Below are 57,671 nucleotides of genomic sequence, written 5' to 3'. Positions count from 1 at the left end.
TGACGGGTGTAACCCCGAACCACCCGGGAAGGAGCTGCTGTGTCCTGGACGTGCCGGACGAGCACAAGTACCGTGCGAGGGACGCGCAGGATCGCCCGGAGGCAATGGGCGCGGTCGCCACGCTCACAGCCGCAATGGTCAGCGTCCTGACGGCCTTCAACTACCGTGTGCGCACCGAGTACAACGACCGGGACTTCCCCTACCCGTTCGCCTATCTACAGCCCGACGCAGGCAGTTGAACCCCACGATTGCCCGGTTGGGTCCAATGGGCCTGACCGGTCGTGAGGCGCGGTACAGGTCGGCGGCGGGCCGCCCGCCTCCCGGGGCGTCGCTCACGTGGCAGCGATACCGTTCAAGCCTGGCATGACCACCCTCGTCGGGCCGTCTGGCCGGCCTCACATGCGCCCTGATTTTCACCGTGACATGCCCTAGAGGGGTCGGCAACCGGACGGCCGAGCAGTGGCTGTGCGTCCGCATATCACTGATGTCCATGCGGTGATCATCACCCGTCAGATATCTACGTGCGATCCCACTGGCGATGACACCAGTACAGCTCACCGGCGCATCTACGGGAGTGCACTTCGGCCACGACGTCTCCAAGGCAAACCTCTACAGGTCGTCCCGAGCCAGCATCACCTTCACCCTCATCTGCTACCGCAGATCAGTCAATTGAGGTGAGTTCTCAAAACCATGCAGGACACGGGCTTAAGCCGCTCCTAGTTCGTCTCGGACTCGAGCGTGTGCGCCGCAGGAGTCGTGAGGTGAATTCGGCGCGCGTGCCCTTTCGCGAACGGAAGTAGGATGCGCGCCGCGTACCCCCGTGCGATAAAGGGAATATGGCGGATGCGCTGAAAAACGCCGATGTGGAAGTCAAGATCAGCATGTCTGGCGAGGCGGCCGATTCCGCGCTCCGGTTGCTCGACCTGGAGGCCGACGACGGCAAGGCCCTCGCGATCTACTTCTGGGACAGACCGTGGACGGACGGCGACGACATTCGTCTTCCCCTGTCGGAGGCGGGAGTTGTTATCCGGCTACGGAAGGTCGCGAAGGGCGATGCGGACGACCTGACCGTGAAACTGCGGCCGTGCGTCCTGGACGCACTGCCTGCCGACTGGCAGGCAAGTCGTGACGGGAAGGACTGGGAGTTCAAGATCGAGGAGGACTGGACCGGCCGCAACCGCGCCTGGGCCGCCTCGCTGAAGGTGGAAGACGACTTCGACCGGCCCACCGCCGACGGCGGAGACGGGTACAGGGACTCGTGTCGGCCCCGGCTGACCCGGGACCAACAAGAACTTCTGGCGAGCGTCGAGATCACCGACGACGACGTGGAGGACCTCGTGCCACTTGGCCCGGTCCAGGCCATCAGGTGGAAGCCCTCCCGTCGCGACCTGATCCACCCGCTCACCGCGGAATTCTGGAGCGTCGAGCCCGACCTGCGTCTCTTGGAACTGTCGCTCCGGGCGCATCCCGCGGAAGCCTCCGGCGCACAGAACCTGCTGGAACGGACCCTCCTCGACCTGGGCCTCCAGCCTCCGTCGCCTCAGACGTCCAAGACCCGCAGCGCCCTCACCGCCCTTGCCCGCGCGCATTTGGAGGTGCGAGATGTCCGAGAATGATGCGACCACTACTCCTGCCCGCCGAGGCTGCGGCACGATGCCGGTGCACCATCTGCTGATGGCCGAGGACCCGGCATACGCGGCGAACCGGGTCCAGATCGAAAACCAAGCCTTCGCCTACGAGGCCGGCACCGAGGCAACGGAACGTGTCGGCTTGACTCGCATCCCGGTCGTTGTGCACGTGGTGTTCAACACCACCGCACAGAACATCGGCGAGGACCAGGTCGCCAGCCAGATCGACGTGCTGAACCAGGACTTCCGGGCGCTCAATCCGGACATCGACAAGGTTCCGGAGGTCTGGAAACCGCTCGTGGCCGACAGCCGCATCGAATTCCACCTCGCCACGCACGATCCGCAAGGCCAGCCCACCGACGGCATCACCCGCACACAAACGCAGGCCACGAAATTCAACATACGGACCAACTCCGTCAAACACGCGTCGAGCGGCGGCCACGACGCCTGGCCCGACGACCGCTACCTCAACCTCTGGGTATGTCCGCGCATCTTCGACCCCAAGGACCCCGACGAGATACTCGGCTACGCCCAGTTCCCGGGTGGTCCCGCGGATACGGACGGGGTGGTCATCGGCCACCGGTTCTTCGGCACGACCGGCACCGCCTTCGCTCCCTTCAACGGTGGGCGCACGACTACCCACGAGGTGGGGCACTGGCTCAACCTGCTGCACATCTGGGGCGACGACGACAACGGCTGCAACGGCAGCGATCTCGTCGAGGACACCCCGAACTCCGGCGGTCCCAACTTCCAAACCCCGAACTTCCCTCGACTGTCGTGCAGCAACGGTCCGGACGGCGACATGTTCGTCAACTACATGGACTACACCGACGACAAGTCCATGTTCATGTTCACCCGGGGCCAGGTAGCCCGCATGGAAGCCACCCTCGACAGCGCCCGGTCGTCCTTCAACGGTGCCTGAGGGTGGGACGCTCTGACCAGTCACCAGCCCGCCGTCCCCGCACTGAGGAAAGGGTGCTCGCCGGGGCCGACATGCCCAAGGGAGCGAAGTCAGGAGCCGGCGGCGAGTGCCGTGACGCCGCCGTCCACGAGCAGGTCGGTGCCGGAGATGAAGCTTGCTGACGGGCCGACGAGGAAGGCGACGGCGTCGGTGATGTCGGCCGCTGTTCCGGCTCGCTTGGCGTTGGAGGCGGCGATCATCCTTCGCATCGCGTCCCCGTGTTCGCCGGCGAGTTCCGCCTGCCCCATGGGGGTGGCGATCGCTCCGGGACTCACGGAGTTGATCCGTGCGTTCCGTGTGCCCCAGGTGGAGCTCGCGACCTTCACCCGCAACAGGTTGGCTTCCTTGGAGAAGGTATAGGCCGCCCCTGGGCCGGAGAATCGTTCCTTGGCCGCGACCGGGAGGGAGAGCAGTTCGTCGGCCGGTGTCGTGGCCAGTTGCACGGCTTCTTGGGCGGACAGCCCGGAGTTTCGGTGGCCGGCCATGCTGGCAATGACCACGCCGGAGCCGCCTGGGGCGACGACCTGGCCGAATTCCTCCAGAACGAGTGCGACTCCCAACAGGTCGACGGCGAGTATGGCGGCGACGGACGCTTGCGCGGGCGAGAGTCCGGCCGTGTGGACCACGGTCCGCACCGGCCCGAGGTCGGCGGCCCGGCGAGCCAGCGCGCAGACGGATTCCCGGGACGAGACGTCGACCGGGGCGGCCGTTACGGCGTACCCGTCCTTCTCCAGCTGCGCACGGACGGCTTCCAGGGCCTCGGCGTTGAAGTCTGCAATCAGGAGCCGAGCTCCTGAGCCCAGACGGCGGGCGATGGACTCTCCCATCCCGCCGACACCGAGGACGACGACTACTGGCTGGCTCATGTCTTCCACCTTCTCGATGGCCGGCAGAACTGCCGGGTGTTGGGGGCGTGCGGGGCTACGGGCCGGGCTCCATGAACCGTCGGAGAGGCCGGTCCGGAGAAGTCTCGCATAAATCCGACACTTGTCGGGTAACCCACAGGTGTGGGTGACACTACAATGACTCCGTGCCCGTTCAGCAAAGTGACCGCCGCTCCCGCCGCTCCCGTACCGCGATGGAGGGTGCGCTGCTGGAATTGATCGGTGACCGCGACCTCAGCCAGATCTCGGTCTCCGACGTGACCGGCCGCGCCGACGTGCACCGCTCGACTTTCTACGAGCACTACACAGACGTGCATGACCTGGCCGCCTCGGCATGCACGGAGATGTTCGACCAGCTGCTCTCCGCCACCTCGGCGCTCTCGGTGACCGGGGATTCCCCGGAGGAGGGCGTGTCCCCCTCCCTCACAGCGGTGTTCGCCCATGTCGCCGAACATCGCGCGCTCTATGAGGCTCTTCTCGGTGCGGATGGCAGCGCCCGGGTGATCAACCACCTCCTGCAGCGCATGACGGAATCCATCCGGCCGAGACTTTCCGCCCGGCTCACCGACCCCGAGGGCGGTACGGACGACTCCGCGGCCGCCTTTGTCTCCGGAGCGCTTCTCGGCGCCATCGCGGACTGGCTCCACCGCGGCTGCCCCGGGACGCCGGAACGCTTCGCCACCGCGATCTGGCCGCAGCTGATCGGCGCGTCACTCGCCCGGCCGGCCTGACCGACCCCGCCCGCGGGACCGCCTGCCGAGCACTCGGCGCCGAAGTGGGCCGCACCCGTGAGGCGGTGAGACCGCCCCTGCCTGACGCCGCCCCTCCCTGATCCGCCTTACGCGACCCCCGCTCCCACCCCTCGTTGCGCGCGAACCGTGTGCGTGCGCTCATGCCGTAACCACCGGCCTCGCGCACCACGATCAGTTCTCCACCCCTTCCGCAGCGGCACTCACCGGCTCCGCGCCCGCCCGGTCGGTACCGGGCCCTTCCTCTGACGTGCGCTTTCGCCCATCAGCCTGCGCAGAGGGGGCTTGGGGACGCACATTCACCGCATCCCAAAGCCCCCTCTCCCCTGCCGCCGTGAGCTCCAGACCCCGAGCCGCCGGCCCCGGCGCATCCGCGCACCCATCCGCCCCCGCTGACGCAGCCCGAAGGGCCACGGCCACTTGCAATACGACAGCTGTCGGTTAACCTACAGCTGTCGGGTAAGAATCGAGGTTGCGGCATCGGGCTTCCGCCCCGGCCCGTGAGACCCCGTCCCGTCGCGCGCCGGCCATGCCGCGCAGCTCCCTGTCGAATGAAGTGAGGAAAGCAGTCGTTCACATGTGGAACCGAACTGACCAAGGCCCCTTTCCCGGAGCGGCTTCCCCTTGGGGCTCCGTGGACCCGGCGGGCACGGCGTGGTGACCCGCCCCGGCAAGGTGGTGATCGTCGGTGGCTCGTCGGCCGGCCTGGCGACAGCGGAGGCGCTGCGCCGTCAGGGCTACGAGGGACGGCTGACCCTCCTGGACGCCGAACGCCATCTCCCCTATGACCGCCCGCCGTTGTCGAAGCAGGTGCTGACCGGCGCCTGGGAGCCGTCGCGGACTCAGTTGCGCTCGCAGGAGCATCTCGCCTCGCTGGAGGCGGAGTTCATCCGCGCTGAGCCGGCTGTCATGTGCGACGCGGAAGAGCGTGCGGTGACCACCGCCACGGGGCGCGTGGTGCGTGGCGATGCGCTGGTCATTGCCACCGGGCTGCGCCCCCGAATATTGCCGGACCAGGAAGAACTCGCGGGAGTGCATGTGCTGCGCACCCTCGACGACGCGCTGGCGCTGCGCTGTGACCTGGCGGCCGGTCGCCGCCTGGTGGTGGTGGGCGAGGGTGTGCTGGGTGCGGAGATCGCCGCCTCGGCCCGTGGCATGGGCGTGGAGGTCACGCTCGCGGGCTTCGGGTCCGTCCTGCTGGGCAGTCAGGTCGGCGGCAGGGTGGGGGGCTTCCTCACGCGTCTCCACACCGAGCGGGGGGCGGATCTGCGCCTCGGGGTCGCTGTCGAGGCCCTGGACGGCAGCGGGGGCAGGGTGTGCGGGGTCCGTCTGGCCTCGGGGGAGGTGCTGCGCGCCGACACGGTCGTCGTGGCGATCGGGGCGCGGCCGGCCACCGAGTGGCTGGAAGGCAGCGGGCTGGCGCTCGGCGACGGCGTGGAGTGCGATGCCTACTGCCGTGCCGCGCCCGGTGTCTACGCCGTCGGAGACGCGGCGTCCTGGCATCACGAAGGGCTGGACAGGCGGCTGCGCCTGGAGAATCGCACCAACGCGACCGAGCAGGCCCAGGCCGTCGCGGCGAACCTCCTCGGTGCGGAACGCCCCTACACTCCCACGCCCTACTTCTGGACCGATCAGTACGACGCCAAGCTCCAGGTGCACGGTCTGCCCACCCCGGCCGCCGAGACCCACATCGCCGAAGGCGACCCGGCCCAGGGACGCTTCGTCGCCGTGTACCGGGAGAACGGCGAGGTGACCGGCGTCCTGGGCTGGAACATGCCCAAACAGGCCCGGCTGCTGCGCCAAAAGCACCTCGTCACTCCGCGGAACGGACAGCCGGCAACCACGGTCCGCTCCACACCATGACCCGCCGCACCAGGCCCGGCAGCCCTCCGCAGACGCACAGACAGGCGTGGGAAGCGGGCGCAAGGTCACCGCCCGTACGGCACCCACACCCCTCCCCCGTCAATTCCCGTGAAGGAGAAGCACATGAGCCCGAACGAGCAGATACGGCAGTACCCGCTCGCCTACGAGACCGCGCTGGAGCCTGCCGCCGAGTGGGCTGAGCTGCGCGGCACCTGCCCGGTGGCCACCATCACCGTGCCCGACGGCAGCCAGGCCAAGCTGCTGACCCGCTACGACGACGTCAAGGAGATGCTGGCGGACCCCCGCTTCACCCGGAGGGACCTCTTCGGCGGAACCGGGAATGCACAGGAGGCAGCCACGACGTCGGCCGCGGCGGACACCTCGGAGTCGCCCTTCTCCGTGCCGAGGCACGGCGAGGACCACCAGCGGTGGCGCCGGATGGTGGGCAAGTGGTTCACCGCCAAGCGCATGGCCGCCCTGCGGCCCCAGATGACCGCGATCGCGGACCAGCTCCTCGACGAGATGACCGGCCGCGGCAGCTCCGGCGACCTCAAGGCGCACTTCGCCTTCCCGCTGCCGGTCTACGTGATCTGCGACATGCTCGGCGTGCCCGCCGAGGACCGGGACCGCTTCTCCTACTGGTCCGACAACTTCCTCAACCTCACCCGGTACTCCGCACAGGAACGGCAGACGGCGGTCGGCGAACTCGTGGCCTACATGTCCGGCCACATCGCCGCCAAACGCGCCGAGCCCACCGACGACTTGCTCAGCACCCTGATCGAGGAGAGCAGCGGCGAAGGTGAGGCGCTGACGGACGCAGAGCTGCTGGGCACCGGCATAGGTCTACTGGTGGCCGGGCATGAGACGACGGCCAACATGATCGGCAAGATGGTCGCCATGCTGCTGGCCGACCGCACCCGGTGGGAACGGCTGCTGGAGGACCCCTCGCTGGTACGCAGCACCGTCGAGGAGGCGCTGCGCTTCGACGCCAACGGTGGGTTCGGCCTGAGGCGTTTGCTCACCGAGGACGTCGAGATCAGGGGCGAGGTCCTCCCCAACGGCACCACGGTGGTGTGCGCCATGGCCGCGGCGAACCGGGACGAGACCGCCTTCGAGAACGCCGCCGAGATGGACCTGGCCCGCACCCCCAACCCTCACCTGGCCTTCGGCGCGGGACCCCACTCCTGCCTGGGCCAGGCCCTGGCCCGCACCGAACTCCAGGTCACCCTCGAAGTTCTGCTGCGCAGGCTCCCCTCCCTCGCACTGGACATCCCCGCCACCGGTCTCGAACGCCTGGAAGGACTGCTGGTCGGCGGCCTCAGCGAGGTCCCCGTCCGCTGGTGACGGCACGACAGCACACGTACGCCCCCCGACAGAAGGAGACCCCCACATGAAGATCACCGTCGACGAGGAGAAGTGCTGCGGCGCCGGACAGTGCGTCCTGATCGCCCCCGAGGTCTTCGACCAACGCGACGAGGACGGAATCGTCGTCGTCCTGGAGCCGGAGCCCCCGCACGACCAGCACGCCCTCACCCGTGAAGCGGCCGCCGTCTGCCCGGCCGCCGCCATCCAGGTGCACGACATACCCTGAGCCTCTCCGCCCGGCAGCGGTGGGGCGGCCCGCGGAGCCGCGCCGGCTCCGCGGGCACCGGGGCTCCCCTCTTAGAGCAGCGTCGGCGCGTGGAATGCGCCGAGACCGGAGGTCAGGTCCCGGTCCAGCCAGTAGCGGCGCGGTTCGGCGAGCATGATGTTGACGCTGACGGCGAGGATGCCGGGGATCTTGGCGAGTTCGTTGTCGATGAAGAGCGCCAGGGCGGCGCGGTCGGTGACCAGGCCCATGACGAGGACGGACATGTCGCTGGCGACGTGGGCGGCGAGCCGGGTCTGCGGGAGCTGGTCGATGCGGCGCATGACGTCGGGCGTTCCGCCTGGGGCCACTCGCAGGCGGAGCAGGAAGGGGGTCTGGAAGCCGAGCCATTCCGACACCATCTCCAGGCGCGGTTTGACCCATCCCTCGTCGAGGACCCGGCGGACGACGCGGTGCGCGGTCGAGGTGGCCAGGCCGGCCGCTCGGGCGATGCTCGCGGCGGATGCGCGGCTGTCCTGTATCAGCTGGGCGACGACGGCGCGTTCGGCCTCGGTGAGCGGCTTGGCGGGGGGCGTCGCGGTCGCGGCGCCCTCCCGGCGGGCGCCGGTGAGCTTCAGCAGGTCTGCGCGTTCGGCGTCGGTGAGGAACTGGGGGTCCCAGGTCATACCCCGGCGCAGGGTGCTGAGGGCCGGCAGGGCGTTGACGCGGCGGACGCCGGGGACGGAGTACAGCCGGTCGATCGCCTCGCTGGTAGCGGCCTCGGACGGGGCGTGGATGACGGCGTAGAGAGGGTCGTCGCCGGAGATCTGCGCCAGGAGCTGGAGGTGGGGCAGATCGCTGAGCCGGTGGAGGACGGTGAGCGGGGTTTCGCCGGTGATGTCCAGGAAAACGTGGACCGGCATCGCCGTGGAGTGCATGCCCCAGTAGGCATGCCCGATCGCACGGACCATCCGGGCCTGGTGCAGCCGGTCATAACGGCGCTTGAGCGTGCTGGCGTCGGCGGCCAGGATCCCGCCGATGTCGTCCCAGGCGGCCCGGGGGGCCACGTGCAGCGCGCCGATGAGGCGCCGGTCGAGCTCGTCGAGGAGAGGGCGGGTCATGGTCCCCCACTTTAAGCTGCCGGTTAATCCTACCGTTACATCCAAAGGCTAGAGAATCTCTCACTTGGATGCCACTGTTCGCAGGAACATCCCTCGGAAGCACGAAGGGGTACCGATGAGTGCCACCTCCGCTCAGCCTCAGGCCACCGAGCCACAGTCGAGAATCCTGCGCACCGCGTTCCGGAGCTTCGCGGCGATCGAGAAGATAGGCAACAAACTCCCCAACCCCTTCTGGCTGTTCTGGATCCTCGCCGGGGTTGTCGCCGTCCTCAGCGCCGTACTGGCGGCGACCGGCGTCAGCGCCGTGCACCCCGGTACGCACGAGATCATCAAGGTGCAGAACCTGCTCAGCAAGGACGGCCTCACCATGGCCGTCGAGGGAGCCGTCGACAACTTCGCGGCCTTCCCGCCGCTGGCCACCATCCTCACCGTGATGTTCGGCATCGCCGTCGCGGAGAGGAGCGGACTGTTCTCCACCCTGCTGCGCCGCATGGTCGCGCGGGTGCCGGGCAAGTACCTCACCTTCGCCCTGTCGATGACGGCCATGGTCAGCCATGTCGCCGGCGACGCCGCCTACGTCACCCTCATGCCGCTCGGCGCACTGATCTTCCGTGCGGCCGGCCGCAGTCCGGTGCTCGGCTGCATCGTCGCCTACGTATCGGTCTCCGCCGGCTACGACGCCTCCCCCTCGCTCACCACCACCGACGTACTGTTGTCCTCGATCTCCACCGCCGCCGCCCACACCATCGACGCGGACTACGTCGTCACCCCGCTGGCCAACTACTTCTTCGGGGTCGGCTCGTCGGTCCTGGTGGCCCTGGTGATCACTCTCGTCGTCGACAAGGTCCTCGCCCGCCGCCGGGACCTGGAGCCCGACGAGCCGGTCGCCGCGCCGGACGCCGAAGAGCTGGAGGCGATCGAGGTCACCGGGCAGCAGCGCCGCGCGCTGCGCATGACCGGGCTGGTCGCCCTCGGCCTCATCGCGTTCCTGGTGGTGGCCATGGTCCCCTCGTCCTCACCCCTACGCGGCGAGGACGGCGGCATCGTCGACTCCCCGCTGGTCGGCGGGATGGCGCTCGTCCTGGGTGTGTTCTTCGCCGTGCTCGGCACCGTCTACGGGCGGATGACCGGCGCCTTTAGCGCCGCCCGCGACATCGTCGCCGCGATGGCCGACGGCACCCGGTCGATGGCGCCGATCCTCGTCCTGTTCTTCGCGATCTCCCAGTTCCTCGCCTACTTCAAGTGGACGAACATCGGCAACATCCTCGCCGTCAAGGGCGCGGAGACGCTGCGCGACCTGCACATGCACGGCTGGACCGTGCTGGTCGCCCTCGCTGTGCTGATCACGTTCATGAACCTCGTCATCACCAGCGGCTCCGCGCTGTGGGCGCTGGCCGCCCCGGTGCTCGTGCCCATGCTGATGCTCATCGGCATCGAGGCCGAGACCACCCAGGCCGTCTACCGCGTCGCCGACTCGGTCACCAACTGCGTCACCCCGATGAGCCCGTACTTCGTGATGGCCCTGGGATTCATCCAGCAATACCGCAAGTCCGCCGGGATCGGCACCCTGGCCTCCCTGACGATCCCGATCGCCGCGGTCGTCTGGGTCGTCTGGATCGCGTTCTTCGTGGCCTGGTACCTGCTGGGCCTCCCCTTCGGTGTCAGCTGACCCCGCCCGCTGCGGAACACCGCCCCCGGCCCCGTACGAGAAAGCAGACCATGACCGCACTTCCCGCTGCCGACCTCACCGCCCGCGCCCAGGACATCTCACCAGAGATCGTCACCGACATCCTGACTCTTGTCCGCCACGAGACCAGCAGCTACGACCTGCCCGGCCTCGCGGCGAGCCTGGACCTCCTGCACGCGCTCGCCGTCCACCGACTCGGCCGACCCGACCACGCACAGCGCCACCCCGGCGGCGAGTGCGGCGACACCCTCACTCTGACCTACACCGGCACCGGCGCCGGGCACGTCGCGTTGGTCGGCCACTACGACACCGTATGGCCGACCGGCACCCTCGCCGGATGGGAGCAGCCCGAGGGGTCCGACGACGGCCGGGAGAAGCTCAGCGGGCCGGGCATCTTCGACATGAAGACCGGCCTGGTCCAAGGCATTTGGGCCCTGAAGCTGGCCAGGGCGAGCGGAGTACCGGTGCCCACCGTCACCTTTCTCTTCAACGGCGACGAGGAGATCGGCTCGCTGTCCTCGCGGCCGGTGATCGAGAAGGTCGCGCAGCAGGCCGACGCCACGCTGGTGCTGGAGCCGACCGCCCACGGTGCGGTCAAGACCGCCCGCAAAGGCTGCGGGATCTTCCGGGTGACGGCCACCGGCGTCGAGGCACACGCCGGGCTCGCACCTCAGGACGGGGCGAACGCGATCACCGCGCTGGCCGAGTTCGTGGTCGCCGCCGCGGCCGTCGCCGCGCCCGGCAAGGGCACCACGATCAACACCGGGCTCATCAAGGGCGGCTCCGGCACCAACGTCGTCGCCGGGCAGGCCACCGCCAGTATCGACATCAGAGTCAGCAGCGAGGCCGAACAACTTCGGGTCGACGATGCGCTGGACGCCATCAGGGTCAGCGACCACCGCGTCCGCATCGAGATCGACCACGCCTGGAACCGGCCGCCGATGCCCCTGACCGCCTCCTCCGCCCGCCTCCTCGCCCTCGCCCGCGAGGTCACCCGCGAGCAGGGCCGCGGCGACCTGCCCGACGCCGCCGTCGGTGGCGCCAGCGACGCCAACTTCGTCGCCGCCCTCGGCCTGCCCGTGCTGTGCGGCATGGGCGCAGTCGGTGACCACGCCCATGCCCGGGGCGAGTTCATCTACCCCGACACGGTGCCCGCCCAGACCTCCCTGGTCGCGGGACTGCTGGGACGCCTGGCGCAACCGCTGCGGGACTGCGCATAACCCTCGCCCGCAAGAACCCAGCACTCTGAAAGGACCCGGCCCGGCGTCAGCCGCCACCTTGAGGGCGCCTCACCTCCGTCGGCGGTACGACCCGCCGGAGGCGCCGTCACGGCCGCAAGGTGGCGGGCGACGCCGGCACGGCGACCGGAGGTGTTGGCTGCGATGGTGTTCGTGGCTACGTCGGGATGTACATGGCAGCAGGTCGCTGCCGCGTCGTTCGGGCCTTTGGGAGCCACAGCTCATCGGCGCTCTTCCGAGGGGACCAGGGCGAGGGTACGGGCCGAGCTCCATCGTGGCACCCAAGTGGTGGGAGCGCTGGAGGTAGGAGGCGGCCAGGACTTCGGCGACCTCCTGCATCGGCCCGGTCTCGAACCACCACCGGCTCATGTCGTTCTTCTTGATCGCCTCCCACCGGACATCGTGTGCGTCCAGCGGCCCGCTCGACGCGGCGGCCGGACCGATCCGGCGTGTGAGGATTCCGAGCTGCTTGGTCTTGCCGGTGTGGTCCGCGCCGCTCAGCGCGAGGGTGGTCACCGCGTCGTCGCCCATGCCGGGCCTCCGATCGTGTTACGAGCCTGCCCGGAGCCGACTGGCCCGGAGAGGTGAGTACACCCAACGCCCTTTCCTGGAACCAGCGTTCGAGCGTCATGCGGTGGTCATGCGGTCCTCCGGGTTCCGGCCCCCATGCAGGCCCTCAGATGCTGAGATGGAGACGTGGACGCGCTCCCCCAACACCCGCTGGCTATCGCCCGGGACCTTTACGGCCTGTCCCAGAGCGGCCTCGCCGAGGAAATCAGGCAGGCGGCGCGCCGCCGCGACCGCAGGACCGGCACGACCAAGCAGCAGGTGTCGGTGTGGGAGCGTCCCGGGGGCCGTGTGCCCGATGCCTGGTTTCAGCAGCTGATCGCCGACGTTTTCGGCGTCGGCCATGACCGAGTGACCGTACTGGGCTGGCCGTACTGGCTGCCCGGGAACGAGGCGCCTACGGCCCTGGGTTCAGGGGCGACGGTCGCCGCACTCAGAGAGGCCCAACGCCGCGCCATGCTCAACCGCCGCACCCTTGTCGGACTCGCACCCGCTGCTGTTGCGGCGCTCGCACAGCAGTGGGCCACCCTCGATCCCGCCCTTGCCGCCTCAGCCGCCGACGGCCAGGCCGTCGCCCCGGAATTCGTGACCTGGCTGGAGACCAGCGTCAAACACCTCACGGGCATGGCCACCATCGACCGCCAGCACAGCGCCCAGCTCCTCGACACCTACTACGAGACCGTGGTTGGCCTGCTGGAAAAGTCCCGCCGCAACCAGGTGACCGAAGCCCGCCTGTTCACGCTGGCGTCCTCCCTTGCCCAGACGATCGGGTGGCACCGCTTCGACCACGACCACCACACCGCCGCCGGCCACTACTGGAGCGCCGCCCTCCACGCCGCCCACCAAGTCGGCGACGGCGACCGCGGAGCAGGCGTCCTTTCTGACTTGGCGTACCAGAACATCTGGCTCGGCCAGGCGGGCACCGCCATCGACGCCCTGGACCATGCTCTGTCCCGCACCCAGGACCCCACCGCCCGCTCCCTGCTCCACCTGCGCAAGGCCCGGGCCTTGGCCATGAACGGCGATGCCCGCGCCTGCCGCCGCGACCTCGACGCCGCAGAACACGCCCTCGACTCCGCCACCACCGCACCCCCCGCATGGTGCTCCTGGATGAGCCCAGCAGACCTCGCCGTCGACTCCGGCCGCTGCCTCATCGACCTCGGAGAACCCGGCCCCGCCCTGCACCAGATCTGTCAGGGAGTAGCCCTCCTGCCCACCGCCCGGGACAAAACCCGCGCGGTCTTCCTCACCTACGAAGCCGAAAGCCTGCTGCGTCAGGGCGAGATCGACCACAGCGCTGCCATCGCCGGCGAAGCCCTCGTGCTCGCCCAGCGGATCGGCGCCTCCCGCTGCGTCCGCCAGATCAGCGACCTCGCACGCGGCTACGAACCCCATGTGAAAGTGCAGGGTGTTGAGCAGTTCCTCAGCGTCGTCCGAGCAGCGGCATGACACCACCAGGAGGCTCCTCATGAACGACGAGATAGCGCCCGCACCCACGTCCGGACCACTGACCGCCGGGCGGCCCACGGCCCGAGCGGCAACGCCCGCAGATGCGGCAGGCACCATCCGGCTACGCTCCGAGTGCGTTCTGTCCGAGCCGATGGGCGAGGAGTGGATCCGGCGGTGCACCACCGAGCTGGCTCCACGGCTAGCGCCGGGGGGGGTGACGCACGGGCCTTCGTCATCGACACCCCGGGCCGCTCGATGGCCGCCTGCGCCCTCGGGCTCATCCATCGCGTGCTCCCGGCACCGTCCTACCCTGGGGGCTGGCAGGCCGCGTGCACGTGGTCGCCACACGCCCGGATCCCCGGCGCCGCGGCTACACCAGAGCCGTTGTCGCGCACTACTCGACGAGCTCCGCATCGAGCACGTCACCCTGTTCGAACTCCACGCCGGCCAGGAAGCGGCCCCCCTGTACCGCGAGTTCGGCTTCGCCGACAGTCCAGCCCTGATGAGGATGACGCACCTGGAGCAACCGGGCGGTCGACTTCGCTGACCGGCGGACATAAGGGTGGCTCCGCAGACGGGGGATGCCGCGGAGCCACCCTCTCAGCGTACTGTCCGTCTGTCCCTTCCACAGGGCCTTGCGCCGGACGGCTATCCCCTAAGCAGGGCTTCGGCGTAGTCGGCGGGCGTCCGTTTCGTGACCACTTGCAGTGAAGGGAGTGCGAGCGGACGGTTCCTGTCTCATGTCCATTGCGCCTCGGTGGCCTGCGTCTCCGCGCACCGTCGGGCGGAGCCAGCCGACGGTGCCGGGGGATGGCCCCTGCGTGGCTGAAGAGACGGGTGCAGATGCGGACGACGCTCGTGCATGGGATGAGCGGCTGGGCTGGGCGTTCGGGCTGATAGCAGATCATCCGGCTGCGAGGAGTGCGGCACGCGCTGGCCGCCGTCCTCGACCTGACCGCGTGCGCGGTGGCGGACCGACAGCGCACCCCGCGCTATGGCGACCTGGCGCAACCTCGCGGTCGGCGCCCTGCGAATGAACGGCGCGAAGAACATCGCCTCCGGCCGTCGCCGCAATGCGCGTGACGCCCGCCGACCCCTCACACTCCTCGGCCTCGCCTGAGCACGAAGTGGACCTCACTCGATTACGCCGAAGCCCTGAGGGCTGTCGCAGAAATAACTTCAGGCTTTGATCTTGGTCAGGCGGGCTGTCTCGCGAGGTCACCGAGTGGAACGGCGCTTCGGCGTTCGTGAGTTATTTTCCGACGGCTCCCTGGGCCCGCTCAGGGGTCGACCGGGGCCGGCGCATGCGTTCTCGGCGTTCCCTCAGGCCGAGACCGAGAGGTAGCGCCGCCTCAGATGGTCGGGGTGTCGTCAACAACCGGCCTGTGAATCTGAACGACCGGCTTCCACCCCGCGGAGAACTCGATGAAGTCCGCACGGGTGGGGTAGGTGTCGACCGCGCGACGGTCACGCTTGGGGCTGTCGCTCCCCTTGCGCCCCCGGGGAATCTGCTCCTCGAAGATGTCGACCTTCACGTCGGGAACCTCCTTGAGGCCCTGGCGCCAGATCTGCACGACGTCGGCGCCGAAGGCTTGCCGGGCTGCAGCGTAAAGGGCCGTGAGGGCCCCCTTGTCCCCACTAGGGACGAAAAGTGCCAGGTCCAGCACGACACCGGCGGACTGGAGGACCTCGATGGTCACCGAGCCGTTCTCGTCGGCCAAGTAGATTCCGGCTTCATTCTCGTCGTCGGGAAGGCAGGAGACCTCTTCCTGGAATACGGTTCTCGCCGTGACCGAGCCGCCATCGAAATCCTCACCGGACTTGGTCAGAAAAGCAGGGACATAGCAGTCGGGAAGCTTGAGTTCTGCCGTGTCGGCGGAAACGAAGAGCCTGTCTTTCACGCCGAGCTTCGCCACCTCTTCCAGCGAGAGGCGGCGAGCGGCGATCTTCTCCGTGTTCACGATTTCCCTTTCAGGTTGCATTGTCCCTCGAACAAGGACGCTACCACGAAACGCTGAGGTCAACTGCCCAGCAATCTTTGGGTAAATGGCCTTCGATGACCTGCACGGGAGGATACCGAAGCGAGTGCCACTCGGCCGGGAACACGCATCCGCCAGGTAGTGTCCCTCGCCGTGCCGTTGAGGATCAACTGGCGGCTGCATTTCGGTGCGTTGGGCAGTGCGGAGGAACCAAAAGAGAGCTTACGACAGATACCACCCATATCACCTTCGGGGAGGCGGCGGCGCGGTAAGGCGATCCATTCGTCGTGCATCTCGAAGAGCGCAGCGGAGCCCGACCGGATGGACCGACAACGCAACAACGGAGACCCACACCCTGTGTCCTGAGCGCCCACCAACAAGCCGTTGACCTTGAGGCACCACTGCGCCCGCTGGCCGACTTTCACTGACCGACGGACACAAGTGTGGCTCCGCGGACGAGGGATGCCCGCGGAGCCACCCTCGCACCGCACCGTCCGTCTGCCCTTTTCGCAGGGCCAAGCGCCTAAGACAGCGCTTCACTTGGTGAGTCGCTGTCTGCTAGGCCCTGTCCTGTCGATCTCGGCCGATCAGCGGTCACGCTCCCATGGAGCTCACCGTTTCCGTCATGTCCGCCCGCCCAGTACGCAGCCGTGGCACGCCTTCCTTCTCAAATCCCACTGAGACGCCGCAGAACAGCACGAGTTCGTCCTCGGCTCCGACTGTTCGGCTGACTGTGTTGCGGTACATCGTCCACATCACCTGGGGGCAGCTGTGCAACCCTTCCCCCCCTCAGCAACAGCGTGACCGTCTGCAAGTACGTCCCCGCGTCACCCCACTGTCCAGGCCCCATCGTCCGGTCGAGGTAGCAGAACAAGACGACCGGCGCGCCGAACGCCTCCGAGAGCAAGGCAGCGATCTTCAGGGGTCGGTCGGGGTCGTCGCGCTCAATTCCCAGCGCTTCGTACCGCTGAGCCGCCGCGGCCGAGAAGCGGTCCAGATACGGCGAGGTCAGTTCCTCCGGGTACATCGGATACTGCCGCTCATCACCTGTACGAGGCTGTGGACCGCCGCACGCCGGTGTCCGTGGACGGCGTTCGGCGACCGGGCTGCCGCCGCGCAAGCACCAGGTGCTCCGGTTCACCGCGTTCGTGATGCCCACGGCCAGGTGGCCAGGGGCATCGGAATCAGTCCGCACTCCGTCGACACGTACGTCAAGCGGGTGCAATCCGACTTCGGCATCGGCAAGGCGGAACCGGAACTGGCCCGCGTCGCCCACGGCCTCCAGCCCCTGTGAAGCCTGGACCAGTAACCCCGGCACGAAATCTGCCGGGGCAGCCCGCGGCTTTCCGCGCAAGGGGGCGGTGGTCAGTGGTAGTGGCGCATGATGTCGGTAGCCCAGTCGGGTTGGGTGGTGTGGCCCTGGGGGCCGAACTCGATCATGTAGGGCTTGATGTCGAGGACGGGGGTGCCGTCGACGGCGTCCAGGCCCTGGACGTGCAGGTCGAGGCCGTCGGCCTTGATGAGGCGGCAGCGGGAGACGCCGAGCCGGTTGGGGCGGTTCTTGCCGCGCTGGGCGAAGATACCGATCAGGGGCCAGTCGGTGTTGCCGCGCGGGTGACGGGCCCCGGTCTGGATCTTGTTGGTGGGGACGCGGTCGAAGTGGTAGACGAATTCCAGGTGGGAGAAGGTGTCCAGGCCCGCCACCGCCTCCGGGCCGTACTGGCCGGCGTCCAGGCGGATGATCGCGGTCTCCTTGCCCCAGGCGTCGTCGCGGACCTCCGCCCGGCCGCCGACCACCTGGCCCACCGGCACCGAAACCACCGCGGCAGGAGTGCTGTTCTCGGGCATGCGCAGTGCCTCTCGCTCAAAGGGGCGGTCAGTAAGTCGAGTTGGCCCACCGTACCGATGGCCTGCGGTAGTCGGCATGCGGTACGTGCGTACCGTGCCAGAAACGGTCCAGCCGACCTGCTCCAGAGGCGTCAACTGCTCCAGGGCAGGCGTACCCGAAGAGTAGGGATCAGTCCTGTGAGTGAGACGAGCGGATGTGCGGCTGCGGCGACTGAGAAACTTGACATGCTACTGGCACCGGGGGACTTTGTCGCCCGTGCCTACCGGGGCCACGCGCCGGTCGCACCCCGATCACGACGCCGTGACACCACAAGGCATAGCAGCGGCTGCTGAAGCGCGTGTGAGGATGGCCTGTGCACCCTGTAGGGCCAGGCAGGCCGGGTATGGAAGATTCTGGTCATGGGCAGGTTCCCCCCCAGGGCAGGGGTCTGTGGTTTGCTTTGCGCGTCGGACCGACCCTGCTGTCGGCCGGCCGATCTCCGTGCAAGGGCCTGCCGGGGCCACACCACGGGGAGCGGTTCCCCGGCCACGATGACGGGCGTACTGTGCGCGCTCTCAAGCGCTCAACTGACCTGCGAATACCGAATTTCCATCAAGGCATGGGCATGGTACTTCGCCAGCTGATGGCCGAAGGTGACCCCCGTGAAGCCACGGCTTCTGAGCAGCATGTTTGGATGTGTTGGTGATTGTTAACGCACAGCAAACATCCGAGCCGCGGACGTACTTAGACCGCATTCTGGAGCACTGGTACAAGGACGAGGACGCCGAGGCGCTCGCCCAAGGGGCGCAGCGGCTGACCAGGAGAGAGGCTCGCCGGCGGCTGTTCGAATTGGGGCATGCGCTGCGCGGGCAGGGTCTCGCGCCCGGCGACGGAGTGGGCCTTTTCCTGGCCAACCGCGTGGACTCCGTCCTGGTGCAGCTCGCCGTCCATCTCATCGGCTGCCGTGTCGTGTTCCTGCCGCCCGAGCCAGGACCCGGCGAACTCGCCGCGCTGGTCGAGCAGTCCCGGGCGCGCGCCGTGGTCACCGACCCGCTCTTCGCCCAACGGGCCGCCGACGCGGCCGGCCGCAGCATCCACACCCCCGCACTGCTCAGCCTCGGGCCGTGTGAGCAGCAGTGCACGGACCTGCTGGCCCTGGCAGCCGAGTGCCCAGACTCGCGCCCCGAGGGCGTGCCCGCCCCGGGAGCGGACGAAGCCGTCACCGTCCTCTACACCGGCGGAACCCTGGGCCGCCCCAAACTCGCCTCGCACAGCCACCGGCTCTACAACATGCTGGTGGACCTGGTGGATGAGGCCCAGCAGGACTCCGGCTCCTCGTTCTTCCCGAACATGGACCAAGGCACGGACAGGGTGCTCGTCTCCACGCTGCTCACGCACGGCAGCGGCCACCTCACCTCGCTCCAGGCTCTGGTGACGGGGTCCACCCTCGTCGTGCTGCCCGAGTTCGAAGCGAGCGCGGCGCTGACGGTACTCCGGGAGGAGCGGATCACCGCCACCATGTTCGTACCGCCCATGCTGTACGCGGTTCTCGACCACCCGGAGTGCGAGCCGGGCGCGCTGCCCGAGCTGCGGCGGATCGTCGTCGGCGGTGCGGCCACGTCGCCCAGTCGGCTGCAGCAGGCGGTCGAGGTGTTCGGGCCCGTGGTCAGCCAGGGCTACGGGCAGTCGGAGGCGCTCGGTATCACCGCGTTCGGTGCGGAGGATCTCGCCTCGGAGGGAGCCGGGCGCCCCGAGCTCTGGCGCAGCTGCGGCCGTGCGATATCCGACGTCGAGATCGAGATCCGTGGTGAAGACAGCACGGCGGCACTGCCCGTCAGGCAGGTCGGCGAGGTGTGCGTCCGTGGCGAGACGGTGATGCTCGGCTACTACGAGGACCCGGAGCGCACCGCGGCGGCGCTGCAGGACGGCTGGCTGCGCACCGGGGACATGGGCTATCTCGACGCCGAGGGGTACCTCTACCTCGTCGACCGGGTCAAGGACATCATCGTCACCGGCCGTACCAGCGACAACGTCTACTCCCGGGTCCTGGAGGACTTCCTGCTCACGCTGCCCGGTGTGCGCAATGCGGCGGCCCTGGGCGTGCCGGACGAGGAGTACGGGGAAGCCGTACAGATCTTCCTGGCCACGGCCGAGGGCGGCCCTGACGTCGACCCGGAGGCGGTCGGCGCGGCTGTGACCGGCGAGTTGGGCGAGTTGTACACGCCCCGAAAGACGGTCCTGCTGGACCAGCTGCCGACGACCAAGGTCGGCAAGGTGGACAAGAAGGCGCTGCGCACCGCGTGGGTAAGCGGGAGCTTGGACACGCCGTAGGCTCCGTTGTTGTGGAACACCCGGCCGATGCGGGGTCAAGTGCGTTGGGAAGACAGGGTCTTTGTGGCGTACCTGGACCGGCCCCCCTTTCCCCTGTGAAAGGGGAAGGACGGCGCTGCTGTCCTCTGGGTGCCCTGTGGGGAGGTCGCGGGAGCTGCGTCCGCACCGGAGCTTCCCGGCCTTGATCTCTTCACCGAGGGCACGTCGCCGGCTGGATCCCGGACGCGTGGCTCACCCTCGGTGAAGAGCATGCCGACCTGAGGAAGCCCATCAGGCGTTCCCGGAGTGCGCGAAGGGCGTTTCAGGGCCCTCAAACGCAGTGGGCCCTGACCTTGGGGTTCTCAATTTTCATCAAGGCCCCAAAGTACCCAGGAGAGAGGACAACAGCCTTGACCACGCCCCCTGCCCCGGCCCCACCGACCACCGCGCCGCGGCCCGGCTACCGAGACCGGTTACGAGCCCGCAATGCCACCGCCGCCGAGGAGCGCATCGAGAAGGCGGGGGCTGCCGCTGTCGAACTCGGGCACACCGGCCCGGTGCCCTGGGACGACCTCCGCGCCGCCTACACCCGGCCGTCCGGGTGGTGGGGGAAGGCCGCGGCGGTGGGGTTCGTTGTGACCTTCGCCTGTTCCTCCTATCGGCGAATGTCGGACAAGCGGGAGGGTCTACGCAAGGGGTACGTCAAGGACGGCGACCAGCTGGTGACCGAAGCCCTGGACGCGCTCCCTCCCCTTGCTGCTCTCGCCTCCGCTCCAGCGGGCCGTACGCGGACCGAAGCGTTGACCGACGTGCGCGAGAAGGTCTCGGAACTGATGATTGCGGTGAGGAACAGCGCGGAAGCCGCTGCGGGGCTGCGGGCCAAATACGCGGCTGACCAAAGGCGTCTGCGTGAGCACGGGCAGAAGGTCCGCACCGCGTTCGCCGACAAGCTCAGCGAACTTGTCGAGGACCGGGAGCCGGCGGCCCGCGAGCTCGGCGCCATGGCGCTCACCGTGGCGGCCCGTCAGGCTCAAGCGGCATACACCATCGAGGGTTCCGGGACGACCGTTTGCGCCGCGTCCTGCAACGCCCTCTACACCAGGCTGTCCCTTTCGGTCTGCGGGCGCCGTGGTGGTGGTTCTTCCGCTCGACGGTCGACAGCTGTCCGAGCCGAGTGCTCAGTCGAAGCGCAGGTCGGAGAGTTGTCTCTTGGACAGAGTGGGGTCGTCCTGGGGCACAGAATGAGTTGCTCTGGCAGCCAGGATCGACGCCATCTCCCGGCCTGCCCGGCGTATGCGTGCCGGCAGACCATCCGTGTGCGCGTCGCTGCCTGATCCCCAATCCTCCGACGCCGCGTACACGCCAGTCGGGAGGACCGTGGTCCGCAGGTAGACGAAGAGCGGGCGCAGCGCGTGATCCAGGACAAGCGAGTGGCGGGGCGTACCACCCGTCGCCCCGATCAGGACCGGCTTGCCCGTGAGGGCACCCGGATCGATCAGGTCGAAGAAGGACTTGAACAGCCCGCTGTACGAGGCGCTGAACACCGGTGTCACAGTGACCAGGCCGTCGACGCTCGTCACCGCTTCGATCGCATCGGCCAGCTGCGGTGGGGGAAAACCGGTGACGAGGTTGTTGGCGATGGCGACAGCCAGGCCGCGCAACTCGATGACCTCCACTTCCGCCTTATGACCTTGATCGGCGAGTTCGTCACGGACCGCGTCGGTGAGACGGTCAGCCAGCAGGCGTGTGGACGAGGGGGTGCTCAGACCCGCGGATACAACGACGAGTTTCATGCGACGGTCCCCCCTTCCGAAGGTGCTTCCGAACCGGCGGCGAGCAGGGACTGGTGGGTCGGTGCGTCCGGCACATCGGCCGACCGCCCGTTCGCGAACTCCTTGCGCAGGACCGGTACGACCTCCTCGCCGAGCATGTCGATCTGCTCCAGAACGGTCTTCAGTGGCAGCCCGGCGTGGTCCATCAGGAACAGCTGGCGCTGGTAGTCGCCGGCGTACTCGCGGAAGGCCAGGGTCTCCTCGATGACCTGCTGCGGGGAGCCGACGGTCAGCGGGGTCTGGGCGGTGAAGTCCTCCAGGGAGGGCCCGTGGCCGTACACCGGTGCGTTGTCGAAGTACGGCCGGAACTCGCGCACGGCGTCCTGCGAACTCCTCCGCATGAAGACCTGGCCGCCGAGCCCGACAATCGCCTGCTCGGGCGTGCCGTGGCCGTGGTGGGCGTACCGGGTCCGGTACCGCTCGACCATCCGCTTGGTGTGGTCGGCGGGCCAGAAGATGTTGTTGTGGAAGAAGCCGTCCCCGTAGTACGCGGCCTGTTCGGCGATCTCCGGCGAACGGATGGAGCCGTGCCAGACGAAGGGCGGTACGCCGTCCAGCGGGCGCGGGGTGGAGGTGAAGCCCTGCAGCGGGGTGCGGAACTTCCCCTCCCAGTCGACGACGTCCTCGCGCCACAGCCGGTGCAGCAGGGCGTAGTTCTCGGTGGCGATGTTGATGCCCTGCCGGATGTCCTGGCCGAACCAGGGGTAGACCGGCCCGGTGTTGCCGCGCCCCATCATCACGTCGACCCGGCCGTCCGCGAGGTGCTGGAGCATCGCGAAGTCCTCCGCGATCTTCACCGGGTCATTGGTGGTGATCAGAGTGGTGGAGGTGGAGAGGATCAGCTTCTCGGTCCGCGCGGCTATGTACCCGAGCATCGTGGTCGGCGAGGACGGCACGAACGGCGGGTTGTGGTGCTCGCCGGTGGCGAAGACGTCCAGGCCGACCTCCTCGGCTTTCAGGGCGATGGCGACCATGGCCTTGATGCGGTCGCGTTCGGTCGGCGTTCGGCCCGTGGTGGGGTCCGGCGTGACGTCGCCGACCGTGAAAATTCCGAACTGCAAGGTTCCTCCGGTTAACAGGTGCTGGAGTGGTTCTCGAACGGTAGGAGTCGACTGCACGGATGGGATGACCGTGCGTGCACGGGAAGTGGTCCCACAGCGTTCTTCTCGCGTGCCCTGGTCTTCGGAGCGGAGCCGCCACCTCCCAAGGCCGCGCAGTCGCGGCGTAAGAAGGCAGTGCTTGCCGTCTGTGCCGACTCACGAAGGCGATGTCATCGCGGCCGTGACGGCCGCGAGGCGTCCCAACCGTTCGGTGTCACCCCGGCGAGCACCCGCCGGGGCGCCGCCAGCAGCACCATGTCCTCGCGGGACAGGAGCCGGGTCGCGAGCCCGCGCTGCTGCTGACGGTCCAGCGCCACCACGGCCAGGTCCACCGTGCCCTCACGCAGCGCCTGCCGGATATCGGCGACGGCCGGCCGTCGATGTGTGGTGCGGTCGACAAGCGGGTGCCCAGTTCGCGTTCACGGGCGCGGACCGTGCTGGACACGGCGGACTGCACCACGTGCAGCCGCCGTGAAACCACCCGTGTCCGCCACCGCGACGACGACCTCCATCAACCGCAGATCCGTCATCCGCCTCCGGTCGAGCAGCGCTCCATCCGGCGTGAGGGCGACGGGCTTCGATCTTCGCTGCGTCGTATGCGGACGGCGGGGCGTCATGCGGGAGCGCCGGTCAGAGTCAGGTACCCGGTCACTTTGGCCGACGGTCCGAGGTCGCAGCCATTCCTCAGGCGCGAACCAATGGTGTGTCGACCAGATGCTCGGCCAGGAACCACGCCTGCCGTTCGCCGGTCCGGATCACTTGGGAGACCAGCAGGTCGACGGTGCCGTCGTCACCGTACTCGGCAGTCCGGGCGGCGGCGTCGTGGGCGTCGATGAGGATGGTCTCGTGGGCCTCGAGCAGCCGGGACAGCATGGCCGGCACCTCTTCCACCCCGTCCGGGGGGCGCGGAATCGACGTGATCTCGACGACGTGCCGGGGATCTCCCACCGCGACGCCGCCCAAGGACTGGACGCGTTCGGCGAGGGTGTCGATGATTTCGAGCTGTTCGCCCGCGTGCTTGTCCAGGACCAAGTGCAGCTGGTAGAAGGTCGCCCCGCGCATCAGCCAGTGGTGCTTCTTGTAAAGGCCGTAGAGGATCTGCGTGTCCGCGAGCACCTTGTTCAGGCGCTGGCAGGAGTACATCCGCGCGTCGTAGGACAGGGCGACCGGGAACTGCTTGACGGTCCCGAACTCTTGGATCACCTCGCCCTTCTGATGCAGCCAGGGCTGACTGCCGTGTGTGGATGGGGAGTTGCTGGTCATTGTCCGCCTCCTGCGGTGCCGTGCTGTGTGTACCCCGGTGACGCTAGGTGCCCGGTCGGGGGGCGTCTTGACCGGCAGTGCATGCGGTGGTGCCCGCCAGCGCACTGCGCCCGGTCCTTGTCCACGGCGTTCGCTCTCGGGCAAGCCTCTGTGCGCCGGCGGACTCGGACCGCCGTCAGGCCGCTCTAGCGTCAGCGGGACAGTCCATGCCCGGAGAACGGGCGGAACGAGGAGAGGCATGAGCGCGATCGAGCAGGCGGATGTGGTGGTCCTCGGGCTGGGACCGGGCGGCGAGTACGTCGCCGGCACACTGGCCGAAGCGGGACTGGACGTGGTGGGGGTCGAGGCGGAACTCGTCGGAGGCGAGTGTCCGTACTGGGCATGCGTGCCCACCAAGATGATGATCCGCGCCGGGAACCTGCTCGCCGAGGCGGGCCGGGTTTCCGCCCTCGCCGGTGAGGCGGTGGTGACTCCGGACTGGGCCAGGGTCGCCGGACGGATCCGCGAGGAGGCCACTGCCGACTGGAACGACCAGGTGGCCGCGGACCGCTTCACGGCGAAGGGCGGTCGGCTCGTCCGGGGGACGGGGCGCCTTGCCGGGCCGCGCCGTGTGACGGTCGGCGACCGTACGTTCGAGGCCATGTGCGGTGTCGTGCTGGCCACCGGTACCCGGCCCCGGATCCCGCCCGTGCCGGGTCTACAAGGAACGCCGTACTGGACCAACCGGGACGCCATGGCCGCGAAGGAACTACCGGCGTCCATGGTGGTGCTCGGCGGAGGGGCCATCGGCGTCGAACTCGCCCAGGTCTTCGCCCGCTTCAAGTGCGCGGTCACGGTGATCGAGGGGCAGGACCGGCTGCTGATGCAGGAGGAGCCCGAAGCAGGGGAGCTTGCCACCGACGCGCTGCGCGCAGACGGTGTCACCGTCCTCACGGGCACGCGGGTGCGGCAGATCAGCCATGTCGGCAACAAATTCACCGTGCGCCTTGAGGGCAATGGACAGTTGCTGACTGCCGAACGGCTCCTGGTCGCCACCGGACGCCACGCCGACCTGACCCCGCTGGCGGTCGACACCGTGGGACTCGACCCGTCAGCGGGATCCGTTCGCACGGATGGGCAGATGCGGGCCGGGGAGGGGCTGTGGGCAGTCGGCGACATCACCGGCCGGGGCTCGTTCACCCATGTGTCGATGTACCAGGCGGAGATCGCCGTCCGGGACATCCTCGGACAGGCCGGTCCTGACGCCGACTATCGGGCGCTGCCCCGCGTCACCTTCACCGATCCGGAGATCGGGGCCGTGGGGCTGACGGAGCGACAGGCGCGCGAGCAGGGCCTGCGCGTGCGCACCAGCGTGGTGACCATCGCTTCCTCCACCCGCGGCTGGATCCACGGGCCGGGCAACGAGGGATTCATCAAGCTCGTCGAAGATGCCGACCGGGGCGTGCTGATCGGTGCGACCTCGGCGGGGCCGGCGGGCGGCGAGGTGCTGCACGGTCTGAACGTGGCCGTCCATGCCGAGGTTCCCGTCGACCGGCTGCAACACATGATCTACACCTATCCCACCTTCCACCGGACCATCGAGGCAGCCCTGGGAGCCCTCCGCTGAACCGCGCCTCGACCATGCAGGCGGACCCGGGCGCCAGGCGGTGGCGCACCATGGTGGGCCGCAACCCCGACGAGCCGCACCGGACCGCCACCTCGCTGGAGCTCTTCTTCGACCTGTGTTTCGTCGTCGCGGTGGCGCAGGCGTCCACGAGTCTGCATGGGGCGCTGACGGAGGGGGACTACGCCGGCGGTGCGCTGCGCTTCGCGCTGGTCTTCTTCACCATCTGGTGGGCGTGGATGAACTTCACCTGGTTCGCCTCCGCCTATGACCCGGACGATGTCACGTACCGGCTGACGGTGCTGGTGCAGATCACGGGCTCACTCGTCCTCGCCGCCGGTGTGCGCCGCGCGTTCGAGGACGGGGATCTGCACATCATCACGCTCGGGTACGTCGTGCTGCGGACGACATTGGCCGCGCTGTGGCTGCGTGCCGCGTTGTCCGATCCCGCCCGGCGGAGGACCACGCTGCGCTTCGCCACGGGGGTGATGTTGTGTCAGCTCGGCTGGGTGGGGTTGCTCTTCGTCCCGGATCCGGTGCGTCTGCCGGGCATCGTGGTGATGATCGTGGCCGAGGTGTCCGTGCCGGTGTGGGCGCAGTCCGCCGGGATGACGCCCTGGCATCCGCGCCACATCGCCGAGCGCTACGAACTGTTCACCCTCATCGTCCTCGGCGAGTGCGTCGCGGCCGCCACCGTCGCCGTGCGCAGCGCCTTCGACCGGCATCACGGCACCGGTTCGCTGTACGCGCTGGCGGCGGGCGGGCTGCTCGTGGCCTACGCCATGTGGTGGCTGTACTTCACCAGGCCCGCGCACACGCTGCTCGCCACGACGCACCAGGCGCATCGCAGGAGATTCTCCTGGGCCTATGGCCACTACCTGATCTTCGCCTCGGCGACCGCGGAGGGCGCCGGACTGGCCGCGTACGCCGATCACGTCACGCACCGCGCCGAAGCCTCGTCGATTGCTGCCGGCGCCGCGGTCACTGTTCCGGCGGCCGTTTTCCTGATCACGGTCTGGGTCGTCCACCTACGGCCACACCAAAGGAGCCTGGCCGAGCGGATTCCGTTCCCCCTCGCCGCGGTCGGTGTCCTGATGGCCGCCTGGTCCCCGGCACCCGCGCTTGTCGCCGGTGTGCTTCTGACATGCCTGGTCGGGTTGGTGACGATGCCGCGCCGGTGACCAGGTCGCGCGGCGGGGTCCCGCCCTGGGCCAAGGCGAATGGGCCGCGCGGCCGGACACCGTACGGAGTGTCCGTCCGCGCGGACGCCATGCCGCCGGGTCAGCCCGCGTGGAGTGCCGTGCGCAGGGCGCTGGCGGCCAGGGTGATGGCGGCCCCGGCGGCGTGGGTCTCGCGCAGGGCGTTGAGCATCACGAAGTCGTGGATGATGCCCTGGAAGCGCACGGCGGTGACCGGGACGCCGGCCGCACGCAGCTTGTCGGCGTACGCCTCGCCCCCGTCGCGGAGCACGTCGGCCTCGCCGGTGATGACCAGGGCCGGGGGCAGGCCGGTGAGCTGCTCGGGGGTGGCGCGCGCGGCGGCTCCGGGGCAGGCGCAGAGGTCTGCGGAATCGTCGATCGTCACGCTAAGCCGCACAGGCGGCGGAAATTGTCCAAGAGCGCACGGGAGTTGACCTCACAGTGTGCGCGGAGAGGCAGTGCACTGTCGGAACGTATCCGGTGCACTGCCGGGATACACGGACGCTTTGGCGCGAAATAGCTTGGTGGCGCAGCAGTCGAGGGTCGCCGGGTCCCGACCTGTGTATTGCACGGTCACCCGGAACGCGCGCGGTGATGGCGCATGCCCCGATTCTTCCCGCCCGCCGCTGCCGACGCACGCGGAAGTTGATGCACATGCATCGACGTCGTTCATCCAGCAGGAGGTTGTCGCAAGGTGTCCACGATGCCGGTCGGTGGGCTGGTTCCCCGCGCCACCGACAACGCCGCGGACCTGGTCGTCCGCAACGCGAAGATCCACACCGGAGACCCGGTCCGCCCGCAGGCCGAGGCGCTCGCCATCCGCGACGGTGTCATCACGGTCGTCGGCGACGACAACGACGTCGCCTCCCACATCGGCCCGGACACGAAGGTGGTCGACGCCGTCGGCCGCCGGATGGTTCCCGGCCTCAACGACGCTCATCTGCATGTCATCCGTGGCGGGCTCAACTACGTACTGGAGTTGCGCTGGGACGGTGTCCGCACGCTGCGCCAGGGTCTGGCGATGCTGCGTGAGCAGGCAGCCCGTACGCCCAAGGGCCAGTGGGTGCGGGTGGTGGGCGGATGGTCGGCCGAGCAGTTCGCCGAGCGGCGGCTGCCGACCGTCGCCGAGCTGAACGCCGCCGCGCCGGACACCCCGGTGTTCGTCCTGCACCTGTACCAGTCGGCGGTGCTCAACCGGGCGGCTCTCAAGGCCGCCGGATTCACCCGGGACACCCCCGACCCCAAGGGCGGCCAGATCGTACGGGGCCGGAACGGTGAGCCCACGGGCATGCTGCTGGCCGCCCCCAGCGCACTCATCCTCTACTCGACCCTGGCCAAGGCCCCGGTGCTGGAGGGGGAGGACAAGAAGACCTCCACCCGTCACTTCCTGCGGGAACTGAACAGGTTCGGCCTCACGTCGGCGATCGACGCGGCCGGAGGGTTCCAGAACTTCCCCGACAACTACAGCACGGTCGTCGAACTGGCGAAGGCCGGTCAGCTTTCGTTGCGCATCGCCTACCATCTCTTCCCGCAGACCGCCGGTCAGGAAATCGACGATCTCACCCGCTGGATCGAGATGGCTCGCCCCGAGGACGGGGACGCATGGCTGCGCCTCAATGGTGCGGGCGAGAATCTGACGTGGGCGGCGGCGGATTTCGAGAACTTCGCCGAGCCACGGCCGGAACTCGCCGACTACGAAACGGAATTCGAGAAGGCCGTACGTCTCCTCATGGAGAACGGCTGGGGATTCCGGCTGCATGCCACCTATGACGAGACCATCCGCCGGGACCTGGCGGTGTTCGAGAAGCTCGCCGCGGAAGGGCTGTTCCCGGCCGGCAACCGGTGGCTGTTCGACCATGCGGAGACCGTCTCCGCGGACAGTCTGGACCGCATCGCCGCCCTCGGCGGCGCCATGTCCGTGCAGAACCGGCTGTCCTTCCAGGGCGAGGCGTTCGTACGCCGCTACGGTCCCGGTGCCGCCGCGGACGCCCCGCCGATCCAGGCCATGCTGGAGCGCGGTGTGACCGTCGGTGCCGGCACCGACGCGACCCGGGTCTCCACCTACAACCCGTGGGTCGCCCTGCACTGGCTGGTCACCGGCCGCACCGTGGGCGACCTGGTCGTCCGCCCGCCGCACAACCGGGTCGACCGCCGTACCGCGCTGGCGATGTTCACCGAGGCGGGTGCCGCGCTGACCGGGGAGGAGGGCGCCAAGGGCGTCCTGCGCCCGGGCTTCCTGGGTGACCTGGCAGTCCTGTCCGAGGACTACTTCACCGTGCCCGAGCCGGACATCGCACACATCGAGTCCCTGCTGACGGTCGTCGGTGGCCGGATCGTCTACGCGACCGCCGAGTACGAGGGCCTCGACGAGGAACTGCCACCGGTCAGCCCCGGGTGGAGCCCCGTGGCGCACTTCGGCGGCTACCAGGCCACGACCGGTACGGGCCTGTCGGGCGCACGCCAGGCCGAACTGCTCGGCCAGGCCGCCGCCGAGTCGGAGCAGCACCGCCAGTGGCGCGCCCGACGCGGCCTGGCCCCGCAGACAGCAAGCACGTTCTTCGATCCCTGTTTCTCCCTCTGATCTTCCGGGAGGGCCCGGTCACGAGCCGCCCCTTCCGGAACACCTCCCCAACTCGCGCCGCACCACGCGCGGTTGCGCTCAACAGCGGACATCCGTCCGCGATCAACACACACCGGAAGGCCCACTCATGGTCAACATCTCCGAGGTCACCGCGGCCCCCAGCCCGGACCTGCTCACCCCGGACAACTGCGCGGTGCTGTTCATCGACCACCAGCCGCAGATGTTCTTCGGCACCGGCAGCGGCGACCGCACCGCGATCATCAACTCGACCGTCGGCCTGGCGAAGGCCGCCAAGGCGTTCGACGTGCCGGTTGTACTGAGCACCGTGGCCGCCGAATCCTTCTCCGGCCCGATCCTGCCGCAGCTGGCCGAGGTCTTCCCCAACCAGAAGATCATCGACCGCACCACGATGAACGCCTGGGAGGACTCCGCCTTCGTCGAGGCGGTCAAGGCCACCGGGCGTAAGAAGCTGGTCCTGGCCGGCCTGTGGACCGAGGTCTGCATCGTCCTGCCCGCGCTCTCCGCCCTCGCCCAGGACTACGAGGTCTACGTGGTCACCGACGCCTCGGGGGGCGTCAGCCCGCAGGCCCACGAACACGCCGTCCAGCGCATGATCCAGGGCGGCGCGGTCCCGGTCACCTGGGTACAGGTCCTCCTCGAACTGCAGCGTGACTGGGCCCGCGGCGAGACCTACATGTCGGTCATGGACGTGGTGAAGGAGCACGCCGGTGCCTACGGCCTCGGCGTGGTCTACGCGCAGGCCGTCATCGGGGCCCACGCCGTCGGCTGATCCCCGCTCCATCACAGAGCAGTCAAGGACTGAGTCAGGAACAGGCAAGGAAGAGATGAACGCTGGACTGCTGGTCCTCCGGGTGGTTACGGGACTTCTCATCGCCGGCCACGGAGTTCAGAAGGTGAGTTTCCGGCTCGGAGGCCACGGCTTGGCAGGCGGAACCGAGGAGTTCCGCCACGACGGGTTCCGCGGCGGTCGGCTGACCGCAATCGTCGCGGGTGCCAGTCAGATCGGTGCCGGCCTGTTCCTGACCGCCGGACTGCTCACACCCCTGGCCGCGACGGCCGCCATGGGTGTGATGACGGTCGCGGGCACCGTCAAATGGCCCAAGGGCCTGTGGGTGCAGAACGACGGCTACGAATACCCGATGGTCCTCGTCGTCGTCTCCGCGGCGCTGGCCCTGACCGGGCCCGGCCGGTGGTCGCTCGACCAGGCGCTGGGCGTCACACCCTGGCCGCTGTGGGTCGTCCTCCCCGCGATCGTGGTCGGCCCGATGAGCGGACTGCTCACCCGCGTGGTGCTGCACCACCGGCCCACCGCAACGGAAAGGAAGCACCATGCGCAGGCTGCTGAGTGACGCGATACGCACGCTCGCACCGCAAGGACAGGACCGCCACGGCCCGCTGCCCCTCCTGATGCTGACGCTGACGGTAGTCACCGGTCTGATCGACGCGGTGAGCTATCTGGGGCTCGGGCACGTCTTCGTCGCCAACATGACCGGCAACGTGGTGTTCCTGGGGTTCGCTCTGGTGGGTGCCGCGAACCTGTCCGTGCTCGCCTCGTTGGTCGCGCTGGCGGCGTTCCTCGTCGGCGCGCTCGCCGGGGGCAGGCTCGGCACCCGGTTCGCGGCCCACCGCGGAAACCTGCTGAAGACGGCCACCGCCGTGCAGACGGTGCTGATCGCCGTCACCGTGGCTGCCGCCGCGGTCACCGACGGCCGGGTCACCACGGGCGTCCAGTACACACTGATCGTGTTCCTCGGGCTCGGCATGGGCCTGCAGAACGCCGTCGCCCGGCGCCTCGGCGTCCCGGACCTCACCACGACCGTACTGACCCTGACCCTGACGGGGCTGGCCGCGGACTCCACTCCGGCCGGCGGCGCGGCGCCGCGACCCGGCCGCCGGATCCTGTCCGTGCTGGCGATGTTCCTCGGCGCCTTCGTCGGGGCCCAACTGGTCCTGCACGGCCACCTCGTGCTCACCCTGAGCCTGGCCCTGCTGCTCCTCGCCCTCACCTCCGTGATCACCCACCGCCTCGCCTCCGGCAACCCCGCCTGGACGAAGTCACCGTCCTGAGACCGGGTCCGCTCGCCCCACGGGGTACACCGGATACGCCTGAGCCCCCTGTTCAGGGGGCTCAGGCGTATCCGGACGTTGCTCAGGGACGCGGAATGCCCGCAAGCGGCCGCCTGACCTGCGTCGCGGGCGAGCCAGTGGGTGGTACCCGGACAGTCGTGCCCGAACGGGCAAGGACCGGAGCGCTCCGAGAAAGCCCGATGCCGCGCTCGCTGCCTACATTCCCTTCGGTTCATTCCCGACGGACCCGACGGAAGGGAACGGAAGATGAAGAAGCGCAAGGCAATGGTGCGGCTGCTGCCAGCGTTACACAACCGCATCTACCGGACGAGGGACTCGGCGAGTGAGTTCCTCACGTCGTACCTGCGCTTCACCGGTGGCCGGATCGTCTCGGACGACCGGGCCGCCGATGGTGGTCAGATCGGTGTACCCGCCGTGCGGACAGGGGCCGTCGCCCCGGGCAAGGACGTCGTGGTCCTCGCCCGGGGCGACGGCATTCCTGCGCAGCACATCGCTCTCTGCGCCCGGCTACTCAGCGATTGCCGCACGGGAAGTGGGCTTCAGCCGCAGGACGCGGGAGGCGGCGAAGGGCATGAGGTCGTCGTGCCGGTCCGGCAGGGCGATCACCAGGGCGCTGTCCGGCAGGGCGCGACGCACGCCCGTCAGCATCCGCATCGCCGTATGGTCGTCGAGGCCGGCCGTCGGTTCATCGAGCAGAAGGACCGCGGGTCGCCGCAGGACCGCTCTCGCGATCACCAGGCGGCGTCGCTGGCCCTGCGAGAGAGCAGTGCCCAACGGGCCCGTCGGAGTGTCGAGGGACGACTGCTCCAAAGCCGCGGCCGCCAGGGCCGCCCGGAGTGTGTCGTCGTCCGCGCCCGGGGCGGACTGCCGGAGGTTCTCGGCGATGGTCGCGTCGGCGATCCAGTCCTCCGCTTCGACGAGGGTGAGCGAATCGGCGATCGCACGGGCGGGCAGGGACTCGACGGGTACGCCGCCGAGCAGCACCGACCGGGGAACAGCGGGGCAGATCCGTCCCGCCAGAGTCTCCAACAGGGTGCTCTTCCCACTGCCGTTGGGCCCGGTGACCAGGACGACGCTGCCGGGCTCGATCACCGCGGACCACCGGGTGCGGTCGGCGCCGACACCAACAGGCACTTGGCGGGCCACCAGGGCCCGTGCCGCGCCTGCCGGCGACGCCCTCGGCGGGGACGCGGTCGACAGCTCACCCGGGAGGGCCCTGTTCGCCAGCTCCGTCAGCCGCTGGGCGGCGTCGGCGGCCAGGCCGTGGTCGCGGAGCACCTGAGGGAGCGTCTCCACAAGCTCGTACGCAGCCGCGACCAGCAGCACCTCGCCGATGGCCTCGGCAGCCGGCTGGGCGAAGACAGGACCGGACAGCGCCAGGACCAGGACCGCCGTCTGGCCGGCCACGGCCAACACCCGCAGCAGCAGCCGGGATCGGCGCATCACCGACTCAGCCGCGGCCTCGGCCCGCCGGGCCCGGCCGACCGCGTCCGCGACCTGATCGCGGACCAGATCGACCGCGTCCAGGCAGCGCAGTTCCCACAACGCGGAGCGTGCACTGAGCAGCGCGGCGCGTGCGGTGGCCCACGCTTCCGCGGCCGTCCGCTGATGGCCGCGGGTCCGCCGCTCGGCGGTCACTGCCGTGGCCGCGGAGAGCGCGAGCAGCAGCAGCTCGGCCGCGCCTGACGGCGGACTCGCCACCGTCAGCAGGGTGATGACGACGGCGGCGGTCAGGCCGATCCCGGCCAGCGGCGGAACGACCTGGCCGGCTATCCCGCCCACCGCGCCGACGTCGCTGGTGAGCCGGGCCATCAGGGCGCCGTCACGGTGGTTGCGCAGTTCGCGTGCCGGCACGGTGGTCGCGGCGCGGACCAGGCGCGAGCGCAGCGAGACGGTCGCGCCGAGCAGGGCGCCATGGCTGACCAGGCGCTCCCAGTAGCGCAGACCGGTGCGGCCCAGGGCGAGCGCGCGGACCGTTCCGGAGGGATACATCCAGGACCAGGTGGTGTTCACCTGTGCGGTGACCACCGCACAGGAGGTCAGGAACCAGCCGGACACCCCCAGCAGGCCGGCGGCACACAGTTCGGCGGTCCCGGCGAGCACCGCTGCGATCAGCAGGTCGCGGCGTGCCCGGTGGTCCGCCGCCGTCCACAGCAGCCTGAACGCGGTCACAGTGTCTCCCTTGTCCGGGACACCCGTCCCTGTTCCAGCCGCACGATGTCGTCGGCGATGCCGAGCAGTGCCGGGCTGTGTGTCGTGAGCAGCACGGTGCGACTGCGCGCGAGCGTCCGGATGGCGCCGATGACACGGGCCTCGCCGTCCGGGTCGAGATGGGCGGTGGGTTCGTCCAGGCACAGCAGCGGTGTGTCGTGGAGCAGAGCCCGGACCAGCACCAGCTGCTGCATCTGCCCGGAGGACAGCCCCCAGCCGCGCTCCCCGACCGGGGTCGTCAACCCCTGGGGAAGTGCGGCGAGCAGGTCCTCGAAGCCCAGTGCCTTGAACGCCGCGGCCAGTTGTACGTCGTCGGCGTCGCGCCGGGCCAGCAGCAGGTTGTCCCGTAGCGTGCCAGGGAGGAGGTGGGAGGGTTGTCCGGCCCATGTCGTCATGGCCGGCGTGGCTTGTAGGGTCGCGGAACCGATGGTGTGCAGGCACTGCCCGCGGTCCGGTTCGCGCAGACCTGCCGCCACGGAGAGCAGGGTTGTCTTTCCGGCGCCGCTGGGGCCGCTGATGGCCACGATCGAACCCGGCCGCACGGTCAGGGTGACGTCGTCCAGGGCCGCGTCGTCGCGCCCCTGGTACCGAACGCCTACCTCATTCAGGGTCACACCGGCCGGGCCCGGCCCGCTCGGACGACGGACAGTGGGCACCCGCGTCGGGGGACCGCCGGTCGGTGCGACCGGAACCCTGCCGATGATCTCCGAGATCAGCTCGGCCGCCGCGGCGGCCTCGGCACGGGCGTGGTAGCCACGGGCGAGCTCCCGGGCAGGAGCGAAATACGCCGGGGTCAGGACGAGCACGAACAGCGCGGTGCCCAGGCTCATGGTGGACGGGACCACCGGCAGGTCGAGGTAGCCGAGCAGGGCGAGTCCGCAGTACGTGGCGACGACGGCCATGGCCACGGTGATGAGGAGCTCGATCCAGGCGGTCGAGAGGAAGGCCACCCGCAGTACGGTCTGGGTACGCCTGGCCAGTTCCCTGTCGACTGCCTCGGTCGCGCGTACCGCTTCCTCACCGGCTCCGAGGCCGACGAGCGTGGGCAGTCCGCGCAGTTGGTCCAGCAGCTGGGTGCTCAGCTTCCGGGTGGCGGTGAGCTGGGCGTGCACCGCGGCGCGAGTGCCCAGGCCGATCACTTTCAGGTTGAGCGGCAGCAGCGGTGTCGCCAGCACGAGCATCAGAGCGACGGCCCAACTCCCCACCAGGATGGCGGCCAGCACGATGCCGCTGCCCAGCAGCATCGCCCGCCGGGCAGGAACGTACGTCGTCAGCCACTGGGTCAGTCGGCCCACCTCGCTGTCGAGGGCCTCGCCGAGAGCGGCGTCCGACACCTCTTCCAAGGGCGTGGCCGCCGCTGGGAGCGCGGCCAGGAGCAGGCGGGTGCGCAGGTGGTCCTGGACGGCGGCCGCGCCGTCGTCTGCGGTCCGGTCGGCCGCCGCGAGCAGGACTGCGCGCAGCAGCAGTCCGGCGGCGACCAGAGCCGCACCGGAGAGCACCGTGGCCAGGGCTGCGCCCCCGTGTGGGGACCGCAGTGCGGCCTCGGCCGCCCTGCCCAGCCCCGCCGCCCACATCACATGGCCCGCGGCCGCCAGCCCGCGCAGGGTGCCGGCCCGCCGGAATGCGGGTTCGCCGACCGCCGCCCATTGGGTGAGCAGTCCCGCCGCCCGCTGCTGGCCTTCGTCGTCCCGGCCGAGCCGGGCGAGGTGGTCGGGGCTTTCGTTCACTTGTCGGCTGCCTGGAGGTCGAATTCGCCGGCGGCCGCCGAGCGGCGGTCGGAGCGGATCCACCCGGCGAGCGCCGTCATGGCGAACAGAGCAACACCGACCGGGCCGATCCACACCCGTACGCCACCGAAGACATCCTGCGAGACGGCGGTCACCGCGACGGCCAGGAGGGTCAGGAGCACGCGCCGGGCGGCAACGGCCGCCCACGGACCGTCGCCCGCGGCCGGGGTCGCCGGCACGGCCCGCGCCGCGGCGGCCCCGGTGTCGGACGGTGCCGCCGCCTCGGTGTGGGCCGGTGGCTGGGCGAACTTCCCGCGGAAGACCCACCACGCGTAGATGTTGTAGGTCAGGACTACCGGTATGCACACGCCCACCCCGATGAGCAGGAACAGCTGCGACCCGTGCGGGCCGGCGGCCGCGCGCACGGTCAGATCGGGTGGGACGACGACGGGCGCGGTGGCGGCGACGAGCGCGAGCAGGCCCGCGGCCTCCGTACCGGCCACGGCGGCGAACGGACGCCAGTCGGGCCGGCGGCCGAAGCCGTACCAGGCGATCGCCGCGCAGACCACGGCCACCGCCACCGCGAGGCCGAACAGGGTTGCCCGGAGCGGCTGGTCGAAGCGCAGGTGCTGCGGATCGGCGAGCCGGAGCCCGAATCCAAGGACCAGGCCGGCCACCGCGACCGTCAGGATCAGCGGTCGCCCCAGGCGGCCCGCTCGTTCGTGGGCTGTCCCCGTGGTCTTGTCCTGCAGCCACGCGGCACCCGCCAGCAGATGGACGGCCACAATCCCCAGGGCGCACAGCACGCTGTAGGGCGTCAGCCAGTCCCAGGTGCCTCCGGTGAACACCCCGCCACGGTGCGGCAGTCCGGACAGGACGCCGCCGACCACGAGGCCCTGGCACACGGTGGCCACCAGCGATGAGATTCCGAAGACGAGGCCCCAGCCGCGCCGGTAGCCGGGGGCGGCGCTTTGCAGCTCGATGGCCGTGCCGCGCAGCACGATGGCGAGCAGCATGACGATCAGCGGCAGGTACACGCCGGGCAGCACGGTGGCGTAGACACCGGGCAGGCCCGCCCACAGCACCACGCCCGCCAGGATGATCCAGCTCTCGTTGGCGTCCCATGCGGTCGCGATCAGCTCGTTGTACTCCTTGCGCCGCTGGTCGCTGCGGTCGAACAGGCTCAGGATGCCGATGCCGAGGTCGTAACCGTCGAGCAGGACGTAGGCTCCGAGTGCGAGCAGGACCAAGGCGTATGACGCGTACTCAAGCATGGCCGATCTCCGTGGAGTGGGCGGTGGTGCCGGCGTCGGCCACCAGGTGCTCGGGGCCGGTCCGCACCGTGCGGACGATGTAGCGGATCCACAGCCCGAGCAGCAGCGCGTAGACGGCGACGAAGCCCGTGAGGCTGGCGATCGCCGCGCCGAGGGAGAGGTGGGAGGCGGCGTCACTGGTGCGGATCAGGCCGTAGACGACCCAGGGCTGCCGGCCGGCCTCCGCGGTGATCCAGCCGCCGCTGATGGCCACGACACCGGCGGGGGCCATCCAGACCATCAGCCGGTGGAACCGCCGGGCTGTGTACAGCCTGCCGCGCAGCCGCAGAACCAATCCGGTGAAGGCCATGCCGAACATCGCCAGGGCGGTGAAGTACATCGCCCGGAAGCCGTAGAAAACGGACCACATGTCGGGGCGCTCGTCCTTCGGTGTCTGCAACAGCCCGGGGACGTTCGCCTTTCCGGAGAGGTCCTTGCCGATGACGGCGCCCAAGTGCGGTATCGCGACCTGGAACTTGTTCTCTCCCTTGTCCGTGTCGGGCACCACAAGCAGGTTGTAGCCGTTGTTGTCGGACTTCCAATTGCCTTCGAAAGCCTCCAGTTTGGCGGGCTGGTGTGCACCCATGAACACGGCGGTGAGGTCGCCCATATAAAGCTGTACGGGCATCAGGATGGCCAGCACTCCCAGTGCAATGGACAGCGTGCGGCGGGCGAAGGGCAGCGCTCGCTGCTTGACCAGGTACCAGGCGGCGATCCCGCCGATGAACCAACCGGCGCTGATCAGCACCGCAAGCAGGATGTGCGGATACCGGTAGGAGAACGCCGGGTTGAACAGCACCTGCCACCAGTCGCTCGCCCGGAACTGGCCGCCGACCTCGGCGAACCCCGAAGGGTCCTGCATCCAGCTGTTGGCGGACAGGATCCACGTCGTGGACAGCAGTGTGCCGACGACGAGCATCCAGCAGGCGAACGCCATGGTTCTGGGGCGCACTCGGCCATCGCCGTACAGCATGATGCCGATGAACCCGGCTTCCAGGAAGAAGGCCGTGACGACCTCCATTCCGATCGTGACACCGAGGATCGGACCGACCGCATGGGCGTATCTTCCCCAGTTGAGGCCGAACTCGAAAGTCATGACGGTACCGGCGACCACACCGAGACCGAATCCGACCGCGAATATCTTCTTCCAGAAACGGAATATCTGGAGGTACAGCGGATTCCCGGTCCTGAGGTAGACCGTGTACATCACGGCCAAGAAGAGGGAGAGGCCGACGGTCAGTGCGGGAAAGCTCATGTGGAAAACTGCGGTGACGGCGAACTGCCATCGTGAGATATCCACCACTGCGGGCGACGCCACGGCGTCTCCTCCTGATCGGTTTCGGTCGGTTCGGATGGCGGCGGCCAGGACCTGGTGGAATGGCCCCAACAGCCTCCGGCTGTGCCACCACGCGGCAGGCGAGGCCCTTGCGGGTCACGAATTCCGGACGGTCTTCGTATTCCCCGGCTCCTGGGCCACCGTAGGGTCGGCCGGTGGGTGCCCTTTGTCTCTGGGCGCATCACCCGTGTCCTCGCAGCGCAATGCGTGGATACGGCGCGGCCGGCGGCCGATGGGACTGGTCGTGGCATACCGCCGTGCGCTGCGCCCAGGGATCACCACCGGACATCGGGTCAGGTATCGATGACTTGGGTGTCGCGCCATTCACGGGGGGCGATCCCATAGGCGGCCCGGAACACCCGGCTGAAATGCGCGGCACTGGCGAAACCCCATCGGTGCGCCACGGCGGCGATCGTGGAGCCACTCCCCCGGCGCGCCAGCTCGCGCCGGCACTCCTCCAGGCGACGCCGCTGGATCCACCGGCCGACAGTGGCATTTTCGCTCTCGAACAGCTTGTGCAGATAGCGCGGGGATATGTGGTGGGCTCGGGCGATGGCCTGCGGGGTCAGCTCGGAGTCTGCGAGATGGCGGTCGATGAATGCCTGGATCCGCAGCAGCAACGCCCGGCCCCCGCCGGGCGTGTCCGCGCTCGAACGGCCGAGCACCTCGTCGGTCAGCACGCCGAGCAGGTCCACGACGTTCCGGGCCATCAGCTCGCTGGTGCGCGGCAGATAGGTTCCCGCGCCGTCCACGAGCCCGGCCAGGAAGGGCGAGAGCAGGCTGCCGAGGGGCGTGCCGGGGCCGAGCGGGGAGGCCGTGACGTGAGCCATGTCGGACTCGCTCAGGCCCAGAACGTCTCTCGGCAGGACGAGGGACTTCGTCCGGAAGGACTGGGGAAGATTCAGCTGGACGGGGCGCGCCATGTCGTAGACGAAGATGTCCCCCGGGCCGAGCAGCGCTTCACGGCCGTCCTGCTCCAGTCGGGCGACTCCTCTGTCCAGCAGTTTGACGACCACGTACTCCTCTTCAGTGCCCTGAGCGACGAGTCGGTGAGTTCGCAGAGCGGACAGGCAGTCGCCGTCCACGGTGACGGCCTGGAGCCGGCCGAGCGGTGCCGTACGGATCGTGCCGGAGTACACCTCGTCGGGGACGGTCATGTCCACGGCGCCGAAGGTCTGGGACAGCGCTTCGCGCCAGTACGCCCGTCTGCGATGGACGGGCAACGAATTGGTGGTGTGGAAGCTGCCAGGGGCGCTTCTTTGCAGGACATCCGGCGACATGTTCTCCGCCCTTTCAACCGCGGTGCTTGCTGAAACACCGTGGCAGCGGCCCTGGGTCGGCGCATCGCGTGAATCCGCTAGATCAGCGGGCAGGACCGCAGTGCGTAAGGGGGCGGCCCCTCACTTGACGGCCCCGCTGCTGGCGCCGGTGGCGACATAGCGCTGGGCCACGACGAGCAGTACGGCGGCGGGGACGGACGCCATGACTGTGGTGGCCATGATGGCGTTCCACTGGTTCGTGTGGGCACCGATGTACTGGTAGATGCCCAGAGTGATCGGCCGCACGGTCTCCGTGGTGGTCAGTGTGAGGGCGAAGAGGAAGTCGCTCCAGGTGAAGAGGAAGGTGAAGACAGCGGCAGTGATCAATGCGTTCGTGCTCAACGGGAGCACCACGGAGCGGAAGACGCGCAGTCTCCTGGCACCGTCCACGCGCGCAGCCTCGATGATCTCCCTCGGAATGCTCCTCATGAACGCACGCAGGACGATGATCGCGAAGGGGACCCCTGCGGTGGAGTCGGCGAGGATCAGTCCGAGATAGGAGTTCAGGAGTCCCAGGTCGTTGTAGGCGCTGTAGAGCGCGTTGGCCACGGCGATGCTCGGCACCATCTGTGTGACCAGGATGCCGAAGAGCACGAGGTTGGTTCCGCGGAGGGGGAACTGGGCCAGCGCGTAGGCCGCCGGCGCGGCGAGCCCGAGGCTGAGGACGACGCTGCCGAGGGCTACGACGAGGCTGGTGACGAAGTTGCGTCCCTGATCGCGCAGTGCGGTGACGTAACCGCTGAAGTCCGGATGGAAGGGGAACCAGCCTCCCTGAAGTGTGTTGCCCGCGGGCTGGAGGGAGGCGTTCACCATCCAGTAGACGGGAAACAGCATCAGAGCGAGCAAGGCGATCCCGACGAGGGTGGACGGCCGGCCACGGCCCGGTGCGCGCTTCACTGGATCATTTCTCAGATGTTCCGGGCGCGACGGTTGGCGCGCAAGTAGACGATGGCGAACGAGAGCGAGATGACGATGAGCACGTTGCTCATTGCGGCGCCGCGCCCGAACTCGAACTGCTGAAAGGACAGTTCGTAGGAGTGGGTGGCGAGGGTTTCCGTGGCGTCGGCCGGTCCTCCGCCCGTCACCACGAGGATGATGTCCAGCACTTTGAGCGTGTAGACCACGCCCAGCACCAGCACGACGCTCACCACGGGCCGCAGCAGTGGCCAGGTGACATGGCGGAACGACGCCAGCGGGCCGGCGCCGTCCAGCTTCGCCGCCTCGTACAGGTGTGGAGGGATGTCCTGGAGGCCGCCGTACAGGATCGCGGTGTTGAAGGGGATTCCGACCCAGATGTTGATGACGATCACCGAGACCAGCGCCTGTGAGGTGCCGGTGAGCCAGGGGATGCCGGACGACGAGAGGTGGAGGCCGCGCAGCGCTGTGTTGACGACTCCCGTGTCGGGGTCGAGCATCCACCGCCAGGTGGTTCCGGAGACGACCAGCGGCAGCAGCCACGGCAGCAAAAGGAGCGCGCGCAGTACGCCACCGAGCGGGAAGCGACGCTGGAAGAACAGAGCGAAGGCCAAGCCGAGTGCGAACTGCCCGATGATCGAGCCGGAGGTGAACAGGACCGTGGTCAGCAGGGCCTTGGAGAACAGGTCCGACGAAAGGACCTCCGCGTAGTTCTGCAGTCCCACGAACGCGGCGACACCCGTGTAGAACGTCGTGGCCGTGTACTGCTGGAAGCTCATCACGACGTTTTTGACGATCGGGTAGCCGAAGAACAGCAGCAGGTATGCCCCGGCGGGCACGAGGAACATCGACTGGCCCAGCCGCTCCCAGAAACGTGCCCGGACCACGGCCCGGTCCCCCGCGGCGGCGGTGCCGTCGTCCTGCGCGGTATCCCTCCGGAGGTTCGGGGACAGGTCAGTGACCTGTCGCGATCTGCTGCCCACGTCTGAGGGCTTCCTCCGGTGTCTGCCGGCCCGTCAGGGCGGACTGAATCGCGGTGTATATCCCGGTCGCTGCCTTGGGCCACTTGACGCCGAGCTGGCTGGTACGGGCCCGCGCCGCTTCCACGCTCTTGACAAAGGCAGCCATCGACGGAGTCTGCTCGGCGTACTGGGCGGCCACAGCCGTGCGGGAGGGCACGGTGAAGTGCTGCTCGGCCAGGGTGAGCATGGTCGAGTGGTCGTTCAGGCAGGCGAGGACCTGGGCGGCCTTCTCCTGCCGGGCCTTGGAAGGGCTCCGCGGGAGCGTCCACACCTCACCGCCGAGCGGTGTGACCGGGGTCTGCCCCGTCCGAGGGACCGGGATGGGGGCCACTCCCCAGTACAGGTTCTTGGCCTGCTTCAGGGCAGGAATCCGCCAGGGACCGTTGATCATCATGGCTGTCTTTCCGGCGACGAACTGATCGTGGACATCGGCCTGGGTCCAGTTCAGCACCGACTTCGACATGGATCCGCTCTTCACCAGGTCGACCCACAACTGGAGTGCCTTTGCGGCCTGCGGGGTGTCCAGTTTCTTCTCGTCACCGCCGTTGGACCACAGGAAGGGCAGGAACTGCCAGGTGCCCTCAAAAGTGGGGTTCGCGTCGACCGCCATGCCGTAGCGCCCGGGGCGGGCCAACTTGGCCGCCGCCGCCTTCAGTTCGTCCCAGGTCCCAGGTACGGCGACACCGGCCTTGGCGAGCATGTCCTTGTTGTAGAAGAGGGCGATCGTGCTGACGTCAGGGGCCAGTCCGTACACCTTTCCCTTGTAGGTGCCCGCCGAAAGGATGCCCTTGGCGAAGCCACTGGAATCGATGCCGTACTGGTCCAGCGGGGTCAGCGCGCCGGTCTGTGCGATCTGCTGCAGGTCGGGGTTGTCCAGCATCAACAGGTCGGGAAGGGTCCGCGACGACGCCCGCTGCAGAACCTTGGGGATGAGCGACGCCCCGGGAACGCTTGTCTGCTCGACCCTCACGCCGGCGGTCTTGCCGCACGCGGCGAGCACTTCGCCCCATTGGGTGTGTTCGCGTTCGTCGGTGTAGTAGTCGAGCGCGGTGATGGAGGTGATCTTGCCTGTGGCGGATCCGGTACCGGTTTCGCCGCCGCATCCGGTGGCGGCCAGTACAAGGGCGATCGTTCCGGTCAAGAGAGCGGCGATCCGCCGCGCCGGCGGTCTGGCCGGTGAGATCATGCTGGTGCCCTTACCGAGTAACTGTCTGTGGCGGGGACGGTGTCACGAGGAAGGACACACTTCCGGGGTGCGGTCAAAAAATGGCCAACATCAGCATCTTCGACTCGACCGCATGCTATAGGGTCCCGGATGACCGATGGCACGGAGCATCCGGGAGGTCGGCTCCCGTAGGGCGCGCCGGCGGTCCCGTGCAGACGAAATCGCCGCCGCGATCACCGCCCTGTTCGGCGACTTCCCGAATCATCGCCACCACCGCCTCGGGCTGCGACAGCACAACGGCGTGCGAGCCGTCCAGCACGTATTCGGTGGCCGCCATGCGTTGCGCCATGAAGCGCTGAGCGGTGGGGCTGAGCATCCGGTCGGCGGTCGCGATGGCGTACCAGGACGGCTTGGAGGCCCATGCCGGCGGGCCCGATCTACTGGTCAGCGCGCTGCAGGCGATCGGGCGTTGCGCCACGGACAGCACCTCCTTGACGCTGGGCGGCAGGTCGTCGGCGTACACCTGCGGGAACCGTTCCTTACGGATGTAGAGCTCACGTTCCGGGCCGCCGGGGAGGGCAGCGGTGAAGGTCGCGTCGGCCGCCGGCACGGGGGCGAAGCGGTTCGTGATGTCCAGGACGCACTCGCCCGCGTCGAGGCCGAATGCCGCGACATAGCACAAGGCCACGACGTTGTCGGCGTCGGTGGCGGCCTCTGTGATAACCGCGCCACCGTAGTCGTGGCCGACCAGCACGACAGGGACGTCGATGTCACGCACCACGCTCCTGATGTAGGCGGCGTCCTGCGCCAGACCGCGCAGCGGGTTCGCCGGGGCGCGCACGGTCAGTCCGGCGGCGTGAAGGAGGCTGATGACCCCCGCCCACGACGAAGCATCCGTGAACGCCCCGTGCACAAGCACGATGGTCGGCGGTGAGGGGGTGGATCGGTGCATGCCGGTGACCTCCAACTGGCTGTGGGGGATGCCCCAGCCAAACGCGTTCAGGTGTGGCGGGGCATCGCGTGAACGTACCAACCGCTCCGCTCAGCTGTCGGGCAGCGTCATGACCAGATTGGCGAGCTGAACCCGGGAGTTGATCGACAGTTTGCGGAAGACGGACGTCAGGTGGGTGTTGACCGTGTGCGGAGAGACGACGAGCAGGTCGGCGGCCAACCGGTTGGTGTGGCCCTGGGCGATAAGGCGCGCGACCTTCTGCTCCGAGGCCGTGAGGGCTCCCCATCCCTGCACGGGGCGCTGCGTGGTCGCTGCCCTGCGGCTGCCGTCTCCGGCAGCATCGAGATCGCGCTGTACGCGTCCCGCTGCGGCGTGGGCGCCGGACTCGGCGAACGTGTCGCGGGCGTGCGTCAGCGCGGCCACGGCCTCACGCTTCCGGCCCGCTGCCAGGAGCGCCTGTCCGAGATCGGCGGATGCGGCAGCCCGGGCCAGCGGGCGAGGGCTTGTCCTGAGCAGCTCGACGGAGTGCTCGAGCATGGCGGGATCGCGTTTCACGAGCCCGAGGGCCTGCGCCGCGATGCCCGTGGCGGTCGGCACGGCAGGATTGCGTTCGGCGTGGGCTCCGGCCTGTGCGGCCAGGTCCTCGGCGAGCTCGTGCTCCGCGCCGCGCAGGGCCATGCGTATCGCGGAATCGACCCAGTAGCGCAACAGCCGCCAACGCATGAAGAGACCCTTCTGCTGCACTTGTCGAATCTTGTCGACGGCAAGCGCAATGTCCCCGTCGGCCTCGGCGTGGACCGCTTCCAGGAAGCGCACCGCGGCGGTGTTGCCCGGGTTCGGTTTGACCGCCAGTCTTTCCCGCGCTGCGGCCAAGTGCTCCCGCGCCGCTTCCCGGTCGCCGCGCAGCAGGGCGATCCGGGAGCGGATCACCCGGCCGTTCACCTGCTGGACGGGGACCTGTACCTCGTCTTCCAGACGCTCCATCGTCACGAAGTCTGCGTCGGCGTCGTCGAGCCGGCCGAGCCCCAGATCGTGCTGCCCCTGTGCCCACAGCATCATCGACTGCCGCATCGCCCCGGCATCGTTCGCTGCTTGCAGGAGCAGCCGTTTGCCGGCCGCGAAGTCGTCCACGTGCAGGTGCGCGACGATCTCTTCGGGAAGGAAAGCGGAATCGATGGCGCTCAGCGCGGCAAAACGCTCCAGCGCGACCGCGTTCTCCCCCGCGTTCTGCGCGATCTCGCCGAGCCCGGACAGGGCCAGGACATGCGCGTCCCGGTCGCCGATCGCGGTGGCGGCACGCAGCGCGGTCTCGCCGGCCGCACGCGCAACGACGAGATCATCCTCCCGGGACAAGGCCAGCGCGCGCAGCGCCGCCAGCCTCGCCCCGATCTCCGGGGCGGCGCCCCCCATGGCGAGGGCGGTTTCGGCCCGGCGGCGCAGTTCGCCGGCGAGATCCATGTTCCACAGCGTCCCGCCGAGGGCGGCCTGCAGTCGGCTGAACGCCTCCAGCGGCGGCCGGCCGGCCAATAGCCGGTCGCCTGTCGACAGCGCCTCCCCATTCCTGCCGGCCCGTGTCAGGCAGAGGATCGTCTGCTCACCCACTGCGAACCTCAGCGGCCGTGCCGACGGCACCAATTCCAGGGCGCGCGTCATCAGGTCGGCCGCGAGGCCCGGCGTGACCGGCAGTACGTCGTCAGCCGCCCGCCGCAGCAGCGCTACGGCTTCCTCGTCGCCGGGCAGGGCTCCCCTGAGGATGTGCGGCACCGCGTCGATCGGCTGATGGCCCGCGGCGACAAGGTGGTGGGCAGCCTCTCGGTGCAGAGCCTTCCGGGCTGACGGTGGGATGTCGACATAGACCGCCTGGCGCAGCAGATCGTGCCGGAAGACCAGGTGATCGCCGTCATCGTCCAGGAGTCCGGCACACACCGCTTCCTTCAGCGCCGCGAGGGATATGGCGGTCGGTTGGCCGGAGAGCGCGGCGGCATCACGGAAACCGAAACTGCGCCCCAGCACCGCTCCCATCTGAAGGAAGCGCAGCGTGCCGGGCTGCAGGGATTTGAGTCTGGCGCGCACACCCACCACGAGCCCTGGGGGCACAGGGTCGTCCGAGGCATGGGCCGTCCGCAGCCCCGCAAGCATCTCGACCGCCAGAAAAGGGTTCCCACCGGCTCCGCCGAGCAGGTCCCGTACCCGCTCGTCAACCGCTGCCCCGAGTGTGTCGCTGGTCAGTTGATCGATGGCCGCGCCCGACAGTGGCCCCAGAGACACAGTGATCGTCGGGAGGTTGCCGGTCGCGGCTGCGACCACTTCTTCCGCCGGGCTCGCGGGCTCCGGCCGCCCGGCCAGCATCCACAGCACCGGCGAAGTCCGCAGGCGGGTCGGAAGCTGCTGCAGGGCAAACCGGCTCAGCGGGTCGGCCCACTGCACGTCGTCCAGGCCGATCAGCACCGGCACGCTGCCGGCTCTGGCTTCGATCGCCTCCGCCAGGCGCTCCACCAGCCAGATCCGCTGGTCGTGATTGCGGGCGAGATCGGCAAAGGTGTCGCCGGACAGCAGCGGCTGATCGCCGTGCAGGACGCAGGCCGCCAAGGACGAGAGGGGCACGATGTGATGCAGCTCATCGGCCTTGCCGAAGCCGACTGAGAATCCCGCTGCTCTGGCCATGGAGACGGCCTCGGCGAGCAGTGTGGTCTTACCGATGCCCGGTTCGCCCTGAATCATGGCAAATCCGCCGCTACCGGTGTGGGCCACCGAGGCGATCAGCGCCTGAAGCTCTTCGAGTTCGGCCTCCCGGCCGCGCAGACCGCTACGGGACAGCGAACCGCCTGACCCCACCACTTACGCTCCGTCCTGTCCGCACTCGCCGGCCCAAGCCGGGCTCGGCCCACACCAGTTGGTGACTCCGACCTCCCGCAGGTGACGGCTTCCCGCGGGCACACCGCACCTAGGTGCATCGCCGCAGGTCAAAGCCACTGTATGCGAGCCGTCCGGCACCTCGGATCTCCCGTCGTCCGGGAATCCGGCCGTGTCGATCACAGATGTCATGGGCGCCCTCCCGCTAGTCGTGTGCCGGGCCCCACCACCGCTCAAGTAGTCGGCTCAGCACCGACCACCTTGCAAGACGGGATGACTTACGTCGTCGGCATGATGACTGCGAAGCGACTGTGAGCGAGCGAGGCGCCCAGGGCATTTGACTCACCGCACTCTCTGGTGTTCCCTGCGCGCACATAGACTGCAACTGTCCAGGTCAGAACACCGGCGCAGGGGAACAAAGGATGTCGGGCAGCAAACTGTTCGGTCGGGATGAGGAGCTGGCGACCGTCGACGCAGTGGTCGACGGACTGCCCGAGCGCGGCAGTGCGCTACTGGTTCAAGGAGCCCCCGGAATTGGCAAGTCCGCCCTCTTGGACCACGCCGTCACCCGGGCCCGGAACTCAGGATTCACCGTCCTCAAGGCATCGGGGGTACAAGCCGAGACCCATCTGCCGTTCGCGGGGCTGCACCAGCTGACCCACACCATGACGGACCGCGTCTCGCGCCTTCCCCCTGTTCAGGCGGATGCGCTGCTGGGCGCTTTCGGCATGGCGGAGCCGTCGTCCAGTGCCTCCGCACCCCAGTTCTTCATGATCGCCCTGGCCACGCTCAGCCTGCTCGGGGAGGCGAGCGCCGAAGCCCCCGTTCTGCTGGTCGTGGATGACTCCCAGTGGCTCGACAGGCCGACCCTGGACGTGCTCGGGTTCCTCGCGCGCCGCGTGGGTGCCGAACCGCTCGGCCTGCTCCTTGCAGGCCAAGAAGGCCGCACGGCATGGCCGGGCGCCCCCGACATCCCCGAGCTGCACCTCAAGCCTCTGCAGCCAACCGCGGCCGACGCGCTGCTGGACGCCCGTAACCCCGGTCTCGCCCCAGCAGTACGCCGCCTCGTGGCGGAGATGTCCGTCGGCAACCCCCTGGCGCTGATCGAGCTCCCGATCACCCTGAGGGCGGACGGGGTGGCCTCCGAGTCTGCGCTTTCGCCGACGCTCCCCCTCACCACCCGACTTGAGCGCGCTTTCGCCTCGCGGCTGGCCGATCTTCCTTCCGACGCACGCCAGGTGCTGCTCATCACCGCCGCCGACGACGACGGTGCGTTGACCGAAGTGCTCACCGCCGCTTCGGCACTTGCGGGCACCGAGATTTCCGCACGCTCCCTGGAGCCCGCCACAGCAGCGGGTCTGGTGTCCGTCGACGAGTTCCGCATCGGCTTCAGCCATCCCTTGGTGCGCTCCGCCGTCCTGGGCTCGGCAACGCTCGCGGACCGCCTCGCCGCCCACGGCGCACTTGCCCACACCCTTCACGGACAGCCTGATCGGCAGGCTTGGCACCGGGCTGCGGCCATCGGCCGTCCCGACGAGGCGGTGGCGCGGCAACTGGACCAGGTGGCTCGCCGAGCGAGCGGGCGTGGCGCCGCCACGGTGGCCTTGACGGCGTTGGAACGCGCCACAGCACTGAGCGAAGTCCCTTCCGGAAGAGTGGCCCGCCTTCTGGGCGCCGCGGAACTGGGCCTCGAACTCGGCCGGACAGATCGGGCGGCAAGCCTGTTGCACCAGGCCGACCAGCTGGAACTCGGTGTGCTGGAGCGGGCCCGCCTGCTCCAGCTGCGCGAGGGCCTCGAAGTGGATGTCGACACGAGCACACCCCGGCTCCATCTGCTGATCACCACAGCGGAGCGGGCCGCCAATGCCGGCGATCCCGAACTCGCCCTACGGCTGTTGCGCTCAGCCGCACGGCGGTGCTGGTGGTCGGACCCCGGACGGGAACTGCGGGAACGCGTCGTGGCCGCGGCCGAGCGGCTCCCCGTTTCGGAACTCCACCCGGACCTGGTGTACACGCTGGCGGCGGCCACCCCGGTGGAGCGCGCGGCGACGGTACTCGACCGCCTGGAGCGTCTGGAGCGTCAGGGCGGGTACGACATTCAGGCCGCCGCCACCCTGGGCACGGCGGCCACGATGGCGAACGCGTACGACCGCGCCACCGGGTTTCTCCGGCACGCGGCGGCCGGCCTGCGTGGCCAGGGCCGTCTGGGCCTGCTGGCCCAGACCTTGGTGTCCCTCGCCCTCAGCGCCGTGCACACCGTCGACTGGGAGACCGGACTCCCGGCCGTGGCCGAGGCGATGCGGCTGGCCGAGGAGAACGCCCAGCCGCGCTGGCTGACCGGTGCGCGGATCGCGAAGGCGCAGTTCGCCGCATTGCACGGAGATCTGGAGACGGCGCTCGCCGTCATCGGAGAGGCGGAGGGCCGAGGGCTGTCCGTGGCCCACCCCTCCAATCTTGCGTTCATCCAGATCACTCGTGGTCTCATCGGCCTCGCCGCCGGTGACCACGCCGAGGCGTTCCACTGCGTCTGGCGGGTCTTCGACCCGGTCGACCCGGCTTACCATCCGTTCCTCCAGACCATCGCCATCGCGGAGTTGGCCGAGGCTGCCACGGGCGATGAGCAACGAGCCATGGCGAAGGCCGCGTTGCACCAACTCGTCACGTCCACCGGGGCCAGCGAGGCCCAACTGATCCGGATCAACCTGGGATTCGCTCAGGCGCTGCTCGCTGACGACGAGCATGCGGAAGAACACTTCCGATCGGCGTTCGATCTGGACATGTCCCGTGCGCCCTTTGCTCGCGCCCGGCTCATGCTCGCCCACGGCGCCTGGCTGCGACGGCGTCGCCGCGTGATGGAAGCCCGCACTCCGCTGCGGATCGCCCGGGAGTCGTTCGCGTCCCTCGGCGTGGAACCGTGGCACGAACGGGCCTGCCAGGAACTCCGCTCGGCGGGCGAGGGCAGCAAGCGGCAAAGCCGCAGCGACTGGGACCTGCTCACACCTCAGGAGTTGCAGATCGCCCAGCTCGCGGCGGACGGCCTGTCCAACAAGGAGATCGGCCAGCAGCTGTATCTGTCACCGCGCACGGTCGGCGCGCACCTGTACCGCATCTTCCCGAAGCTCGGGATCACCTCGCGCGGCCAGCTGAAGGGCAAGCTGGGCCTGAATGACCGCACCCTGTAGGGCACCCGGAGCTACCTGCCCGGCGAACGGGGCGATGGCCGCTCCGGCCGCGCCGACGAGGGCGAACACACCGACCCCGACCGACGAGTAGTGGAAGCGAGGGCCGGTCAGGACGAAGGAGACCGTGGTCCAGAAGGCACGGGCGCGGAGGATGCGCTGTGGAGTGGCCGGCAGCTTCTTCGATGCCGTCACGCAGGCATAAGCGCCGATCCACCCCTCAGCGCTTCGTCATCCGAGACGAGGGTTCGGGATGTCAGTCATCTCCGTGAGAGATGAGAGATAGGCCAGCGGAGCGCGCCCCTCGCAGCGGAGACCGAGGACGGTGTCCACCGAGTGGACACCGCCTCGCTCGGTGTGACCGTTGGACCGGAAACCCCGGGGAGCAGGTGGTAGCGCGGAGGTCACTGCGCCAGCACGGTCTTCAGCCACCGCAGGACTTCGGGGGTCACGGGGTCGGCTACGTTTGCGAATTCGTCGTGCCTCGTGAGGAACTTCGCCACGTAGGGGCAGACCGGTACGACGCGTTTGCCGGAGGCGTGTACGTCGCTCAGGGCCTGCTGGACGAGGAGCGAGGCCAGGCCCTGCCCGGCGAAGGCGTCGTCGATTTCGGTGTGGTAGAAGACGCGCTGGTCATCGTGGTCACGGTACGCCGTGAGGCCGGCGGTTGTGCCGTCGACCAGGATTTCGTACCGGTGCTTGGCGTCGACTCGCTGAACGGTCGGAGCGGCGGCGGGCTGTGTCATCGTGAGCCTTTCAGTGGTGCGTCGGGTTCTTGCGCGGCGCGATGGTGGCATTCGGAAGGGCGGGCGCGGGAAGGCGGTCGCCGTAGTAACCGTCGACGCTGCCGAAGCGGTCGGATGCGCTCTCCCAGGCTTGCCGGGCTTCGACGATGTCTTCGTGGCTGCGGCCAATGAAGTTCCACCACATGACGATCTGTTCCTCGAACGGAGTCCCACCGAGCAGGACCGCCCGAGCGAGGCCGTCCGTCTCGTTCGTCAACGTCAGCGTGTCGTTTCCGGTGCCGAAGTAGCCCAGTTCCGCCGGGCGCAGAAGTGTTCCGGCCATGCGGACGTCCCCTTGGTCGACGAGCAGGCCATACTCGAAGTCGGTATGCACCGGGAGGGTGGTCGTCGAGCGCGGATCGAGGACGAGTTCGGCGCCGAGCAGAGGCGTGAACGTCCGCACCGGGGAAGTGTCACCTGCGAGGGATCCCAGGAACACTCTGATTTCCGCCCCGCCCATCCGCACCGGGCTCGGCACGTAGTGCCGGAAGTCACGGCCGGTGTGCCGGTGCTCTTCGGGCAGAGCCACCCACAACTGGACGCCGTGCAGGATCGTGGTGCCGGCGGTGGAGGCTTCCGAATGGCTGATGCCGTACCCACCCGTCATGAGGTTCAGCTCGCCGGGCCGTACGAACGCGTGGCTGCCCAGGCTGTCGCGGTGCTCGATCTCCCCGCTGAACAGCCAACTCACGGTCTGCAGACCGGTGTGCGGATGGGGAGCGACGTCCATGCCGCCCGTGTCGGCGACGTCGTCCGGGCCGTAGTGGTCGACGAAGCACCAGGCCCCGATCAGCGTTCGGGCCCGCTGCGGCAGCGTGCGCCGCACCGTCATCGCTCTTGGGCCGCCCAACGGGACGTCCCGCGCGGACAGCACGTCGACCTGCGGCGCGGGCTGGCCGTGGTCGCCGGTAGCGCAGCGCAGCGCGGTGGGATCCACTTCGACGTTGCTCATCGAGCGTCCTCTCCATCCGAATGTGATTTCATATTCAACAATCATGCCTGATAGTAAGTCCGTGTCCCCTCGTATGCGCTGCGGAGCGAGCGAAGGCCGGGGGCGGCCCCGAAGGAGTCCAGATTGAGTGACACCACAGCAGATCCGGCGACCCGGCGGGTCTTCATCGACAAGCAGAGCCCCAAGGCGTACCACGCACTGGTCGAGACGGCGGAAGCAGTCCGTGCGGTCGCCGCCGAGGCGGCGCTGGACCGTAGCTTGGTAGAGCTGATCAACCTCCGTGTGTCACAGATCAACGGCTGCGCCTACTGCCTCAACGTGCACACCAGGGCCGCGTTGCGCGCCGGCGAGACCGCCCAGCGTCTGGGCGTGCTGGCCGCGTGGCGCGACACCGAACTGTTCACGGAGCGGGAGCAAGCGGCACTCGCCCTGGCGGAGGCAACCACCGAACCCGCGAACGCCGTCGCGCAGGAACGCGCCTACGAATGCGCTCGCCAGCTCCTCGACGACGACGAGATCTCCGCGGTGATCTGGGTGGCGATCGCCATCAACGCGTTCAACCGGGTCTCCATCCTGAGCAAGCACCGTGTCACAGCCTCCCCTGACAGTCGGTCCTCACGTGGGTGATCGCTGCCTCTGCCCGCTCAGCAGACAGCGCGCAGGATCAGATCGGTAACGGGGCCGGGGTCGCTCACGGCGACCGCGTGGGGTGCGCGGACCGTGATGGTCCGGGCGCCGGCCCGTTCGGCCATCCACTGCTCGGCGGCCGGTGGGATGTTGCGGTCCTCGGTAGCCACGAGATACCAACTGGGGATCTCCTTCCACGCGGCGGCGATGGCCTTCCCCTGGAGGGCGGCACCAGTCCTACCCGCTGCAACGAAGGCGCCACGTACCGATGCCGGCCCGCGGAGCCCGGCCATGAGCGCCCGGGTGGCGGAGGAACCGCCGCCGACCGGCAGTCCGGGCCCGGCGGCCACCGATCGAGGGAGAAGCCGGGTCAGTCGGCGGCGGTGGCCCGTACGGCCTCCTCGATCAGCTGGATGACGCGCTCGGGGCGGGCGAGCATCACCAGGTGCGAGGAGTCGACCTCGACGGTCCTCATGCCGGCCCGCTGGTAGCCATAACGCTCCACATCCGGATTGATGGTGTGGTCGGCTGTGGCGACCACACCCCACGAGGGCTTGGTCTTCCAAGCCGCCTTCGGTGCCTTCTCGCTGAATGCCTGAGCGGCCAGCGGACGCTGGGAGACGGCGAGTACGGAGGCGAGGCGGGGGTCGACGTCGGCGGCGAAGATGGACGGGAACTTCTCGATCTGGACCGACACATCGGTGCCGGGAGCAGAGGAACCCTCGATCGGGAAGGGGGTGTAGACGAGCGCGGCGGCGAGGTCGGAGTCGGGGAAGCCGCCCTGCAGCTCGCCCAGGCTCTCGCCTTCTTCCAGGGCGTAACCGGCCAGGTAGACCAGCCCTCTGACGTTGTCCTCCACGCCGGCGACGGTGATGACGGCACCGCCGTAGGAGTGTCCGACCAGGACGACAGGTCCAGGTATCTGACGGACAATCGAGGCAATGTAGGCGGAGTCGCCGAGCAGGCTGCGGTTGGGCACCGCCGGCGCCACCACGTCCAGGCCGCGGGCGATCAGGCCCGGGATGACGCGGGCGAAGCTGGAGGCGTCGGCGAAGGCACCGTGGACCAGGACGACGGTCGGGCTGTCGGAACGGGACAAGGCACAACTCCCTTTTGATGTCATGGCGATTGGCGCTGCACTGCCAGCCGGCTGGGAACGGGTTCACTGCCTTGCCGGGTGCGAGTGGCGGCGGAGAAACGAACGCTGCCTCAGCCGAGTTGCTTCGCCGCGCCGGATCGGCGCGCGCGGCGTCCGGTCCGGGGATGGACCGCAGGCGCGAACAGCACATTAGGGGCGACCGGAGGAGGCGACTTGTCTGTCGGTGCATCGCCCGTGGTCCGTCGGCGCCCGCGGGGAGTGCCGGCGAGGGACGCTTTCGAGGAGCCTTGCACAGCAGCGTGCCGGAGTACGTCCCATCCTGGCACTCCCAGGCAAGAAGAGGTGCGCTCGATGACAACACGCGGTGGAACGTTCGCCCTAGCGTGCTGACATACCGCACCGCGCATGCCACGAATGCCCGGACGTCGGCAGCCGATGTGCCGATGCCGTCCGTACAGCGCCGTCCCCCATCGAGACGGAGCGTGGTCCTGCGCGCGCCAGTCACTCCGGAAGAAGGAACGAGATCTTGCCGTACATCACCGTGGGTCAAGAAAACTCCACCAGCATCGACCTCTACTACGAGGACCACGGCACCGGCCAGCCGGTCGTCCTCATCCACGGCTTCCCGCTCGACGGCCACTCCTGGGAGCGGCAGAGCGCCGTGCTGCTGGACGCGGGCTACCGCGTGATCACCTATGACCGCCGCGGCTTCGGGCAGTCGAGCCAGCCGACGACCGGCTACGACTACGACACTTTCGCAGCAGACCTGAACACGGTGATGGAGACCCTCGACCTGCGGGACGCCGTCCTGGTCGGCTTCTCGATGGGCACCGGTGAGGTCGCCCGCTACGTGTCCGCCTACGGCTCCGCCCGGGTCTCCAAGGTCGCTTTCCTGGCTTCGCTGGAGCCCTGCCTGCTCAAGACGGATGACAACCCCGACGGGGTCGCCCCGAAGGAGTTCTTCGACGGCATCGTCGCGGCTGTCAAGGCGGACCGCTACGCGTATTACACGGAGTTCTACAAGGACTTCTACAACCTGGACGAGAACCTCGGTACCAAGATCAGCGAGGAAGCGGTCCGCAACAGCTGGAACGTGTCAGCGGGTGGCGGCTTCTTCGCCGCCGCGGCCGCGCCGTCGACCTGGTACACCGATTTCCGGGCCGACATCCCGGCCATCGACGTGCCGGCCCTGATCCTGCACGGCACAGGCGACCGGATCCTGCCCGTCGAGGGAACCGCGCGGCCGTTCCACAAGGCGCTCCCGTCCGCCGACTACGTGGAGATCGAGGGCGCCCCGCACGGCCTGCTGTGGACCCACGCGGAAGAGGTCAACACCGCGCTCCTCGCCTTCCTGGGGAAGTGACCCTGCCGCAGGCTCGCCCGAGGGGTCTGCGGCCCGAGACTGCCGTCGGGGTATGAGGGCCAGCCCGCCATGGGCACCTCGCACGCGGCGACGGCCACGGATCCCTGATGGGTGTGTGCGCCTTCCACGATCGAGCTGTAACGGCGATAAGTGCCGCGCCTGCACAAGAGTGGCGGTCTCGCAATCAAGTCTTTCCATCCATGACACCCCTGACGTGCGGCGCGCTGACAGGAGTGCCCCCGGGCGGGGTTATGGCGCCCATCCGCCCGGGGGAGGCAGCAGGCGCCTTTGTGCCGGGGCAGGCTCGGTATCCCCCGTAACCGGGTCTGCCCCCCTGCATGCAATGCCGCGCAATGGCACTGCCGAATCCTGGACTTCCTGGCGCGCACGCTCCCTCCCTTTCGCGCAGGCGGTCACTCATGAGGGGCAGCGGGGCATCTCCCGCCGCCGGCCTGCCTCATGCGCGCGGTACGGGCCGTACGGCTCTCTGGGGAAGGGGCCGTAGCCTGGCGCCCGTGATCCGAATGACCGCAAAGCCATGGATGGCCCGCCCGCACCTGATGAAGATCGAATTCTCTCCTACCTCAAGGGCGGCGAGGAGATCTTCAGCACCATGGGCGCTGAGCGCGATGTCATCTCCCAGGACGAGTGGGTCAGTGGCGACGGGTCACTGGTGACAGACGGCGAATGGGTCTGGCCCGTTGACCTCGCTCACTACCTTTCGCGTTACCGCATTGCCCTTCCAGGCGATTTTCTCGATCACGTTCGGAAAGCTGAGTACCAAGCTCCCGTCGTGCCTGATGAGCGTGCGCGAGAAGTCATGGTTGAGCTTTTCCCTAAGCGCCCTTCCCTTTGGAGTTAGCGGCTACACGGCCCTACCTCTAACGAGCGTGGTGATAAAGCGGTGCGATGTGCATCCGTTCCGGCAGGTGGTCGCACGGAGGCGTCTTTCGCTTCGCGACCGAGCCGGAGGCGCAACAGCCGGAATCGTCCGGCAGGGCAGAACCCAGCCTTCTCATAGGCCGTGATGCCGGCCCCATTCGGCTCCAGGACCTTGAGCCACACCAGTGGTACTCGCCCATCGTGCACCACGATGGCGGCAACCCCGCACCGCTCGTCGACTTTCTGGCGGGTCACGTCTTCTTGTTCTCAGGACCGGAAGAGCTGGCTTCTTGCTAGCGTCGGTCCCTCGCCAAGGAGGTCCAGTGTCGTCTTCTGCGCCCACTATTGTCCCCCTTTGGCCTGCGAGTTGAGCCGATCGATGAGGTGCTCGGCGAGGTCGAGCGTTCGCTTGGAATGCATCTCGACCGGGGGACGCTAGTGCGCAACCGCCGCTCACTCGGTGCTTCTACGAGCCGCGGCACATGGGTACGGATCGAGCGGCGCAGGCTGCAAAAAATCGGAAACCAGGCGGCTTCCCCCGACCTGGGCCGCGGATCACCCCCAACGTCGGTGAGGAGAACTCGCCCTCAACGGCCGCCGCCCCATCCAGTGGGGGATCACCCCACGTCGGTGGGGAGAACGAGACGACCTATCAGGCAGGTTGGTCGAGGGCCTCCATCGCTCGAGTCCGGCAGGACGTGTTCGGAACCTGGGTTCTCGTCAGACGAAGAAGGCGTTCATGCCGGGGACGTCGGACAGGTAGGTCTCGAGCCTGAAGTCGGATGCCTGGAGGCATCGTTGCGCTCCAGGCACCCGAACACGGCCGGCACCCGCGCGCACCGCCACGCACACGGACGGGCATCCCGGACAGATGACGTCGCGGAGCACGCGACACACGTCTGGCGGGGCACCTAAATCAGGCTCTCGGCTTCGCGCCGCAGACCGTGACAGCGGGAAGCGGGTCGCGATATGCGCCGGGTTACCCGACTCGCGGCCTGCCAGGGCCGCGCACGGTTGCAGGTCAGCGCCGGAGTCCCACCGACTTCCCCCAGTCGCACACCCATGCGATTGTGGTGCGTATCCTCACTTCGGCACGCCGACCACGGCCGACCGCCAAGTACGAAGTCCTCTCACCTTTTGTCTTTTTGAGAAGCAGAGCTGAGCAGTTGCCAGTTTTCGACACATCGAGTGAGGGTTGACAGTGCGAGCCGATAGCAACGGGCCGGCCCTTGCCTCGGAGACAAGAATCGGAGCTGCTGCCGGCAGGGAGCGGGCGACGGCATACGCTGACGTGGGCCACCGGAAGGCTGGCCTGGTGTTCTTTGCTCTGGGTGTCGTAACCGTGAAGCAATCCGGTCAGTGCTTCCCTGCAGCTCAGGCGCAGAGTAAACATGGCCCTCCGAACATGCCAGCCGCCTGCTTGAAGGCACTGGCCCGTTCCTTCTCCGCGGCAGTCTTGCTCTGTCCATGCAGGGTGCGCCGCAGAACCTTGGCGATATCAGGTGCGGGCTGAACGGCGTGGCCGATTGCAGTAGCGCTGTCAGCGGTGGCATCACGGAGCACAGGGGCGATTTCATCCACGAGGTTATGGGGAGCGCTGTCGGGCTTTTCCGTGAGGGAGTGCCGAGATGAGCGGGCCGACACGCACGATTGCCTCTCGGCCTCTTGATAGCACTCAAGTGCAGGATCGCCCACTTGTCTTGATCTCTCAGTTCGACCGCAAGTAGACGCACGACGGAGGACTTACCCCTGCCGAATGGCCCGAGTAGTCCGACAGCGAGCGGCTGAGTGGATCCGCGGACAACGCCAAGGAGTTCCTGGCTCACTGACAACCGGACCCACCTCAACGTCCCCCGTCTCCAGGTCGCCGAGCGAGGCTGGTCCAGGCCAGCAAGCACGTGCCGGGCAGCCTGGTAGGCAGCGTCCGCGAGCCCGGCTTCGGTGCTCGTACCGGCCGGGCCGACCAGTGCGGTCGCGGGGCGGTGTCGTGTGCGGCGCACCAGCGCCGGTAGACGGAGACGGATAGTCGAGTTCACTCCCACCCTGCGTGGGGGACCAGGAGCTGGATGCGGGTGGCGCCTTGTTGCGCGAGACGGTCCAGCAACTGCCGCATGGTGTGCTCGGGGTCGGCGGTGACGTGGTGCGGCACGAGAGCGCCGGCGCCCTGGCCGAGCGAGACCAGAGGGATGCCGAGTCCGGCGAGAGGCTGAAGCCGGGGATCGTCGCCGTCCGGGTCGGTCACGATGATTCCGTCGACGGAGAGGTACCGGCGAGGATCAGGCCGGCCATGAAGACGCCGTTGGCATCGGCGGTCCCGAGCACCTCGGACCGCTGCGACAGCACCGGCAAGCGTTGTTTGACAGACGGTTTGTGGGTGTTGATCAGTTCCTGGTCCGCAGTGTGTGGCGATCGGGATGGGGGAGCCACCAGTTGGCGGTCGGTGGGTGGTGCCG

General features: G+C 68.8%; 46 protein-coding genes, 5 pseudogenes and 1 riboswitch. Of the genes and pseudogenes, 24 read left to right on the top strand and 27 right to left on the bottom strand.

The features are described from left to right. The first annotated feature begins 836 nt into the window (after positions 1 to 836). Both AC3EUV_RS32650 and AC3EUV_RS32645 read left to right on the top strand, forming a co-directional pair. On the top strand, positions 837 to 1,616 hold the full coding sequence (locus tag AC3EUV_RS32650) for a hypothetical protein (protein ID WP_432146037.1): 780 nt from the start codon (positions 837 to 839) through the stop codon (positions 1,614 to 1,616). Continuing rightward, positions 1,603 to 2,550, top strand: a complete 948-nt coding sequence (locus AC3EUV_RS32645) for a zinc metalloprotease (protein WP_432146038.1) — start codon at positions 1,603 to 1,605, stop codon at positions 2,548 to 2,550. Before AC3EUV_RS32650 ends, AC3EUV_RS32645 begins: the two co-directional genes overlap by 14 nt. An 89-nt stretch (positions 2,551 to 2,639) precedes the next feature. Here AC3EUV_RS32645 and AC3EUV_RS32640 read toward each other — a convergent pair whose 3' ends face one another. Beyond that, positions 2,640 to 3,455, bottom strand: a complete 816-nt coding sequence (locus AC3EUV_RS32640; protein WP_432146039.1) for an SDR family oxidoreductase — start codon at positions 3,453 to 3,455, stop codon at positions 2,640 to 2,642. A gap of 164 nt (positions 3,456 to 3,619) precedes the next feature. On the opposite strand from AC3EUV_RS32640, the gene AC3EUV_RS32635 reads away from it, so the two are divergent. From AC3EUV_RS32635 to AC3EUV_RS32620, 4 genes are all read left to right on the top strand, one after another. Further along, on the top strand, positions 3,620 to 4,204 hold the full coding sequence (locus AC3EUV_RS32635) for a TetR-like C-terminal domain-containing protein (protein ID WP_432146040.1): 585 nt from the start codon (positions 3,620 to 3,622) through the stop codon (positions 4,202 to 4,204). A gap of 642 nt (positions 4,205 to 4,846) precedes the next feature. After that, positions 4,847 to 6,085, top strand: coding sequence for an NAD(P)/FAD-dependent oxidoreductase (locus tag AC3EUV_RS32630; RefSeq protein WP_432146041.1), 1,239 nt, complete (start codon positions 4,847 to 4,849; stop codon positions 6,083 to 6,085). A 123-nt stretch (positions 6,086 to 6,208) separates the two neighbouring features. Continuing rightward, positions 6,209 to 7,429: a cytochrome P450 gene (locus AC3EUV_RS32625; RefSeq protein ID WP_432146042.1), complete on the top strand. Its 1,221-nt coding sequence runs from the start codon at positions 6,209 to 6,211 to the stop codon at positions 7,427 to 7,429. Positions 7,430 to 7,475: 46 nt separating this feature from the next. After that, positions 7,476 to 7,676 carry a ferredoxin gene (locus tag AC3EUV_RS32620; protein ID WP_386434839.1) on the top strand — a complete coding sequence of 67 codons (201 nt, stop codon included), beginning with the start codon at positions 7,476 to 7,478 and terminating at the stop codon, positions 7,674 to 7,676. Between the two features lie 71 nt (positions 7,677 to 7,747). Here the strand turns inward: AC3EUV_RS32620 and AC3EUV_RS32615 are convergent, their stop codons facing one another. Continuing rightward, on the bottom strand, positions 7,748 to 8,773 hold the full coding sequence (locus tag AC3EUV_RS32615) for an Lrp/AsnC ligand binding domain-containing protein (RefSeq protein ID WP_432146043.1): 1,026 nt from the start codon (positions 8,771 to 8,773) through the stop codon (positions 7,748 to 7,750). A gap of 115 nt (positions 8,774 to 8,888) precedes the next feature. On the opposite strand from AC3EUV_RS32615, the gene AC3EUV_RS32610 reads away from it, so the two are divergent. The 4 genes and pseudogenes from AC3EUV_RS32610 to AC3EUV_RS32595 all read left to right on the top strand — a co-directional run bounded on the left by AC3EUV_RS32610 (position 8,889) and on the right by AC3EUV_RS32595 (position 13,714). Next, entirely contained in the window at positions 8,889 to 10,442 is a 1,554-nt protein-coding gene (locus tag AC3EUV_RS32610; protein WP_432146044.1) for an AbgT family transporter, read from the top strand. A gap of 50 nt (positions 10,443 to 10,492) precedes the next feature. Continuing rightward, positions 10,493 to 11,680, top strand: a complete 1,188-nt coding sequence (locus AC3EUV_RS32605; RefSeq protein WP_432146045.1) for a M20 family metallopeptidase — start codon at positions 10,493 to 10,495, stop codon at positions 11,678 to 11,680. A 94-nt stretch (positions 11,681 to 11,774) separates the two neighbouring features. Beyond that, positions 11,775 to 11,974 (top strand): annotated as a pseudogene (locus AC3EUV_RS32600) (transposase); the annotation flags it as partial. Between the two features lie 420 nt (positions 11,975 to 12,394). Further along, a complete protein-coding gene (locus tag AC3EUV_RS32595) occupies positions 12,395 to 13,714 on the top strand; it encodes a helix-turn-helix transcriptional regulator (RefSeq protein WP_432146046.1) in 1,320 nt (439 codons plus the stop codon). A gap of 394 nt (positions 13,715 to 14,108) precedes the next feature. Here the strand turns inward: AC3EUV_RS32595 and AC3EUV_RS32590 are convergent, their stop codons facing one another. Beyond that, the gene (locus AC3EUV_RS32590) at positions 14,109 to 14,231 is read right to left on the bottom strand and encodes a hypothetical protein (protein WP_432146047.1); all 123 of its coding nucleotides are present in this window, start codon (positions 14,229 to 14,231) and stop codon (positions 14,109 to 14,111) included. Positions 14,232 to 14,708: 477 nt separating this feature from the next. Here AC3EUV_RS32590 and AC3EUV_RS32585 point away from each other — a divergent pair, with 477 nt between their 5' ends. Continuing rightward, on the top strand, positions 14,709 to 14,834 hold the full coding sequence (locus AC3EUV_RS32585) for a hypothetical protein (RefSeq protein ID WP_281391846.1): 126 nt from the start codon (positions 14,709 to 14,711) through the stop codon (positions 14,832 to 14,834). Positions 14,835 to 15,066: 232 nt separating this feature from the next. Here the strand turns inward: AC3EUV_RS32585 and AC3EUV_RS32580 are convergent, their stop codons facing one another. Together AC3EUV_RS32580 and AC3EUV_RS32575 are read right to left on the bottom strand one after the other, a co-directional pair. Continuing rightward, positions 15,067 to 15,675: a hypothetical protein gene (locus AC3EUV_RS32580; RefSeq protein ID WP_432146048.1), complete on the bottom strand. Its 609-nt coding sequence runs from the start codon at positions 15,673 to 15,675 to the stop codon at positions 15,067 to 15,069. Positions 15,676 to 16,287: 612 nt separating this feature from the next. Beyond that, a pseudogene (locus tag AC3EUV_RS32575) lies at positions 16,288 to 16,804 on the bottom strand (nitroreductase family protein); the annotation flags it as partial. Between the two features lie 54 nt (positions 16,805 to 16,858). On the opposite strand from AC3EUV_RS32575, the gene AC3EUV_RS32570 reads away from it, so the two are divergent. Beyond that, positions 16,859 to 16,987, top strand: coding sequence for a hypothetical protein (locus AC3EUV_RS32570; RefSeq protein WP_432146049.1), 129 nt, complete (start codon positions 16,859 to 16,861; stop codon positions 16,985 to 16,987). Between the two features lie 71 nt (positions 16,988 to 17,058). On the opposite strand, the gene AC3EUV_RS32565 is transcribed toward AC3EUV_RS32570, so the two are convergent. Beyond that, positions 17,059 to 17,541: an SAM-dependent methyltransferase gene (locus AC3EUV_RS32565; protein WP_435604489.1), complete on the bottom strand. Its 483-nt coding sequence runs from the start codon at positions 17,539 to 17,541 to the stop codon at positions 17,059 to 17,061. 682 nt (positions 17,542 to 18,223) lie between these two features. Here AC3EUV_RS32565 and AC3EUV_RS32560 point away from each other — a divergent pair. Beyond that, positions 18,224 to 19,852 carry a class I adenylate-forming enzyme family protein gene (locus AC3EUV_RS32560; protein ID WP_435604488.1) on the top strand — a complete coding sequence of 543 codons (1,629 nt, stop codon included), beginning with the start codon at positions 18,224 to 18,226 and terminating at the stop codon, positions 19,850 to 19,852. Between the two features lie 1,157 nt (positions 19,853 to 21,009). On the opposite strand, the gene AC3EUV_RS32555 is transcribed toward AC3EUV_RS32560, so the two are convergent. From AC3EUV_RS32555 to AC3EUV_RS32540, 4 genes are all read right to left on the bottom strand, one after another. After that, on the bottom strand, positions 21,010 to 21,624 hold the full coding sequence (locus tag AC3EUV_RS32555) for an FMN reductase (protein ID WP_432146052.1): 615 nt from the start codon (positions 21,622 to 21,624) through the stop codon (positions 21,010 to 21,012). Further along, the gene (locus AC3EUV_RS32550; protein WP_432146053.1) at positions 21,621 to 22,724 is read right to left on the bottom strand and encodes an LLM class flavin-dependent oxidoreductase; all 1,104 of its coding nucleotides are present in this window, start codon (positions 22,722 to 22,724) and stop codon (positions 21,621 to 21,623) included. Before AC3EUV_RS32550 ends, AC3EUV_RS32555 begins: the two co-directional genes overlap by 4 nt. A gap of 209 nt (positions 22,725 to 22,933) precedes the next feature. Continuing rightward, positions 22,934 to 23,122 (bottom strand): LysR substrate-binding domain-containing protein, encoded by a 189-nt coding sequence (locus AC3EUV_RS32545; RefSeq protein WP_432146080.1) that lies wholly within the window; start codon positions 23,120 to 23,122, stop codon positions 22,934 to 22,936. Positions 23,123 to 23,447: 325 nt separating this feature from the next. After that, positions 23,448 to 24,026, bottom strand: coding sequence for a Dps family protein (locus tag AC3EUV_RS32540; RefSeq protein ID WP_432146054.1), 579 nt, complete (start codon positions 24,024 to 24,026; stop codon positions 23,448 to 23,450). A gap of 238 nt (positions 24,027 to 24,264) precedes the next feature. On the opposite strand from AC3EUV_RS32540, the gene AC3EUV_RS32535 reads away from it, so the two are divergent. Then, entirely contained in the window at positions 24,265 to 25,632 is a 1,368-nt protein-coding gene (locus tag AC3EUV_RS32535) for a dihydrolipoyl dehydrogenase family protein (RefSeq protein WP_432146055.1), read from the top strand. A gap of 50 nt (positions 25,633 to 25,682) precedes the next feature. Beyond that, a complete protein-coding gene (locus AC3EUV_RS32530; RefSeq protein ID WP_435604487.1) occupies positions 25,683 to 26,810 on the top strand; it encodes a low temperature requirement protein A in 1,128 nt (375 codons plus the stop codon). Positions 26,811 to 26,910: 100 nt separating this feature from the next. Here AC3EUV_RS32530 and AC3EUV_RS32525 read toward each other — a convergent pair. Beyond that, positions 26,911 to 27,201: pseudogene (locus AC3EUV_RS32525) on the bottom strand (alpha/beta hydrolase fold domain-containing protein); the annotation flags it as partial. A gap of 330 nt (positions 27,202 to 27,531) precedes the next feature. On the opposite strand from AC3EUV_RS32525, the gene AC3EUV_RS32520 reads away from it, so the two are divergent. The 4 genes from AC3EUV_RS32520 (at position 27,532) to AC3EUV_RS32505 (ending at position 31,497) form a co-directional block, all read left to right on the top strand. After that, entirely contained in the window at positions 27,532 to 29,409 is a 1,878-nt protein-coding gene (locus AC3EUV_RS32520) for an amidohydrolase (protein WP_435604491.1), read from the top strand. 127 nt (positions 29,410 to 29,536) lie between these two features. After that, positions 29,537 to 30,199, top strand: coding sequence for a hydrolase (locus tag AC3EUV_RS32515; protein WP_435604486.1), 663 nt, complete (start codon positions 29,537 to 29,539; stop codon positions 30,197 to 30,199). Between the two features lie 55 nt (positions 30,200 to 30,254). After that, a complete protein-coding gene (locus AC3EUV_RS32510) occupies positions 30,255 to 30,779 on the top strand; it encodes a DoxX family protein (RefSeq protein ID WP_432146058.1) in 525 nt (174 codons plus the stop codon). After that, positions 30,760 to 31,497 (top strand): YoaK family protein, encoded by a 738-nt coding sequence (locus AC3EUV_RS32505; RefSeq protein WP_432146059.1) that lies wholly within the window; start codon positions 30,760 to 30,762, stop codon positions 31,495 to 31,497. Before AC3EUV_RS32510 ends, AC3EUV_RS32505 begins: the two co-directional genes overlap by 20 nt. Before the next feature lie 528 nt (positions 31,498 to 32,025). On the opposite strand, the gene AC3EUV_RS32500 is transcribed toward AC3EUV_RS32505, so the two are convergent. The 10 genes from AC3EUV_RS32500 to AC3EUV_RS32455 all read right to left on the bottom strand — a co-directional run bounded on the left by AC3EUV_RS32500 (position 32,026) and on the right by AC3EUV_RS32455 (position 46,316). Next, a complete protein-coding gene (locus AC3EUV_RS32500; protein ID WP_435604485.1) occupies positions 32,026 to 33,690 on the bottom strand; it encodes an ATP-binding cassette domain-containing protein in 1,665 nt (554 codons plus the stop codon). Beyond that, complete coding sequence (locus AC3EUV_RS32495) at positions 33,687 to 35,456, bottom strand: ABC transporter ATP-binding protein/permease (RefSeq protein ID WP_435604484.1); 1,770 nt, start codon at positions 35,454 to 35,456, stop codon at positions 33,687 to 33,689. Before AC3EUV_RS32495 ends, AC3EUV_RS32500 begins: the two co-directional genes overlap by 4 nt. Continuing rightward, positions 35,453 to 36,730, bottom strand: a complete 1,278-nt coding sequence (locus AC3EUV_RS32490) for a cytochrome d ubiquinol oxidase subunit II (RefSeq protein ID WP_435604483.1) — start codon at positions 36,728 to 36,730, stop codon at positions 35,453 to 35,455. Before AC3EUV_RS32490 ends, AC3EUV_RS32495 begins: the two co-directional genes overlap by 4 nt. Then, positions 36,723 to 38,087, bottom strand: a complete 1,365-nt coding sequence (locus AC3EUV_RS32485; RefSeq protein ID WP_432146063.1) for a cytochrome ubiquinol oxidase subunit I — start codon at positions 38,085 to 38,087, stop codon at positions 36,723 to 36,725. Before AC3EUV_RS32485 ends, AC3EUV_RS32490 begins: the two co-directional genes overlap by 8 nt. A 311-nt stretch (positions 38,088 to 38,398) precedes the next feature. Beyond that, the gene (locus AC3EUV_RS32480) at positions 38,399 to 39,385 is read right to left on the bottom strand and encodes an AraC-like ligand-binding domain-containing protein (RefSeq protein WP_435604482.1); all 987 of its coding nucleotides are present in this window, start codon (positions 39,383 to 39,385) and stop codon (positions 38,399 to 38,401) included. Between the two features lie 120 nt (positions 39,386 to 39,505). Beyond that, a complete protein-coding gene (locus AC3EUV_RS32475; RefSeq protein ID WP_432146065.1) occupies positions 39,506 to 40,321 on the bottom strand; it encodes a carbohydrate ABC transporter permease in 816 nt (271 codons plus the stop codon). Positions 40,322 to 40,332: 11 nt separating this feature from the next. Continuing rightward, on the bottom strand, positions 40,333 to 41,226 hold the full coding sequence (locus AC3EUV_RS32470) for a carbohydrate ABC transporter permease (RefSeq protein ID WP_435604490.1): 894 nt from the start codon (positions 41,224 to 41,226) through the stop codon (positions 40,333 to 40,335). A 67-nt stretch (positions 41,227 to 41,293) separates the two neighbouring features. Further along, the gene (locus tag AC3EUV_RS32465; protein WP_435604481.1) at positions 41,294 to 42,502 is read right to left on the bottom strand and encodes a sugar ABC transporter substrate-binding protein; all 1,209 of its coding nucleotides are present in this window, start codon (positions 42,500 to 42,502) and stop codon (positions 41,294 to 41,296) included. Positions 42,503 to 42,662: 160 nt separating this feature from the next. Then, positions 42,663 to 43,439, bottom strand: coding sequence for an alpha/beta fold hydrolase (locus AC3EUV_RS32460; RefSeq protein WP_435604480.1), 777 nt, complete (start codon positions 43,437 to 43,439; stop codon positions 42,663 to 42,665). Positions 43,440 to 43,568: 129 nt separating this feature from the next. Continuing rightward, complete coding sequence (locus AC3EUV_RS32455) at positions 43,569 to 46,316, bottom strand: helix-turn-helix transcriptional regulator (RefSeq protein WP_435604479.1); 2,748 nt, start codon at positions 46,314 to 46,316, stop codon at positions 43,569 to 43,571. Positions 46,317 to 46,753: 437 nt separating this feature from the next. On the opposite strand from AC3EUV_RS32455, the gene AC3EUV_RS32450 reads away from it, so the two are divergent. After that, positions 46,754 to 49,513, top strand: coding sequence for an ATP-binding protein (locus AC3EUV_RS32450; protein ID WP_435604478.1), 2,760 nt, complete (start codon positions 46,754 to 46,756; stop codon positions 49,511 to 49,513). Between the two features lie 401 nt (positions 49,514 to 49,914). Here AC3EUV_RS32450 and AC3EUV_RS32445 read toward each other — a convergent pair whose 3' ends face one another. Together AC3EUV_RS32445 and AC3EUV_RS32440 are read right to left on the bottom strand one after the other, a co-directional pair. Continuing rightward, a complete protein-coding gene (locus tag AC3EUV_RS32445) occupies positions 49,915 to 50,256 on the bottom strand; it encodes a GNAT family N-acetyltransferase (protein ID WP_432146070.1) in 342 nt (113 codons plus the stop codon). 10 nt (positions 50,257 to 50,266) lie between these two features. Then, entirely contained in the window at positions 50,267 to 51,247 is a 981-nt protein-coding gene (locus AC3EUV_RS32440; protein ID WP_432146071.1) for a pirin family protein, read from the bottom strand. 123 nt (positions 51,248 to 51,370) lie between these two features. Between AC3EUV_RS32440 and AC3EUV_RS32435 the strand changes: the two genes are divergently transcribed. Next, on the top strand, positions 51,371 to 51,874 hold the full coding sequence (locus tag AC3EUV_RS32435; RefSeq protein WP_435604477.1) for a carboxymuconolactone decarboxylase family protein: 504 nt from the start codon (positions 51,371 to 51,373) through the stop codon (positions 51,872 to 51,874). 17 nt (positions 51,875 to 51,891) lie between these two features. On the opposite strand, the gene AC3EUV_RS32430 is transcribed toward AC3EUV_RS32435, so the two are convergent. After that, the gene (locus tag AC3EUV_RS32430; RefSeq protein ID WP_432146073.1) at positions 51,892 to 52,224 is read right to left on the bottom strand and encodes an alpha/beta fold hydrolase; all 333 of its coding nucleotides are present in this window, start codon (positions 52,222 to 52,224) and stop codon (positions 51,892 to 51,894) included. Positions 52,225 to 52,244: 20 nt separating this feature from the next. Further along, entirely contained in the window at positions 52,245 to 52,973 is a 729-nt protein-coding gene (locus AC3EUV_RS32425) for an alpha/beta fold hydrolase (RefSeq protein WP_435604476.1), read from the bottom strand. A 526-nt stretch (positions 52,974 to 53,499) separates the two neighbouring features. Between AC3EUV_RS32425 and AC3EUV_RS32420 the strand changes: the two genes are divergently transcribed. The 3 genes and pseudogenes from AC3EUV_RS32420 to AC3EUV_RS32410 all read left to right on the top strand — a co-directional run. Then, positions 53,500 to 54,336: an alpha/beta fold hydrolase gene (locus AC3EUV_RS32420; protein ID WP_432146075.1), complete on the top strand. Its 837-nt coding sequence runs from the start codon at positions 53,500 to 53,502 to the stop codon at positions 54,334 to 54,336. Between the two features lie 538 nt (positions 54,337 to 54,874). Then, the gene (locus tag AC3EUV_RS32415) at positions 54,875 to 55,198 is read left to right on the top strand and encodes a hypothetical protein (RefSeq protein ID WP_432146076.1); all 324 of its coding nucleotides are present in this window, start codon (positions 54,875 to 54,877) and stop codon (positions 55,196 to 55,198) included. A 353-nt stretch (positions 55,199 to 55,551) separates the two neighbouring features. Further along, positions 55,552 to 55,746, top strand: a pseudogene (locus AC3EUV_RS32410) (hypothetical protein); the annotation flags it as partial. Between the two features lie 431 nt (positions 55,747 to 56,177). After that, a riboswitch (cobalamin riboswitch) is annotated at positions 56,178 to 56,308 on the bottom strand. A 942-nt stretch (positions 56,309 to 57,250) separates the two neighbouring features. On the opposite strand, the gene AC3EUV_RS32405 reads toward AC3EUV_RS32410, so the two are convergent. Together AC3EUV_RS32405 and AC3EUV_RS32400 are read right to left on the bottom strand one after the other, a co-directional pair. Then, positions 57,251 to 57,460 (bottom strand): LacI family DNA-binding transcriptional regulator, encoded by a 210-nt coding sequence (locus AC3EUV_RS32405; RefSeq protein ID WP_432146078.1) that lies wholly within the window; start codon positions 57,458 to 57,460, stop codon positions 57,251 to 57,253. After that, positions 57,457 to 57,671 (bottom strand): annotated as a pseudogene (locus AC3EUV_RS32400) (hypothetical protein); the annotation flags it as partial. The gene AC3EUV_RS32405 and the pseudogene AC3EUV_RS32400, both read right to left, overlap by 4 nt.

The sequence above is a fragment of the Streptomyces sp. bgisy130 genome, from assembly GCF_057708345.1.
This window is presented reverse-complemented; position numbering and strand designations above follow the sequence as displayed.

Excerpts from the sequence above, each read along its gene's own strand:
- AC3EUV_RS32650 (WP_432146037.1), top strand. The coding sequence starts at position 837 with ATGGCGGATGCGCTGAAAAACGCCGATGTGGAAGTCAAGATCAGCATG.
- AC3EUV_RS32645 (WP_432146038.1), top strand. The coding sequence starts at position 1,603 with ATGTCCGAGAATGATGCGACCACTACTCCTGCCCGCCGAGGCTGCGGC.
- AC3EUV_RS32640 (WP_432146039.1), bottom strand. The coding sequence starts at position 3,455 with ATGAGCCAGCCAGTAGTCGTCGTCCTCGGTGTCGGCGGGATGGGAGAG.
- AC3EUV_RS32625 (WP_432146042.1), top strand. The coding sequence starts at position 6,209 with ATGAGCCCGAACGAGCAGATACGGCAGTACCCGCTCGCCTACGAGACC.
- AC3EUV_RS32620 (WP_386434839.1), top strand. The coding sequence starts at position 7,476 with ATGAAGATCACCGTCGACGAGGAGAAGTGCTGCGGCGCCGGACAGTGC.
- AC3EUV_RS32615 (WP_432146043.1), bottom strand. The coding sequence starts at position 8,773 with ATGACCCGCCCTCTCCTCGACGAGCTCGACCGGCGCCTCATCGGCGCG.
- AC3EUV_RS32610 (WP_432146044.1), top strand. The coding sequence starts at position 8,889 with ATGAGTGCCACCTCCGCTCAGCCTCAGGCCACCGAGCCACAGTCGAGA.
- AC3EUV_RS32605 (WP_432146045.1), top strand. The coding sequence starts at position 10,493 with ATGACCGCACTTCCCGCTGCCGACCTCACCGCCCGCGCCCAGGACATC.
- AC3EUV_RS32585 (WP_281391846.1), top strand. The coding sequence starts at position 14,709 with ATGGCGACCTGGCGCAACCTCGCGGTCGGCGCCCTGCGAATGAACGGC.
- AC3EUV_RS32565 (WP_435604489.1), bottom strand. The coding sequence starts at position 17,541 with ATGCCCGAGAACAGCACTCCTGCCGCGGTGGTTTCGGTGCCGGTGGGC.
- AC3EUV_RS32555 (WP_432146052.1), bottom strand. The coding sequence starts at position 21,624 with ATGAAACTCGTCGTTGTATCCGCGGGTCTGAGCACCCCCTCGTCCACA.
- AC3EUV_RS32540 (WP_432146054.1), bottom strand. The coding sequence starts at position 24,026 with ATGACCAGCAACTCCCCATCCACACACGGCAGTCAGCCCTGGCTGCAT.
- AC3EUV_RS32535 (WP_432146055.1), top strand. The coding sequence starts at position 24,265 with ATGAGCGCGATCGAGCAGGCGGATGTGGTGGTCCTCGGGCTGGGACCG.
- AC3EUV_RS32530 (WP_435604487.1), top strand. The coding sequence starts at position 25,683 with ATGGTGGGCCGCAACCCCGACGAGCCGCACCGGACCGCCACCTCGCTG.
- AC3EUV_RS32520 (WP_435604491.1), top strand. The coding sequence starts at position 27,532 with ATGCCGGTCGGTGGGCTGGTTCCCCGCGCCACCGACAACGCCGCGGAC.
- AC3EUV_RS32515 (WP_435604486.1), top strand. The coding sequence starts at position 29,537 with ATGGTCAACATCTCCGAGGTCACCGCGGCCCCCAGCCCGGACCTGCTC.
- AC3EUV_RS32510 (WP_432146058.1), top strand. The coding sequence starts at position 30,255 with ATGAACGCTGGACTGCTGGTCCTCCGGGTGGTTACGGGACTTCTCATC.
- AC3EUV_RS32505 (WP_432146059.1), top strand. The coding sequence starts at position 30,760 with ATGCGCAGGCTGCTGAGTGACGCGATACGCACGCTCGCACCGCAAGGA.
- AC3EUV_RS32490 (WP_435604483.1), bottom strand. The coding sequence starts at position 36,730 with ATGCTTGAGTACGCGTCATACGCCTTGGTCCTGCTCGCACTCGGAGCC.
- AC3EUV_RS32480 (WP_435604482.1), bottom strand. The coding sequence starts at position 39,385 with ATGTCGCCGGATGTCCTGCAAAGAAGCGCCCCTGGCAGCTTCCACACC.
- AC3EUV_RS32450 (WP_435604478.1), top strand. The coding sequence starts at position 46,754 with ATGTCGGGCAGCAAACTGTTCGGTCGGGATGAGGAGCTGGCGACCGTC.
- AC3EUV_RS32445 (WP_432146070.1), bottom strand. The coding sequence starts at position 50,256 with ATGACACAGCCCGCCGCCGCTCCGACCGTTCAGCGAGTCGACGCCAAG.
- AC3EUV_RS32440 (WP_432146071.1), bottom strand. The coding sequence starts at position 51,247 with ATGAGCAACGTCGAAGTGGATCCCACCGCGCTGCGCTGCGCTACCGGC.
- AC3EUV_RS32415 (WP_432146076.1), top strand. The coding sequence starts at position 54,875 with ATGGATGGCCCGCCCGCACCTGATGAAGATCGAATTCTCTCCTACCTC.